General features: G+C 62.1%; 44 protein-coding genes and 1 pseudogene (2 of these 45 cut by a window edge). 24 read left to right on the forward strand and 21 right to left on the reverse strand.

Annotated elements, in window-relative coordinates; translation table 11 throughout:
- Positions 1-565, forward strand: partial view of a molybdopterin molybdotransferase MoeA gene (locus AACY42_RS03595; RefSeq protein ID WP_339477052.1) — the 3' end only. 623 nt of this gene lie to the left of the window's left edge; the window shows 565 of its 1,188 coding nt (coding positions 624-1,188); the start codon falls outside the window, past its left edge; the stop codon is at positions 563-565.
- A 59-nt stretch (positions 566-624) separates the two neighbouring features.
- On the opposite strand, the gene AACY42_RS03600 is transcribed toward AACY42_RS03595, so the two are convergent.
- Positions 625-933, reverse strand: a complete 309-nt coding sequence (locus AACY42_RS03600) for a hypothetical protein (protein ID WP_339477053.1) — start codon at positions 931-933, stop codon at positions 625-627.
- A gap of 348 nt (positions 934-1,281) precedes the next feature.
- Between AACY42_RS03600 and yegS the strand changes: the two genes are divergently transcribed.
- Entirely contained in the window at positions 1,282-2,199 is a 918-nt protein-coding gene (gene yegS / locus AACY42_RS03605; protein ID WP_339476580.1) for a lipid kinase YegS, read from the forward strand.
- Here the strand turns inward: yegS and AACY42_RS03610 are convergent.
- The 3 genes from AACY42_RS03610 to AACY42_RS03620 form a co-directional block, all read right to left on the reverse strand.
- A complete protein-coding gene (locus AACY42_RS03610) occupies positions 2,183-2,842 on the reverse strand; it encodes a response regulator transcription factor (RefSeq protein WP_339476583.1) in 660 nt (219 codons plus the stop codon). The genes yegS and AACY42_RS03610 overlap by 17 nt on opposite strands.
- Complete coding sequence (locus AACY42_RS03615; RefSeq protein ID WP_339477055.1) at positions 2,839-3,732, reverse strand: sensor histidine kinase; 894 nt, start codon at positions 3,730-3,732, stop codon at positions 2,839-2,841. The genes AACY42_RS03610 and AACY42_RS03615 overlap by 4 nt, the downstream gene beginning before the upstream one ends.
- Before the next feature lie 232 nt (positions 3,733-3,964).
- On the reverse strand, positions 3,965-4,435 hold the full coding sequence (locus AACY42_RS03620; protein ID WP_339476586.1) for a hypothetical protein: 471 nt from the start codon (positions 4,433-4,435) through the stop codon (positions 3,965-3,967).
- Positions 4,436-4,917: 482 nt separating this feature from the next.
- Between AACY42_RS03620 and AACY42_RS03625 the strand changes: the two genes are divergently transcribed.
- Both AACY42_RS03625 and AACY42_RS03630 read left to right on the forward strand, forming a co-directional pair.
- Complete coding sequence (locus AACY42_RS03625; protein WP_339476587.1) at positions 4,918-5,841, forward strand: chemotaxis protein CheV; 924 nt, start codon at positions 4,918-4,920, stop codon at positions 5,839-5,841.
- A 71-nt stretch (positions 5,842-5,912) separates the two neighbouring features.
- A complete protein-coding gene (locus tag AACY42_RS03630) occupies positions 5,913-6,722 on the forward strand; it encodes an MOSC domain-containing protein (protein ID WP_339476589.1) in 810 nt (269 codons plus the stop codon).
- Positions 6,723-6,915: 193 nt separating this feature from the next.
- Here AACY42_RS03630 and ppnP read toward each other — a convergent pair whose 3' ends face one another.
- From ppnP to AACY42_RS03645, 3 genes and pseudogenes are all read right to left on the reverse strand, one after another.
- Entirely contained in the window at positions 6,916-7,200 is a 285-nt protein-coding gene (ppnP, locus tag AACY42_RS03635; protein ID WP_339476590.1) for a pyrimidine/purine nucleoside phosphorylase, read from the reverse strand.
- A 93-nt stretch (positions 7,201-7,293) separates the two neighbouring features.
- Positions 7,294-7,836 (reverse strand): exonuclease domain-containing protein, encoded by a 543-nt coding sequence (locus AACY42_RS03640; RefSeq protein WP_339476593.1) that lies wholly within the window; start codon positions 7,834-7,836, stop codon positions 7,294-7,296.
- Positions 7,837-7,973: 137 nt separating this feature from the next.
- Positions 7,974-8,375 (reverse strand): annotated as a pseudogene (locus AACY42_RS03645) (acyclic terpene utilization AtuA family protein); the annotation flags it as partial.
- Between the two features lie 180 nt (positions 8,376-8,555).
- On the opposite strand from AACY42_RS03645, the gene AACY42_RS03650 reads away from it, so the two are divergent.
- The 3 genes from AACY42_RS03650 to AACY42_RS03660 all read left to right on the forward strand — a co-directional run bounded on the left by AACY42_RS03650 (position 8,556) and on the right by AACY42_RS03660 (position 11,161).
- Entirely contained in the window at positions 8,556-9,182 is a 627-nt protein-coding gene (locus AACY42_RS03650; protein WP_339476595.1) for a TetR/AcrR family transcriptional regulator, read from the forward strand.
- 118 nt (positions 9,183-9,300) lie between these two features.
- Positions 9,301-10,077, forward strand: coding sequence for a substrate-binding periplasmic protein (locus AACY42_RS03655; protein ID WP_339477058.1), 777 nt, complete (start codon positions 9,301-9,303; stop codon positions 10,075-10,077).
- 70 nt (positions 10,078-10,147) lie between these two features.
- The gene (locus AACY42_RS03660; protein ID WP_339476598.1) at positions 10,148-11,161 is read left to right on the forward strand and encodes a GNAT family N-acetyltransferase; all 1,014 of its coding nucleotides are present in this window, start codon (positions 10,148-10,150) and stop codon (positions 11,159-11,161) included.
- Between the two features lie 150 nt (positions 11,162-11,311).
- Here AACY42_RS03660 and AACY42_RS03665 read toward each other — a convergent pair whose 3' ends face one another.
- Positions 11,312-11,860 carry an RNA polymerase factor sigma-70 gene (locus tag AACY42_RS03665; RefSeq protein ID WP_024619408.1) on the reverse strand — a complete coding sequence of 183 codons (549 nt, stop codon included), beginning with the start codon at positions 11,858-11,860 and terminating at the stop codon, positions 11,312-11,314.
- A 282-nt stretch (positions 11,861-12,142) separates the two neighbouring features.
- On the opposite strand from AACY42_RS03665, the gene AACY42_RS03670 reads away from it, so the two are divergent.
- A complete protein-coding gene (locus tag AACY42_RS03670) occupies positions 12,143-25,129 on the forward strand; it encodes a non-ribosomal peptide synthetase (RefSeq protein ID WP_339476604.1) in 12,987 nt (4,328 codons plus the stop codon).
- 217 nt (positions 25,130-25,346) lie between these two features.
- Positions 25,347-26,159: an alpha/beta fold hydrolase gene (locus AACY42_RS03675; protein WP_339476610.1), complete on the forward strand. Its 813-nt coding sequence runs from the start codon at positions 25,347-25,349 to the stop codon at positions 26,157-26,159.
- Positions 26,160-26,355: 196 nt separating this feature from the next.
- Here AACY42_RS03675 and dsbG read toward each other — a convergent pair whose 3' ends face one another.
- The 4 genes from dsbG to AACY42_RS03695 all read right to left on the reverse strand — a co-directional run bounded on the left by dsbG (position 26,356) and on the right by AACY42_RS03695 (position 30,760).
- Positions 26,356-27,123, reverse strand: a complete 768-nt coding sequence (gene dsbG / locus AACY42_RS03680; RefSeq protein ID WP_339476612.1) for a thiol:disulfide interchange protein DsbG — start codon at positions 27,121-27,123, stop codon at positions 26,356-26,358.
- Entirely contained in the window at positions 27,099-27,968 is an 870-nt protein-coding gene (locus AACY42_RS03685) for a TlpA disulfide reductase family protein (RefSeq protein ID WP_339476614.1), read from the reverse strand. Before AACY42_RS03685 ends, dsbG begins: the two co-directional genes overlap by 25 nt.
- Positions 27,968-29,695, reverse strand: a complete 1,728-nt coding sequence (gene dsbD / locus AACY42_RS03690) for a protein-disulfide reductase DsbD (protein ID WP_339476615.1) — start codon at positions 29,693-29,695, stop codon at positions 27,968-27,970. The genes AACY42_RS03685 and dsbD overlap by 1 nt, the downstream gene beginning before the upstream one ends.
- 120 nt (positions 29,696-29,815) lie before the next feature.
- Entirely contained in the window at positions 29,816-30,760 is a 945-nt protein-coding gene (locus AACY42_RS03695; protein ID WP_339476618.1) for a tetratricopeptide repeat protein, read from the reverse strand.
- A 213-nt stretch (positions 30,761-30,973) separates the two neighbouring features.
- Here AACY42_RS03695 and AACY42_RS03700 point away from each other — a divergent pair, with 213 nt between their 5' ends.
- The 4 genes from AACY42_RS03700 (at position 30,974) to AACY42_RS03715 (ending at position 34,908) form a co-directional block, all read left to right on the forward strand.
- Positions 30,974-31,654: a response regulator gene (locus AACY42_RS03700; RefSeq protein WP_339476619.1), complete on the forward strand. Its 681-nt coding sequence runs from the start codon at positions 30,974-30,976 to the stop codon at positions 31,652-31,654.
- Positions 31,651-32,982: an ATP-binding protein gene (locus AACY42_RS03705; protein ID WP_339476620.1), complete on the forward strand. Its 1,332-nt coding sequence runs from the start codon at positions 31,651-31,653 to the stop codon at positions 32,980-32,982. Before AACY42_RS03700 ends, AACY42_RS03705 begins: the two co-directional genes overlap by 4 nt.
- Positions 32,983-33,183: 201 nt before the next feature.
- Positions 33,184-34,596 (forward strand): aspartate aminotransferase family protein, encoded by a 1,413-nt coding sequence (locus AACY42_RS03710; RefSeq protein ID WP_339477060.1) that lies wholly within the window; start codon positions 33,184-33,186, stop codon positions 34,594-34,596.
- An 84-nt stretch (positions 34,597-34,680) separates the two neighbouring features.
- Entirely contained in the window at positions 34,681-34,908 is a 228-nt protein-coding gene (locus tag AACY42_RS03715) for an MbtH family protein (RefSeq protein WP_339476623.1), read from the forward strand.
- Between the two features lie 138 nt (positions 34,909-35,046).
- Here the strand turns inward: AACY42_RS03715 and ppsR are convergent, their stop codons facing one another.
- Positions 35,047-35,865 (reverse strand): posphoenolpyruvate synthetase regulatory kinase/phosphorylase PpsR, encoded by an 819-nt coding sequence (gene ppsR, locus AACY42_RS03720; RefSeq protein WP_339476626.1) that lies wholly within the window; start codon positions 35,863-35,865, stop codon positions 35,047-35,049.
- 184 nt (positions 35,866-36,049) lie between these two features.
- On the opposite strand from ppsR, the gene ppsA reads away from it, so the two are divergent.
- From ppsA to AACY42_RS03765, 9 genes are all read left to right on the forward strand, one after another.
- A complete protein-coding gene (ppsA, locus tag AACY42_RS03725) occupies positions 36,050-38,425 on the forward strand; it encodes a phosphoenolpyruvate synthase (protein ID WP_339476629.1) in 2,376 nt (791 codons plus the stop codon).
- A 96-nt stretch (positions 38,426-38,521) separates the two neighbouring features.
- Positions 38,522-39,511 (forward strand): alpha/beta fold hydrolase, encoded by a 990-nt coding sequence (locus AACY42_RS03730; RefSeq protein WP_339476630.1) that lies wholly within the window; start codon positions 38,522-38,524, stop codon positions 39,509-39,511.
- Positions 39,512-39,637: 126 nt separating this feature from the next.
- Positions 39,638-40,129, forward strand: coding sequence for a ribonuclease E activity regulator RraA (gene rraA, locus AACY42_RS03735; protein WP_339476632.1), 492 nt, complete (start codon positions 39,638-39,640; stop codon positions 40,127-40,129).
- Positions 40,130-40,154: 25 nt separating this feature from the next.
- Positions 40,155-41,150 carry a zinc transporter ZntB gene (locus AACY42_RS03740; protein ID WP_339476633.1) on the forward strand — a complete coding sequence of 332 codons (996 nt, stop codon included), beginning with the start codon at positions 40,155-40,157 and terminating at the stop codon, positions 41,148-41,150.
- Positions 41,151-41,213: 63 nt separating this feature from the next.
- Entirely contained in the window at positions 41,214-41,459 is a 246-nt protein-coding gene (locus AACY42_RS03745) for a hypothetical protein (RefSeq protein ID WP_014337331.1), read from the forward strand.
- A gap of 2 nt (positions 41,460-41,461) precedes the next feature.
- Positions 41,462-42,286, forward strand: coding sequence for a mechanosensitive ion channel family protein (locus tag AACY42_RS03750; protein WP_339476635.1), 825 nt, complete (start codon positions 41,462-41,464; stop codon positions 42,284-42,286).
- Positions 42,287-42,377: 91 nt separating this feature from the next.
- The gene (gene sigX, locus AACY42_RS03755; RefSeq protein ID WP_003183614.1) at positions 42,378-42,968 is read left to right on the forward strand and encodes an RNA polymerase sigma factor SigX; all 591 of its coding nucleotides are present in this window, start codon (positions 42,378-42,380) and stop codon (positions 42,966-42,968) included.
- Positions 42,969-43,075: 107 nt separating this feature from the next.
- On the forward strand, positions 43,076-44,110 hold the full coding sequence (locus AACY42_RS03760; protein ID WP_339476639.1) for an OmpA family protein: 1,035 nt from the start codon (positions 43,076-43,078) through the stop codon (positions 44,108-44,110).
- A gap of 269 nt (positions 44,111-44,379) precedes the next feature.
- On the forward strand, positions 44,380-44,547 hold the full coding sequence (locus AACY42_RS03765) for a nucleoid-structuring protein H-NS (protein WP_339477076.1): 168 nt from the start codon (positions 44,380-44,382) through the stop codon (positions 44,545-44,547).
- Positions 44,548-44,670: 123 nt separating this feature from the next.
- Here AACY42_RS03765 and cobA read toward each other — a convergent pair whose 3' ends face one another.
- From cobA to AACY42_RS03805, 8 genes are all read right to left on the reverse strand, one after another.
- Positions 44,671-45,426 (reverse strand): uroporphyrinogen-III C-methyltransferase, encoded by a 756-nt coding sequence (gene cobA / locus AACY42_RS03770; protein ID WP_339476641.1) that lies wholly within the window; start codon positions 45,424-45,426, stop codon positions 44,671-44,673.
- An 11-nt stretch (positions 45,427-45,437) separates the two neighbouring features.
- A complete protein-coding gene (locus AACY42_RS03775) occupies positions 45,438-48,155 on the reverse strand; it encodes a nitrate reductase (RefSeq protein WP_339476643.1) in 2,718 nt (905 codons plus the stop codon).
- Positions 48,155-48,472, reverse strand: coding sequence for a nitrite reductase small subunit NirD (nirD, locus tag AACY42_RS03780; RefSeq protein WP_339476646.1), 318 nt, complete (start codon positions 48,470-48,472; stop codon positions 48,155-48,157). The genes AACY42_RS03775 and nirD overlap by 1 nt, the downstream gene beginning before the upstream one ends.
- Positions 48,469-50,922, reverse strand: coding sequence for a nitrite reductase large subunit NirB (nirB, locus tag AACY42_RS03785; RefSeq protein ID WP_339476648.1), 2,454 nt, complete (start codon positions 50,920-50,922; stop codon positions 48,469-48,471). Before nirB ends, nirD begins: the two co-directional genes overlap by 4 nt.
- Before the next feature lie 358 nt (positions 50,923-51,280).
- Complete coding sequence (locus AACY42_RS03790) at positions 51,281-52,951, reverse strand: bifunctional protein-serine/threonine kinase/phosphatase (RefSeq protein ID WP_339476651.1); 1,671 nt, start codon at positions 52,949-52,951, stop codon at positions 51,281-51,283.
- Between the two features lie 9 nt (positions 52,952-52,960).
- The gene (locus tag AACY42_RS03795) at positions 52,961-54,172 is read right to left on the reverse strand and encodes a nitrate/nitrite transporter (RefSeq protein ID WP_339476653.1); all 1,212 of its coding nucleotides are present in this window, start codon (positions 54,170-54,172) and stop codon (positions 52,961-52,963) included.
- A 471-nt stretch (positions 54,173-54,643) separates the two neighbouring features.
- Positions 54,644-55,219: an ANTAR domain-containing response regulator gene (locus AACY42_RS03800; protein WP_003199539.1), complete on the reverse strand. Its 576-nt coding sequence runs from the start codon at positions 55,217-55,219 to the stop codon at positions 54,644-54,646.
- Positions 55,220-55,233: 14 nt separating this feature from the next.
- Positions 55,234-56,445: a CmpA/NrtA family ABC transporter substrate-binding protein gene (locus AACY42_RS03805; RefSeq protein WP_339476655.1), complete on the reverse strand. Its 1,212-nt coding sequence runs from the start codon at positions 56,443-56,445 to the stop codon at positions 55,234-55,236.
- Positions 56,446-56,624: 179 nt separating this feature from the next.
- Between AACY42_RS03805 and AACY42_RS03810 the strand changes: the two genes are divergently transcribed.
- Together AACY42_RS03810 and sctC are read left to right on the forward strand one after the other, a co-directional pair.
- The gene (locus tag AACY42_RS03810) at positions 56,625-57,362 is read left to right on the forward strand and encodes a helix-turn-helix domain-containing protein (protein WP_339476657.1); all 738 of its coding nucleotides are present in this window, start codon (positions 56,625-56,627) and stop codon (positions 57,360-57,362) included.
- A 58-nt stretch (positions 57,363-57,420) separates the two neighbouring features.
- Positions 57,421-57,671, forward strand: partial view of a type III secretion system outer membrane ring subunit SctC gene (gene sctC, locus AACY42_RS03815; protein WP_339476659.1) — the beginning only. It continues 1,345 nt past the right edge of the window; the window shows 251 of its 1,596 coding nt (coding positions 1-251); the start codon lies at positions 57,421-57,423; its stop codon lies off the right edge, out of view.

Raw genomic sequence — 57,671 nt, forward strand, 5'->3', positions numbered from 1 at the left:
ACGCATGGGTTGTGAAGTGATTGATGCGGGTATCCTGCCCGACGATTTACCGGCCACCCGCGAGCGCCTGGCACAGTTGTCGGATGTCGATCTGATCCTGTCCACCGGTGGGGTCTCGGTGGGGGAGGCGGATTTCCTGGGTGTCGCCTTGCGCGAGGACGGCGAGCTGGCGCTATGGAAACTCGCCATCAAGCCGGGTAAGCCGCTGACGTTCGGGCATTACCGTGGCGTGCCGGTCATAGGCCTGCCTGGAAACCCTGCCTCGACCCTCGTGACTTTTGCACTGCTGGCGCGGCCCTACCTGCTAAGACGCCAAGGCGTTCAATCGGTGGCGCCGCTCAAGTTCAAGGTGCCGGCCGGTTTCGCCTGGGCGAAGGCGGGCAGTCGACGAGAATACTTGCGAGGCCGCATGGAGAATGGTCGAGCGATCATCTACCGGAATCAAAGCTCGGGTGTCCTGCGCAGCGCAGCCTGGGCCGAAGGGCTGGTCGAAGTGCTCGAGGGACGGACGCTGGTGGAGGGCGATGAAGTGGGCTTCATTCCCTTGAGCGAAGTCCTGGGCTAGCGCTGTGGCAGGTATCCCGGGGCCCGAGTCGCATCCTCGGGCCTTCATGCGCCTCACCTTCATCGCGTGAGCAGCATCACCAATTGATCGAATCGATTGTTCGCAATCCAGCCCAGCAGGCCAAGCACCACCGCTGCAGCGCCAGCCGAATAGGCCAGCCTGTGGCGAATCACCTTAACGTCGGTGCGAATTTCATCCATGTCTTTGCGGATGTATTTGAGGTGGGTTTCCAGTTCAACGACGCGCGGTTCCAAATCAATTCCTCCAACGGGATTACTGCAACTTTTGCATTCGTTCTGAGTATCGGCCCGCCCGCTTCCAAGAGGCGCGCGCTGCCGGGGCAACAGCTTGTATTCACGGTTATGCATGGGACGGTTCATCCCTTTGTCCATAACTATTCGAGCGACTGATCCGGCCCCTGCGGGCCGTGACGTATCCATCCATGGGTAAGTACTTCCTTGTGTGATGAGGTTTTTAGCGTTCCAGCAAAACAGAAGGCCAAGGTGTCTCAATACCGCTAGAGGGTCAATTGAGCCGATTCGCCAGATCTTGTAAGAAAACTCTTCGAATCAAGACGTCCCGGTCGAACGAGCTGCCCTGCGGGTTTTCTTCCGGGGGGCAAGCCTTCCTGTTTTTTTAATAAATTGAAGTGTGGCGGGCTTTTTCGGTCGAATGAGCGGTCCCATTATCTGAGCCTTCCAATGACGGAGACAATGATGAGCAAAGGCAAGGCGCTGTTGATTTTGCATGGCAAGCAAGCGCTCAACGAAGAGGTTCGCACGGCAGTGATGCTCAAGCGTGAGCAGGGCTGGGACTTGGCGGTACGGTTGACCTGGGAGGCGGGTGATGCCCAACGATGCGTCGATGAAGCGCTGGAGGCCGGTTATACGCAACTGATCGCCGGCGGTGGCGATGGGAGCTTGCGTGATATTGCCGAAGCGATCTTCCGTCATTCGAGTGATGCCAGCCTGGTACTGCTGCCGCTGGGTACTGCCAACGATTTCGCCCGGGCGGCTGGTGTTCCGTTGGAGCCTGTGCAGGCCCTGGATTTGCTTGACGTTGCGCCGCAGGTCGTTGATGCGGGCGAAGTCTGCGGCCGGATTTTCCTGAACATGGCCACCGGCGGTTTCGGCAGCCAGGTGACGGCGAACACTTCCGAGGATCTGAAGAATGTCCTGGGAGGCGCGGCCTACCTGTTTACCGGCCTATCGCGATTCAATGAGCTGAGTGCCGCCTATGGTGAGTTACAAGGCCCCGATTTTCACTGGCAGGGCGATTTGCTCGCGCTGGGTATCGGCAATGGCCGGCAGGCAGGGGGAGGGCATGTGCTGTGCCCGCAGGCGTTGGTCAATGATGGGTTGCTGGACATCAGTATCTTGCCGGCGCCTCAGGAGGTTGTCAGCACGTTGAAGGACTTGCTCGCGGGTGGCCTGGGCATCGACAACATGTTTGTCCGCGCGCGCTTGCCATGGGTGGAGATCAAGGTCGCGCAAGACCTGGATATCAATCTCGATGGCGAGCCGTTGCAGGTAGACGCTCTGCGCTTCACTGTCCACCCCAAAGCACTGCGCGTGCACCTGCCGCCCGATTCACCGCTGTTGGGTGGTGCGACGGCGCTCAATCGTCCAGGCTGATGATCTGTTCGCGCACCGCGAACAGCACAAGGCCGGCCACGTCATGGATCTGCAGGCGCTTCATGATTTGCGCCCGGTGGGTTTCCACGGTCTTGATGCTCAGGTTCAGGCCGTTGGCTATTTCCCGGGTGGACTTTCCGCGCACGATCAGCCGCAATATTTCCAACTGGCGTGCCGTCAGGTTATGAGCCCGGGCGGGGTCCGACTGAGTTTTCTGGACGCGGGTCAACGCCTGGTTGATCACGGTATGGGCGATGGCCGGGCTAAGGTAGCGTTCGTTGCTGCGCAGCGCCTCCAAGGCGTGTTTCAGCTCATTGGCGGTGGTGTCCTTGAGCAGGTAGCCATGGGCTCCGGATTCCAGCGCCCGCATGATCAGTGCCGGATCCGTATGCATGGACAGGATCAGTACCTTGCTGTGGGGGCGCACCCGCTTGAGCTGTTGCAAGGCGTCCAGGCCGCAGGTGTCCTTCATGGAAATGTCCAGCAGCACAATATCGGGGTTCAGCCGTTCGACCAGTTCGAGCAATTGCGTGCCATCACTGGCTTCACCGATGACGGCATAGCCCGGGATATCCATGACCAGCGCGCGTACGCCGGCCCTGATCAGGGAGTGGTCATCTACCAGAAGCAAATTACAAATCAAAGGAAAACCTTATTCTTACTGGCTCGTTCCAGGGCTCGCGGTGCCCAGGGAAAGCGTGCTTCGATGTGTGCGCCTTTGCCGGCCTCGCTGATGACCTTGAGGGTGCCGCCCAACTGTTCGACCCGCTCCGACATGCCGGCCATGCCTCGTTGACCTTCGCGGGCGGGGTGGGTGGCTGGGACAAACCCCTGGCCATCGTCGCTGATCAGCAGGGTCAGGCCGTCAGGCAGGCGTTGCAAGCGTACCAGCAGATTCGTCGCCCGGGCATGACGCAAGATGTTGGTGACCGCTTCCTGGGTAATCCGGAACACCGCAACCGACATTTCCTCCGGGATGCCTGCCATGCGTTGTTGGCAATCGAGGCTCCACTTCACCGGGGCATTGGCCAGCGTCTTGAGCAGGTGTGCCCGCAGGCTGGCTTCAAGCCCGAGGCTGGTCAGTTCCCTGGGGTTGAGAATCGCCGATACATCGCGGACCTTGTTGAGGGTTTCGTCCAAGGTCTCGCAGAGTAGTGCGCATTGGCCTTGCAATTCTTCCGGCATGCGCCGCTTGAGCCATTCTCCTTGCAGTTTCGCCGCGGTCAGCAACTGGCCAATGTCGTCGTGCAATTCGCGGCTGAGGCGATGGCGCTCGTTTTCCTGGACCTCAAGCAACCGGTCGGCCAATTCCTGAGGCTGGAACTTGATGGATTTGCGTGACAACCGATGGTGGATCCAGACACAGGTCATGGCCGCCACATTCAGTGCCAGCAGGCTCAACGGCACCGTAAGGGCGAACAGGTAGGCCAGTAGGCCGCCGACGGCCGAGCAGATGCACAGCAATAATGTGAAGCGACGGGCGTTTTCTCGGGAGGGAGGCCAGGTGATGAATGACTTGAGGCTGGCGTACATAGCGGATGGAGTCAATGAATGTTCGCTGCGGGCAGGCCGGTCAGCGCATCTGACAGGCCGGGACGGGTAAACGTTTCAGGTCGAAGGCGGCTTCGGTGGCGGCTTTGACGGCGCTGTCTTGAAGTGGCTGACGCGGGAGATAGTACCACTTCGCCTATCGTTGGTCGCGTTCGGCATGGCGTGGTGAAAGCGCTGCGAATCAGGTATGCCGCACTGAGCAGGTATCATCGTCTCAGGCTTGTTTCTGTGAGTAGGGTACCAACGCCAGAGGACCTGACGCTGCCAATGCCTGGCCAGGGTTCTGGCCTACCTGGAAAGCAAATGCCTCGATCAACGAGATCTGTTCACTGCTGTCCAGGCCCAACTGGCCGGTGGTGTGATCGACCAGTTCCAATTGCCAGGCCATCAGGGTTAAACAATCCTTCAGGGCGTCCAATGCCTGGTCATGCAATTCCATGTGGCTTTGCGCGTGACTGAGCAAACCATGGATGTGCAGTGAAAACTCCGAAACGGCTTCCAGCGCCAAGGCATTGGCCTTGTTCGACAGTTTCAGCAAGGTGCTGAGCATGCAATCGATGGCGTCCTTGTCGTTGTTGATCAATTGCAGATGGCTCAGGCATTCCTCCGACTTGGCCAGCAGCGTCTCGGCCTCGATCAGAAGCTCGGGAAGACGCTGACTCCAGTTACTACGATCGTTCGGCATGCTTATCTCCACAACATCATGTCAGGCGAAAGAAAACCGCTTATGGCGAACGGCTGGATCTCAAGGCCGACCGTGCTCGGACGCACGGCGACACGCCCTTGCCGTTCAGCGAAAGTGAATTCACAAACAATTGCACACGTGGGATCGGCCCAAAGGCTGAAGGTCCGATGTCCTATGGTCGCGCACAAAGGCCTGACTCCGTTCAGTAATGAGAATGGCGTCACATTAATGGCTATTGGATAACGGGAATATCAGGTTAGACCTGATTGTGTCTAGGGGAATCCCTTAGATAGGGGAACTTTGCACGCAAACCAGGGTCGCGCGACGGAGGGAAATTGCAGATGAGGTCGTGAAGCCAGTAAAGCATGATGTTAATGTGACATCAATGCCCCGCGCTTGTATTTTATCCGGGGGTCAAGATTCGGCTCGTGCAGCCGATATCTCTTTCATTGGATTCATCTGAATAAGCCCAGGAGTCATCGATGGCCGGCATTCTCGACACAGTAGATCAGCGAACCCAACTGGTGGGTGAGAATCGCCTGGAAATTCTCATGTTTCGCCTGGCGGGCCGACAGTTGTTCGCCATTAACGTGTTCAAGGTCCAGGAAGTGCTGCAACTGCCGAAGCTGACCCTGATGCCGCAGCGCCACCCGTTCGTGTGCGGTGTGGTCAGTCTGCGGGGCCAGACGTTGCCGGTGATCGACCTGTCCCAGGCCATTGGCATGCGTCCGCTGGTGCCGGGCCCCAACAGCACCATTATCGTGACCGAATACAACCGATCGGTTCAGGCATTTTTGGTAGGTGGTGTCGACCGCATCGTCAACTTGAACTGGGAAGCCATCCTGCCACCGCCGACCAGCGCTGGCCGCGAGCACTACCTGACGGCCATCAGCAAGGTGGACGATCAGTTGGTAGAAATCATCGACGTGGAAAAAGTCCTGGCCGAAATCGTGCCGTACAACGCCAAGGTCTCCCGGGACAAGCTAGAAGACCCGGTGCTGGAGCGCGCCCGTGGTCGCGAAGTGTTGCTGGTGGACGACTCCAACGTCGCGCTCTCGCAACTGCGCGATACCCTGGGGCAACTGGGCGTGAAAATGCACATCGCCAGCGACGGCCTCAAAGCCCTGAACATGCTCAAGGCCTGGGCCGATACCGGCGAGGTGATGACCGATAAATTGCTGATGGTCTTCACCGACGCGGAAATGCCGGAAATGGACGGCTATCGCCTGACCACCGAAATCCGCAACGACCCGCGTTTGCGTGGACTCTATGTCGTACTGCACACCTCGCTGTCCGGCAGCTTCAACGATTCGATGGTCAAGAAGGTCGGTTGCGACAACTTCCTCTCCAAGTTCCAGCCGGACAAGCTGGTCGATGTGGTGCGCCAGCGGTTGATGCTCGACTGAAGCCGATGTTGGTTTGCTTCAATGGCCGGCTCGTATAAGGTGGCATTTTTTCGCCACCAGGGAAGTTGACCATGTTGCGGCTCAGTGCGCTGTATCGGTATCCGTTGAAGTCCGGCAAGGGCCAGCCCCTGCAAGGGATTGGCCTGGACAAACTGGGGCTGGACGGTGATCGGCGCTGGATGCTGGTGGATGAGGGCACGGGGCGTTTCCTGACCCAACGAGCCGTGGCGAAGCTGAGCCAGCTCTCAGCCTTGTGGAACGAAGCGGGCGGCCTGACGCTCAGCGCGCCGGGTCATGGCGCCATCGACGTGCCGCTACCCTCCGCAGTGGAGCAGCAGCGGCGCGGGGTAATCATCTGGCGTGACAGCATGCGTGTGCCGGATGCCGGTGACGAGGCCGCGGCCTGGGTCAGCGAATTCATCGGCAATCCTACCCGCCTGGTGCATGTGCCGGTGGATCTGGCGCGTACCACCGCCGCCGGTTATGGCAAGGATGATGACAAGGTCGCCTTTGCCGATGGTTTCCCCCTGCTGTTGATTGGCCAGGCGTCCTTGCAGGACCTGTCGAGTCGGGTCGGTCGTTCGCTGGAAATGTTGCGTTTTCGCCCCAACCTGGTGGTCGAGGGCAGCGAGGCGTTTGCCGAGGACGGTTGGAAGCGCATTCGTATCGGCGAGGTTGAGTTCCGGCTGGTCAAGCCCTGCTCGCGGTGCATCATGACCACGGTCGATCCGCAAACCGGCGAACGCGATCCGAATCGCGAACCCTTTGCTACGTTGCAGCAATACCGTTCGACACCCGACGGTGCGATGTTCGGCCAGAACCTGGTCAACGACAGCAACGGTCGGCTTGAAGTCGGCATGCCGGTTGAAGTGCTCGAATAAAAAGACCTGTAAACAAAAATGCCCGTGTCACTGGATACGGGCATTTTTGTTTATCTCGCAACAGTTTTTCTAGCTTTGGTGGCGAGGGAGATCCCGTTGGGCTGCGATCGTTTGATCTTTCGCTTGAGATTCATGTGTCCGGGGAAAGATCGGCTCGAGCGCTCCTACATCGCCACGGGTTGTGAGGGCAGGCTTAGCCGCGGTACTCACACAGGTAAGCGGTATCGATGGTCACTTTGATTTGGAACTTGCTGTTGGCCGGTACATTGAACTGGCTGCCGGCCTCGAAGGTCTCCCAGTCGGTGCTGTCAGGCAGCTTCACGGTCAGGGCGCCGGAGACCACGTGCATGATTTCCCGTTGGGCCGTGCCGAACTCATATTCGCCCGGTGCCATGACGCCGATGGTCGCAGGGCCTTCGGCAGTGCCAAAAGCGATCGACTTGACGGTGCCGTCGAAGTACTCGTTGACTTTAAACATGGGCGATTCCTCGAAAAAGGGGCTGGAAAAGGCCGGCCAGTATGCACAAGGCTTCAACATTCGTCATCTGCTGCACTGGGAGGGGGCTGCCGCTCAACCCGGAAGCACCAGGGGCAACAACCGTGCGGTATTTCGGGCATCTTCCAGCGCACGGTGTTGTTGACCGCAGAATTGCAGGCCAGCCAGTTGCAGCGCGCCATTGAGCCCCAGCGGTCGCTCCAGTCGACGGGCCTTGGCGAAGCGTTGCTTGAGGTTCATGTGCGGGACCTGGCCGAGGACGCTGTGCAACTGCTGGTGCTGCCATTCCTGAAGCAGTTGCTTGCGGTCGTAATCGCCCCAACTGACCCAGCTTTCCAGCTTCGACTGATACGGCGCCAGCCAGCGCTCGAACGCCGGCCAGACCTCGGTCAAGGGCGCGGCACTGGCGATATTGGCCTGGGTGATGCGGGTCAGCTCGCGACAGAAAGGCGTGAGCAGCGGTCGCCTCAGGGGCCGCACGAAGCGCTGGAAATGATCCACTTCGCGACCGTCACGATTCACCAGCGTGGCGCCGATTTCGATAATTTCCATTTCGGTTACCGGCCAGCCCCCTTCATCGGTGGTGGCCTCCAGATCAATCACCAGCCAGTGAGGCATTGCAGGGTTCCCGGTATCGGCGTGCTGATGGGTTTGAGCGTAGTCAAACCCTCGGCATCCGACTAGTGGGTCATTTCAACGCGCAACAAAACCTGGCGTTTTTTCATCTGGTCGCTGCGCGTGACCTGCAATTGCCTGACCACGACGCTGTCCACCACGCGGCCGGTGATCACGACATCGGCACCCAGGCGCAACGCTTCGACGATGCCGGGCGCGCCGAGATAGGCGCTGATGGACACGCACGCGGGCGGCAGGGGCTCGCCACTGAACATTTCTCGGATGCCCTGGGCGGCGAGCCGTTCGAATTGCGGTTGCAGTTCATCGCCCAGCAGCACGGCGATCTTCAACGGCACGTCCGCCTGATCGCAGGCCGCTCGAAGAGTCCTTCAGGCGCGCCCCGCCATGATCGACATCGTCACCTCGACCAGGTAGTCGAACACCCGGTAATCCAGCGCCCCGCCCTCGATCAGTTGCGCCGCCGCAGTACAGGTATCGCCCTAGAAGGCGCTGGCGCAACCGATACGGATCGTTTTTGGCATGGCGTTCCCTCCGGCAAAGATGGTTCGAGGCTGCCAAGCAAGCGCTTGGTTTGTAAGCGGCCGCTGGTTCTTCTGGCCGAGCGCTTGCTTGGTCGCCTCGGGCAGCTTAAATTGCCCGCGCCACTGATGGTTTGATGTGCACTGTTCGCGCGTGGATTGATCGACTGTAGGAGAGAATGGGTGGACGAGCAAAAAGCCCTGGGCGTGATGCGCGAGTTGGTCGACAACGGGCAACTGACCGACCCGGACAGTGCTCGCGGCAAACTGCTCCAGACCGCCGCCCACCTGTTTCGCAACAAAGGCTTCGAGCGCACCACGGTGCGGGACCTGGCCAGTGCCGTGGGTATTCAATCGGGCAGCATCTTTCACCATTTCAAGAGCAAGGACGAAATTCTGCGGGCGGTGATGGAAGACACCCTGCGCTACAACACCGCATTGATGCGCGCCGCCCTGGTCGAGGCCGACAGCGTGCCTGAGCGGGTATTGGCGCTGATCCGCTGCGAATTGCAGTCGATCATGGGCGGCACCGGCGAGGCCATGGCGGTGCTGGTCTATGAGTGGCGTTCACTGTCGCAGGACGGGCAGCGACACGTGCTGGCCCTGCGTGATATTTATGAAGACTTGTGGCTCGAGGTCCTGGGCCAGGCCAAGGAGGCCGGGTATATTCGTGGGGACGTGTTCATTACCCGGCGGTTCCTCACGGGAGCGTTGTCCTGGACCACCACCTGGTTTCGCGCCGAAGGCAGCCTGAGCCTCGATGAGCTGGCCGAGCAAGCCCTGATCCTGGTGCTTGAAGAAAAACAATAATCGAGCAATGCCTTAAATGACCGTGTATGGCTGGCTAAGTGGCTGAAACCGCCTAGTTTGATTGTTATTGATGGGGACTTTTGGGGAGTGGGTTATCTTGACGTTTTCGCCGATGGGGATGACTTCGCGTCTGCTGCTGGCTGTTCTGGCCGTTTTCCTGGCCTTGCCGACCGAGGCCGCGCAACTGGTACGGATCGGCGCGGCGCATTTTCCGCCTTATACCGTTCGTCCCGAGAAGGGCGCTGACACCGGCCTGCTGCCGCAAATGGTCGAGGCCTTGAACCAGTCGCAAAGCGACTATCAGTTCGTGCTGGTGCCGACATCGATCCCACGCCGCTTCAATGACTTCAAGCAGGGCCGTGTCGACATGGCGATTTTCGAGAACCCCGAGTGGGGCTGGCAAGATATACCGCACACCTCGGTAGACATGGGCCTGGAGGATGCGGAAGTCTTCGTCGCCGAGCGCAAGCCGGATCGACAGCAAGCTTATTTCATCGACCTCAGGGGCAAGCGCCTGGCCTTGTTCAGCGGTTATCACTACGCCTTTGCCGAATTCAACGCCGATCCCAAGTTCCTTATCGGCCAATACAACGCCACGTTGACGTACTCCCATGACAGCAACCTGCTGATGGTCTTGCGCGGGCGCGCGGACATCGCCCTGGTGACCCGTTCATATCTTAACGATTACGTGCTGCGCAATCCCGAAGTCGGCCCGCAATTGCTGGTGTCTGAACGCATTGATCAGATTTACCACCATTACGCGCTGATCCGCCCGCAAGCGCCCATTTCCAGTGAGGCGTTTGCCCAGTTGCTGCAAATGTTGCGGGACAACGGCCAGTTGCTGAAGATTTTCCAGCCCTACCAAATTCATCTGGTGTCCATGCATTCACATTGAATGCGCCACTAAATTTCCCTTCCCGGCTCACGTCCCACGTTGACTACCGACGAATACGCGAGCCCCTCCCATGTCCAACCTCAAGCCCCCGACGACGCTGCCCCTGCCTGGCGGCCGTCGCCTCGGCGCCGATGAAACCGAACGCCACCTGAGCCTGATGCTTGAAGGTGCGCCACTGATCCGGCTGCGCCTTGCGCGCGGTCCGGAGTTGCACGTGCACTTGCAGGAAATCAACGACCGACCGGTGGGCCCGGCGCTGTGGGCGGCCTGCTATTGGCTGTTTGCTCGCGACCCCGACTGCCAGCGCCTGACCTGGCACCTTGACGAGCGTCCCGGCGAAGCCTTGCTCAGCGGTTTGTTGACAGCCGCTGAACGTGCCGGTGAATACGTTTGCGAGCGCACGATGTTCTGGCAATTGCCGCAGCCCTGGCTGGGCGTGTCGTTCAATGGCAGTTACCCGCAACACATGACCATCACCGATGGCCAGCGCCATCCACGCCGGCCCATCAAGCCTCGTGGCGAGGTGTACCGGCGTTTCGATGCACGGCTGGGCGCCTGGGTGTCCTTGCGTACCTTGGAAATCGAGCAGGACCTTACGCGTTTCAACCGCTGGCAGAACAGCCCGCGTGTGGCGAGTTTCTGGCAGGAGGAGGGCAGCCTGGAACAGCATCGCGAATACCTGGGCAAGCTGCAGGCCGATCCCCGGGTCTTGACCCTGATCGGCTGTTTCGATGACCAGCCGTTCGCTTATTTCGAAGCCTATTGGGCCAAGGAGGATCGGATCGCACCGTTCTATGACGCCGGCAACTACGATCGCGGCATCCACATGCTGGTGGGTGAAGAGCAACACCGGGGGCCGCACAAGGTGGCCAGTTGGTTGTCGGCGCTGGTGCATTACTTGTTCCTGGACGACCCGCGCACCCAGCGCGTGGTCGCCGAGCCTCGGGCCGACAACGCCCGGATGATCGGACACCTGCACAACCAGTGCTTCCATTGTGAAAAGGAATTCGACTTTCCCCACAAGCGCGCGGCGCTGATGATCCTGGGGCGAGAGCGGTTTTTTGATCGGTGTGGGTTGATGTGAGGTTTGGCATGGGGCAGGTGGCGGTCATCAGGTCGCCATCGCGGGCAAGCCTTGCTCCCACCGGCTCCGGGTTTCACACACTATCTGCCTGCCAGAAAAACCTTTGGGAGCAAGGCTTGCCCGCGATGGCGCCGGAACTGACGCCTCATATCACCGCCGGGCGAAAGTATCGCCCCGAACCCCCGACACCTTGCGGCAATGCACCAGGGCATCGCGGATCATGAAGTTCACCAGGGTCGGCGAGACCCCCAGTTCCTTGGCGATGTCCTTCTGTGGCACGCCATGCAGGCGATACATCTCGAAGGCATAGCGGGTGCGGCTGGGCAGTTCGGTCAGCGCGTCGGCGATGTGCTCCAGCGTGGAGAAGTTGATATGGGAGGTTTCTGGCGAAGCACCCTGGATCACCACGTTCAACCCTTCCTCTTCCGGCCCCGAGTATTTCTGTTCCAGCGCCTGCTTGCGGTAGTGGTCGATCGCCAGGTTGCGCACGATCTGGAACAGATAACTGAGCTGCGCTTTGAACGAGGAGGTGATCTGGGGCGCCGATTGCAGCCGGAAAAACGCGTCCTGCACCACATCTTCCGCACGGGATCGGCAGCCGGTAATGCGCGCTGCGATCTTGACCAGGATCAACCGGTTATCAACGAATGCCTGGAGTAACGGTGAGTCGCACCTGCTTGTGGATACTTGTTCCGTCATGGAATTCACCTTGCTGCAAAAAGTTAGCAGGACGTCGGGATGCCGCACTCGTCCTACACATCGAGCGCCAAATTAGGCTTAATGATAATGATTGTCAATTGAGAAGAAGAACTATTGAATATTTTAAGTCCGCCTTGGTGCTGCGACCCATTGCCGCGGCGCGTGGCCGTCGGATGCTTCGGTGCGATGCTTGGGTGAGTAGGCTCCGTGACTAATTATTGGTCGGGACTATCCGTTCCCATGGGTGACAACTTGCAAGCCGAATCCAGGCAGGAACCCCCCATGACCGACGCGTTCGAACTCCCCATCACCCTGGCTCATGCCCTCCAGCGCCGCGCCGCGTTGACGCCGGACCGGGTGGCCCTGCGCTTCCTTACCGACACCCCCGGGCAGGGTGTGGTGTTGAGTTATCGCGACCTGGACCTGCGTGCTCGCACCATCGCCGCCGTCTTGCGGGCCGAGGCAACGCTGGGGGATCGCGCCGTGCTGCTGTTCCCCAGCGGTCCGGATTACGTCGCGGCGTTCTTTGGCTGCCTCTATGCCGGGGTGATTGCCGTGCCGGCCTATCCGCCGGAGTCCGCCCGTCGCCATCATCAAGAGCGCTTGCTGTCGATCATTGCCGACGCCGAACCGCGCCTGTTGCTCACCCGCAGCGACCTGCGCGAGCCGTTGCAAGCCATCGAATCAGCACCGCCGGTGTTGTGCGTCGATACCCTCGACCCGGCCCGCGCGGGGCAATGGCGGATGCCGACGTTGCAGGACGATGACATTGCCTTCCTGCAATACACGTCCGGCTCTACCGCGTTGCCCAAGGGCGTGCAGGTCAGTCACGGCAACCTGGTCGCCAACGAACTGCTGATACGCCAGGGCTTCGGCATCGATCTGAACCCTGATGACGTCATCGTCAGCTGGCTACCGCTGTACCACGACATGGGCTTGATCGGCGGCTTGCTACAGCCGGTGTTCAGCGGCGTCCCGTGCGTATTGATGTCGCCGGCCTACTTCCTGGCCCGCCCCCAGCGTTGGCTCGAAGCAATCAGCGAGTACGGCGGCACCATCAGCGGTGGCCCGGACTTCGCCTATCGGCTGTGCAGCGAACGGGTCAGTGACTCGGCCCTGCAGCATCTCGACCTGAGCGGCTGGCGCGTGGCCTATTCCGGTTCCGAGCCGATCCGCCTCGACACGCTGGAGCGGTTTGCCGAGAAGTTCGCCCCGTGCGGCTTCACGCCGGACAATTTCATGGCCTCCTACGGCTTGGCCGAAGCGACTCTATTCGTCGCCGGCACGCCACGCCGCCACGGCATTCCTTCGCTGCGGATCGATGATGCGGCACTGGCACAAAACCGTGCCGAGCCGGGGCAGGGCAGTGCGGTGATGAGTTGCGGTGTCAGCCAGCCCGGGCACGCAGTACTGATTGTCGAGCCCGCTACGTTGCAGCCGCTGGCCGACAATCAGGTCGGTGAAGTCTGGGCTGCCGGCCCGAGCATCGCCCTGGGCTACTGGCGCAACCCCGAAGCCAGCGCCAAGACCTTTGTCCAGCACGAGGGCCGGACCTGGCTGCGTACCGGTGACCTGGGTTTCTTGCGCGGCGGCGAGCTGTTCATCACCGGTCGCCTGAAAGACCTGCTGATCGTCCGGGGGCACAACCTCTACCCCCAGGACATAGAGCAAACCATCGAGCGCGACGTGGAGGTGGTGCGCAAGGGGCGCGTGGCTGCGTTCGCGGTCAACGATGGCGGCGAGGAAGGCATCGGCATCGCGGCGGAAATCAGCCGCAGCGTGCAGAAAATTCTGCCGCCCGAAGCCTTGATCAAAGCCATTCGCCAGGCCGTGGCCGAGGCCTGCCAGCAAGCCCCTAGCGTGGTGGTGCTGCTCAATCCCGGCGCGTTGCCCAAGACCTCCAGCGGCAAGTTGCAGCGCTCGGCCTGCCGCAGCCGATTGGCCGACGGCAGCTTGGACCGTTATGCACAGTTCCCATCAGCCGAAGTCGAGGTCGCTGATGAATCTGCGCCGTCCTCCGAGCTACAAACGCTCATCGGCCAAATCTGGCGGGAGCAGTTGCAGGTCGAACAAATCCAGGCTGATGATCATTTCTTCCTGCTGGGCGGTAACTCCATCGCCGCCACCCAGGTGATCGCACGACTGGGCGAAACCCTCGGGCTGGCGCTCAACCTGCGCCTGCTGTTCGAGGCCCCGACCCTGGCCGCGTTCGCCGCAGCGGTGGCGAACCAGCAACAGGGCGGCGGCCAGCCTCAAGGCGCAATCAGCGTATTGTCGCGCGACAAAGCGTTGCCGCAATCCTTGGCCCAGAACCGTTTGTGGTTTACCTGGCAGCTCGATCCGACGAGCCATGCCTACAACATTCCCGGCGCCTTGCACCTGCGCGGTGAGTTGGACGAAGACGCGTTGCGCACCAGTTTCCAGCAACTGATCGAGCGTCATGAGTCCCTGCGCACGCGGTTCCTGGAGCGTGATGGCGTGGCCCTGCAACAGGTCGATCCGGCAGGCGAATTCGAACTGCACGTCATCGACCTCGGCGACCTGCCTGCCGACTCGCGCGAAGCCCGGGCGCGCCAGGTTCGAGAAGACGAAGCGGCCACGCCGTTCGATCTGGAGAAGGGGCCGCTGCTGCGGGTCAGCCTGTTGCGTCTTGACGAGGATGACCATCAGTTGCTGGTGACGCTGCACCACATCGTCGCCGACGGCTGGTCAATGGATGTGTTGATCGAAGAGTTCTCCCGCTTGTACCTCGCCGCCTCCCAAGGCCAGGTCGCCGGTCTGGCGCCGTTGCCCTTGCAATACGCCGACTACAGCAGTTGGCAGCGCCAGTGGCTCGCCCAGGGCGAGGCCGAGCGCCAACTGAGCTACTGTAAGCAGCAACTGGGCGCGGAACATTCGGCCCTGGTGCTGGGCACGGATCACCCGCGCAGCGCTCAACGCCAGCGCAGTGCCGCACGGCATAGCCTGCGCCTGGACAAGGGCCTCGGCGATACCTTGCGCCACGTGGCCCAGGCTCACGACGCAACGCTGTTCATGCTGTTGCTGGCAGCCTTCCAGGCGCTGTTGCAGCGTTACACCGGCCAATCCGATATTCGCATCGGCGTGCCCAATGCCAACCGTCCGCGCCTGGAAACCCAGGGGCTGATCGGCTTCTTCATCAACACCCAAGTCTTGCGCGGGCAGGTTGATTCCCGTCAACCGTTCGCCGCGCTGCTGGCCCAGGCCCGGGAAGCCACACTCGGTGCCCAGGCCCACCAGGACCTGCCGTTCGAACAATTGCTCGAAGCGTTTCCCGAGGCGCGTGAACAAGGTCTGTTCCAGGTGATGTTCAACCACCAGCAGCGTGACTTGAGTGCCTTGCGGCGCCTGCCGGGGTTACTGGTCGAGGCATTGCCGTGGCACAGCCGCGAAGCCAAGTTCGACCTGCAACTGCACAGCGAAGAAGATCGCAATGGCCGCTTGACGCTGTCGTTCGACTACGCCGACGAACTGTTCGAGGCGGCGACTATCGCCCGTCTGGCGACGCATTACTGCAACCTGTTGCGGGCGGTCTGTGCCGATCCGCAGCAAGCCATTGGCGATGTGCCGTTATTGGGCGCCGATGAACACAGCCAGCAGCAGCAATGGAGCGCAGCCCCGTGCGCGCCGGCCAGCCAATGGCTGCCGGAGCAATTGAACGAGCAGGCCCGGCGCACGCCGCAGCGGATCGCGTTGCGCTGGGACGGTGGCCAACTCGATTATGCCGAGCTGCACGCCCAGGCCAATCGCCTGGCCCATTACCTGCGGGACAAGGGCGTTGGCCCGGACGTGTGCGTGGCGATTGCCGCCGAGCGTTCGCCGCAGTTGCTCATCGGCGTGCTGGCGATCGTCAAGGCTGGTGGCGCCTATGTGCCGCTGGATGTGGACTACCCGGCCGAACGCCTGGCGTACATGCTCCACGACAGTGGCGTCGACTTGCTGCTGACCCAAACCGCACTGCTGGAGCGTTTGCCGGCGTGCGACGGCGTCAGTGTCATCGCCATCGACGCCCTGCATCTGGAGCAATGGCCGAGCCACCCGCCGGGCCTGCACCTGCACGGCGACCACCTGGCCTACGTCATCTACACCTCCGGTTCCACCGGCCAGCCCAAAGGCGTCGGCAATACCCACGCGGCCCTGGCCGAGCGCCTGCAATGGATGCAAGCGACCTACGGGCTGGATGCCACCGATGTGCTGATGCAAAAGGCCCCCATCAGCTTCGATGTGTCGGTCTGGGAATGCTTCTGGCCGCTGATCACCGGCAGCGAATTGGTGCTGGCCGGCCCCGGCGAACACCGTGACCCGCACCGCATCGCCCAGTTGGTGCAGCAGTTTGGCGTCACCACGCTGCACTTCGTGCCGCCTTTGCTCAGTCTGTTTGTCGATGAGCCGTTGAGCGCCCGCTGCAGCAGCCTGCGCCGGCTGTTCTGCGGTGGCGAAGCCTTGCCTTCCGAACTGCGCAACCGGGTCTTGGCGCAACTGCCGTCGGCGCAACTGCACAACCGCTACGGCCCGACCGAAACCGCGATCAACGTCACCCATTGGCATTGCACCGAGGCCGATGGCGAGCGCTCGCCGATCGGTCGACCTTTGGGCAACGTGCTGTGCCGGGTACTCGACAGCGACCTCAATCCCGTACCAGCCGGTGTGCCGGGCGAGTTGTGCATTGGCGGCCTGGGCCTGGCCCGGGGTTACCTCGGTCGTCCGGGCCTGAGCGCCGAGCGTTTCGTCGCCGACCCATTGGGGCCGGTCGGTGCGCGGTTGTACCGGACCGGCGACCGCACGCGCTGGAGCACTGACGGCGTGATCGAATACCTTGGCCGTCTCGACCAGCAGGTCAAGCTGCGCGGTTTTCGGGTTGAACCGCAGGAAATCGAAGCGCGTCTGCTGGCCCAGGACGGTGTCGCCCACGTGGCGGTGTTGGTGCGCGACACCTCGGCCGGTCCGCAGTTGATCGGCTATTACACCGCCCCGGATGTCGCCCAGGATCAGGACGAGTTGAACCATCGACTCAAAACCGCCCTGGCCGCCGAGCTGCCCGACTACATGGTGCCGGCCCAACTGCTGCGCCTGGACGCCATGCCCCTGGGCCCGAGCGGTAAACTCGACCGACGCGCCTTGCCCGAACCGCAATGGCAGGTGCGCGAGCACGTCGAGCCGGGCAGTGCCCTGGAGCAGCAAATCGCCGGCATCTGGCGCGAGGTGCTGGGCCTTGCGCGCATCGGCCTGCGGGACGATTTCTTTGCCCTCGGCGGCCATTCGCTGCTGGCGACCCAGATCATTTCCCGCACCCGCCAAATCTGTGACGTCGAACTGCCGCTGCGCACTTTGTTCGAGGCCAGTGAGCTGGGGGCCTTCGCTGAACAGGTGCGCTTGATCCAGACCAGCGGCCAGATCAACCGCCAGCCGCCCATTGAGACGGTCGACCGCAGCCAACCAGTGCCGCTTTCCTATTCCCAGCAGCGCATGTGGTTCCTCTGGCAGATGGAGCCGGACAGCCCGGCCTACAATGTCGGAGGCATGGCGCGGTTGCGCGGGGTGCTGGATGTCGGGCGCTTCGAGGTGGCCTTGCAGGCGTTGATCCTGCGCCACGAAACCCTGCGCACCACGTTCCCGAGCGTCGATGGCGTGGCCCGCCAGCAGGTGCACGGCGAGACGGGCCTGTGCATGGACTGGAAGGACTTCTCGAGGCTGGCCGCCGACATTCGCCAGCAGCGGGTACAGCAACTGGCCGACAGCGAGGCCCACCGGCCCTTCGACCTGGAAACCGGGCCGCTACTGCGGGCCTGCCTGGTCAAGACCGCCGAGCATGAGCATTACTTTGTCCTGACGTTGCACCACATCGTCACCGAAGGCTGGGCGATGGACATTTTCGCCCGTGAACTGAGCGCGCTGTACGAAGCCTTCATCGACGATCGCGAATCGCCCCTGGAACCCTTGCCGGTGCAGTACCTGGACTACAGCGTCTGGCAGCGTCAGTGGCTGGAGTCCGGTGAGTGTCAGCGACAACTCGACTATTGGACCGCGCAGTTGGGCCGCGAACATCCGCTGCTGGAACTGCCCGGTGACCGTCCGCGGCCATCGGTGCAAAGTCATCGCGGCGAACTGTTCCGTTTCGACCTCAGTGATGATTTGGCGACGCGGGTTCGTGGTTTCAACGCGCAACATGGCCTGACCCTGTTCATGACCATGACCGCGGCCCTGGCCGTGCTGCTCTACCGCTACAGTGGCCAGACCGACCTGCGTATCGGCGCGCCGGTGGCCAACCGCATCCGCCCGGAAAGCGAAGGGCTGATCGGGGCATTCCTCAACACCCAGGTCCTGCGCTGCCAACTCGACGGGCAGATGTCGGTGGGTGAACTGTTCGAACAGGTGCGCCGCACCGTCATCGAAGGCCAGTCCCATCAGGATTTGCCGTTCGATCATCTGGTGGAAGCCCTGCAACCACCGCGCAGTGCGGCCTACAACCCGCTGTTCCAGGTGATGTGCAACGTGCAGCGCTGGGAGTTCCAACAGAGTCGCACGCTGGCCGGTATGACCGTCGAATACCTGGTCAACGACGCCCGGGCCACCAAGTTCGACCTCAACCTGGAAGTCACCGACCTGGATCAGCGCCTGGGTTGCTGCCTGACCTACAGCACCGACCTGTTCGACGAACCGCGCATCGCGCGCATGGCGGGACACTGGCGCAATCTGCTGGAAGGGTTGCTGGTCGATCCGGCCCGACGCCTGAGCGAACTGCCGTTGCTGGATGCCCGCGAGCAGCAACAACTGCTCGACAGCCTGGGCGTCGAGCCCGGTCAGCATCGCCTGGACCACTGCCTGCACGAACTGTTCGACGAACAGGCCCGGATGCGTCCCGACGCGCCGGCCCTGACTTTCGCCGGGCAGACCCTGACGTATGCGCAGTTGAACAGCCGCGCCAATCGCCTGGCCTGGATGCTGCTTGAGCGAGGAGTCGGGCCGCAGGTGCGGGTTGGCCTGGCCCTGGAGCGCTCGCTGGAAATGGTCATCGGCCTGCTGGCGATCCTCAAGGCTGGCGGTGCCTATGTGCCGCTGGACCCGGAATACCCGCTGGACCGCTTGAGCTACATGATCGAGGACAGCGGCGTCAGCCTGCTGCTCAGTGACCGGGCGATGTTCCAGGCCCTCGGTGCAGTGCCCGAGGGAGTGGGGTGCTGGTGCCTGGAAGATGATTCGGCGGCCCTGGCCCACTACCCGGATCAGGCGCCGCCGCGGATCACCTTGGCGCAACACCAGGCGTACCTGATCTACACCTCGGGCTCCACCGGCAAGCCCAAGGGCGTGGTGGTGTCTCACGGTGAAATCGCCATGCATTGTCAGGCAGTGATCCAGCGTTTCGGCATGCGCCCGGACGATTGCGAGCTGCATTTCTATTCCATCAACTTCGACGCGGCCACCGAACGCCTGCTGGTACCGTTGCTCAGTGGCGCCCACGTGGTGCTGCGGGCCCAGGGCCAATGGGACGCCGAGGAAATCTGCGGGCTGATTCGCCAGCATCGCATCAACATCCTTGGTTTCACCCCCAGCTATGGCAGCCAGTTGGCGCAGTGGTTGGCGACCCAGGGCCAGACCCTGCCGGTGCGCATGTGCATCACCGGCGGCGAAGCCCTGACCGGCGAGCATTTGCAGCGCATTCGCGCCGCGTTCAGCCCGCGCCTGTTCTTCAACGCCTATGGCCCGACCGAAACCGTGGTTATGCCGTTGGCGAGCCTGGCTCCGGAGCGATTGGAAGAGGGTGCGACCAGTGTGCCGATTGGCAGCGTGATTGGCGCCCGCGTGGCGTACGTCCTCGACGCCGACCTGGCGTTGGTGCCGCAAGGCGCCACAGGTGAGTTGTATGTGGGCGGCGCCGGTCTGGCCCAGGGTTATCACCAGCGTCCGGGCATGACCGCCGAGCGCTTCGTCGCCGACCCGTTTGCCAGCAAGGGCGGACGCCTCTATCGCACCGGCGACCTGGTGCGCCAGCGTGCCGACGGTCTGGTGGAATACCTGGGACGGCTCGACCATCAGGTGAAAATCCGCGGCTTTCGCATCGAACTGGGCGAAATCGAAACCCGCCTGCTGGAGCATGAGGCGGTGCGCGAGGCCGTGGTATTGGCCCTCGACACGCCTGGCGGCAAGCAACTGGCCGGTTACCTGGTGAGCGACGTCGCCAGCCAGGACGGCGAGCAACAAGCGCTCCTGCGCGAAGCCTTGAAGAACCATCTTAAGGCCCAGGTGCCGGACTACATGGTGCCCACGCATTTGATCCTGCTGGCAAGCATGCCACTGACCGCCAACGGTAAACTCGACCGCCGCGCCTTGCCGCTGCCCGATCCTGGACTCAATCGCCAGCACTACGTGGCGCCGAGCAATGCCTTGGAGCAGACCCTGGCGGCGATCTGGTGCGAGGTGCTGAACGTCGGGCAAGTGGGCCTTAACGATAACTTCTTCGAGCTGGGCGGCGATTCGATCCTGTCCATCCAGGTGGTCAGCCGCGCCCGGCAGCAGGGCGTTCATTTCACGCCCCGCGACCTGTTCCAGCACCAGACCGTCCAGACCCTGGCCGCCGTTGCCACGCGCAGCCAGCAGGTGCACGCCGAGCAGGGCCTGTTGCAGGGTGAGTCCGGGTTGACGCCGATCCAGCACTGGTTCTTCGAGCGCCAGATCCCCAAACGGCATCACTGGAATCAGGCGCTGGTGCTGGAGCCGACCACGGCCCTGGCGCCGCAACCTCTGGAACAGGCACTGCGCAGTGTCTTCCAGCACCACGATGCCTTGCGCCTGGGCTTTGGTGAAAACGCCGGGCATTGGCGCGCCGAGCACCAGCCATTGTCTGACGTTGCGCTGTTGCAGCACGTGTTCGTGGACACCACCCAGGATTGCGAAGCGTTGTTTGCCCAGACGCAGCGCAGCCTGAGTCTGCCAAGCGGACCCTTACTGCGAGCAGTGCTGGCGGAGACCGCCGACGGTCAGCAACGGTTGCTGATCGTCATCCATCACCTGGTGGTCGATGGTGTGTCGTGGCGGGTGCTGATGGACGATCTGCAAACCGTCTACCGCCAGCTCACTGCCGGGCAGGAGGTGCAGTTGCCGGCCAAGACCAGCCCCTTGGGGGACTGGGCTGCGCGCTTGCAGGCCTACGCCGGTAGCGAATCCCTGCGCGAAGAACTGGAGTGGTGGCAAGCGCAGTTGAGCGGCGCGCAGGTGCAACTGCCCTGCGCGAATCCCGAGGGTGGGCTGCAGGAACGTCATGCTGAAACCGTCAGCGTGCGTCTGGACGCCGAGCGCACCCGGCAACTGTTGCAACAGGCGCCGAGCGCCTACCGCACCCAGGTCAACGACCTGCTGCTCACCGCGCTGGCCCGGGTGCTGTGCCGTTGGAGCGGCCATGCCTCGGCCCTGGTCCAGCTTGAAGGCCACGGCCGCGAAGCGCTGTTCGACGACATCGACCTGACTCGCACCGTCGGCTGGTTCACCAGCGTCTATCCCGTGCGCCTGAGTCCAGCAACCGAAGGCTTCGCAGCGTCGATCAAGGCCATCAAGGAACAGTTGCGCGCGGTGCCTCACAAGGGCCTCGGCCATGGCGTATTGCACTACCTGGCGGACGCGACGACTCGCCAGACGATGGCCGGTCTGCCGCACGCGGCGATCACCTTCAACTACCTGGGCCAGCTCGACCAGACCCTGGGGCATGATGCGTTGTTCCAGCCGCTGGATGCGCCGCTGGGTGCGATCCACGATCCCGATGCGCCGCTGCCCAATGAGCTGAGCGTCGACAGCCAGGTCAGCGGTGGCGAATTGTTGCTGCGCTGGACGTTCAGCCGCGAACGTCATGATCGTCAGGCTATCGCCATCCTGGCCGATGCTTACCTCGATGAATTGCAACGCCTGATCGAACACTGCCTGACAGACGAGGCGGGCGGCCTCACGCCATCGGATTTTCCCCTGGCGAAGTTGACCCAGGGCCAACTCGACAGCCTGCCGGTAGCGGCCGGACAGATCGAAGACGTCTACCCGCTGACGCCGATGCAGGAGGGCATGCTCCTGCACACCTTGCTGGAGCCGGGCACGGGCCTGTACTACATGCAGGATCGCTACCGCATCAACAGCGAACTGGATCCGCAGCGTTTTGCCCAGGCCTGGCAAGCGGTCATCGCCCGCCACGAAGCTTTGCGCGCGTCGTTCTGCTGGAACGTCGGCGAACAGATGCTGCAAATTATCCATAGGCCCGGCAGCACGCCGGTGGACTACCTCGACTGGTCTTCGGTGCCCGAAGACGCCCAGGAAGCCAAGCTCCAGGCGCTGCTCAAGAACGAGCGCGAGGACGGTTTCGATCTGTTGAACCAGGCGCCGTTTCACCTGCGACTGATTCGGGTCGGCGCGGCACGCTACTGGTTCATGATGAGTAACCACCACATCCTCATCGATGCGTGGTGTCGTTCGCTGCTGATGGAAGACTTCTTCGAGATCTACACTGCCCAGGGTGAAAACCGCGAACCGCAGTTGAGCGTGCCACCGCGCTATCGCGACTACATCGGCTGGTTGCAGCACCAGAGCCTGGCCGAAGCCCGGCAGTGGTGGCAACGCAACCTGCAAGGCTTCGAGCGGACCACGCCGATCCCTGGCGACCGGCCGTTCCTGCGCGAGCACGCCGGTGACAGCGGCGGCATGAGCGTCGGCGACTGCTACACCCGTCTCGATGCCCGGGACGGTGCGCGGCTGCGGGAATTGGCCCAGGCCCATCAACTGACGGTCAACACCTTCGCCCAGGCGGCGTGGGCGTTGGTGCTGCGGCGAGTCAGCGGCGACCGCGACGTGCTGTTCGGCGTCACTGTGGCCGGGCGCCCGGTGGCGCTGCCGCAGATGCAACGCACCGTGGGGCTGTTCATCAACAGCATCGCCTTGCGCGTGCAGATGCCTGAGGACCATCAGCGCTGCAGCGTGCGCCAGTGGCTCAGGGATTTGCTGGACAGCAACATGCAATTGCGCGAGTACGAATACCTGCCGCTGGTGAGCATCCAGGAGGTCAGCGAACTGCCCAAGGGCCAGCCGCTGTTCGACAGTTTGTTCGTGTTCGAGAACGCGCCGGTGGAGGTCTCGGTGCTGGACCGCGCCCAAAGCCTCAACGCCACGTCGGACTCGGGCCGGACCCACACCAATTTCCCGCTGACGGCGGTCTGCTATCCGGGGGATGACCTGGGGCTGCACCTTTCCTACGACCAGCGCTACTTCGATGAAAGCACCATCCAGGGGCTGCTGGGCGAGTTCAAGCGGTTGCTGCTGGCGTTGATGGAGGGCTTGCACGGCGACATGAGCGAGCTGCCGCTGATCGGTGCCGAAGAACAGGACTTCCTGATCGAGGGCTGCAACCAGAGCGAGCATGCCTATCCGCTGGAGCAAAGCTACGTCGAGCTCTTCGAGGCGCGGGTCGCGGCCCATCCGCACCGCCCTGCGGTCAGTTGCCTGGACGCGAGCTACAGCTACGCCGAGCTGAATGCGCGCAGCAACCGCCTCGGTCACGCCCTGATCGCTGCCGGTGTCGGCCTGGATCAGCCAGTGGCGCTGCTGGCCGAACGAGATGCCGAGCTGCTGGGCATGATCATCGGTAGCTTCAAGGCTGGTGCCGGCTACCTGCCGCTGGACCCAGGCCTGCCGAGCCAGCGCCTGAGCCGCATCATCGGATTGAGCCGCACGCCGTTGCTGGTTTGCACCCAGGCCTGCCAGGCCCAGGCGCAGGCCTTGCTGGACGAGTTCGCCTGCTCCGGGCGGCCGAAGTTGCTGGTGTGGGAAAGCGTCCAGGCCAGCGCTCTTTCGCTGGTAAACCCAGGCGTCTACAGCGGGCCGGATAACCTGGCCTACGTGATCTACACCTCCGGCTCCACCGGCCTGCCCAAAGGCGTGATGGTGGAGCAGCGGGGCATGCTCAACAATCAGCTGAGCAAGGTGCCGTACCTAGCGCTGAGCGAGGCGGATGTGATCGCCCAGACGGCGTCCCAGAGTTTCGATATTTCGGTCTGGCAGTTCCTGGCCGCGCCGTTGTTCGGTGCCCGGGTCGATATCGTGCCCAATGCCATTGCCCACGACCCGCAAGGGCTGCTGGAGCATGTACAGCAGCAGGGCATTAGCGTGCTGGAAAGTGTGCCGTCGCTGATTCAGGGCATGCTTGCCCAGGAACGCGTTGGTCTGGACGGCTTGCGCTGGATGCTGCCCACCGGCGAAGCGATGCCGCCGGAGCTGGCGCACCAGTGGTTGTTGCGTTACCCGGACACCGTTCTGGTCAATGCCTACGGCCCGGCGGAATGCTCCGACGACGTGGCGTTCTTCCGTGTCGACCTGGCCTCGACCCGGGGTACGTATCTGCCGATCGGCACGCCCACCGACAACAATCGTCTGTACCTGCTCGACGGCGCGCTGGACCTGGTGCCGTTGGGCGCGGTGGGTGAGTTGTGCGTGGCGGGCACCGGGGTTGGGCGCGGTTATGTCGGCGATCCGTTGCGCACCGCCCCGGTCTTTGTGCCGAATCCGTTCGGAGCGCCTGGGGAGCGACTGTACCGCACCGGTGACCTGGCACGGCGGCGCAGCGACGGGGTCTTGGAGTACGTCGGACGCCTCGACCATCAGGTGAAGATCCGCGGCTACCGCATCGAGCTGGGGGAAATCGAAGCCCGCTTGCATGAACAGCCGGAAGTGCGCGATGGGGCGGTGGGCGTGCAGGAAGGCGCCAATGGCAAGCATCTGGTGGGCTACCTCGTTGCCACCGACTCGGCGCTCAAGCCTGCCGAACGCCTGGAGCGCATCAAGCAGCGCCTGCGGGCGGAACTGCCGGAATACATGGTGCCGCTGCACTGGCTGTGGCTCGAGCGCCTGCCCCTCAACGCCAACGGCAAGCTCGATCGCAAGGCCTTGCCGGCCCTGGAGATCGGCCAGTTGCACCGCCAGGACTACCAAGCCCCCGGCAATGCGCTGGAGCAGACCCTGGCAGATATCTGGGCCCAGGTGCTGAAAGTCGAGCGGGTGGGGATGCGGGACAACTTCTTCGAATTGGGCGGGCATTCCTTGCTGGCAACGCAAATCGCCTCACGGGTGCAAAAGACCCTGCAACGCAACGTGCCGCTACGGGCGATGTTCGAATGCAGCACGGTGCAGGAACTGGCCGACTACATCGATGGGCTGGCGGCCAGCGAAATCACCGAGGAGAAGGTGGATCGGTTGAATGACCTGATGGCGGAGTTGGAAGGCCTGTAGCTTTGCGGCGCGCGTAACGGCCTCATCGCGGGCAAGCCTTGCTCCCACAGGGATCAGCTGTGAACAGAGTATTTGTGTTCGAGCATCAACCCTGTGGGAGCAAGGCTTGCCCACGATGGGGGGCGCTACAGGCACTGCTGGCTCAGAGGTTGACGGCCCAGCCCGCTCAGCTCAGTCTCCCCAGGGCTTTTTCCAGACTCAAACAAGGAGGTCATCCATGCCCTTTGCAATCATTGACGGACAACCGCTTCACTACCTGGACCAAGGCCAGGGTCCGGTGCTGCTGTTGGGCAGCAGCTATCTGTGGGACCACAGCATGTGGACGCCGCAGATCGAGGTGTTGTCCCAGCATTATCGGGTCATCGCCCTGGACTTGTGGGGACACGGCCAGTCCGGGTGTTTGCCTGAGGGCATGACCTCCCTGGACGACCTGGCTCGTCAGGCATTGGCATTGATGGATCACCTGGACATCGACTGCTTCAATCTGGTCGGACTTTCGGTGGGCGGAATGTGGGGCGCTCGGTTGGCACTGGCGGCGCCTGAGCGCGTGCAATCGCTGGTGTTGATGGACACCTACGTCGGCGTCGAGCCGGAACCGACCCGCCAGTACTACTTCTCGTTGTTCGACAAGATCGAGGCCGGCGGCAGTATTCCCGAACCCTTGCTGGACATCATCGTGCCGATTTTCTTCCGGCCAGGTATCGACCCGCAGTCGGCGTTCTACCAGCAGTTGCGCGCCACATTGGCCGCGCTGCCGACCGAGCGCCTGCGCGACAGCATCGTGCCGTTGGGGCGGATCATTTTCGGTCGGGACAGCATCCTGCCCCGCCTGCATGAACTGGACGCCAAGCGCACGACGGTGATGTTTGGCGACCAGGACAAACCGCGTCCACCGTCCGAGTCCCTGGAAATGGTCGAGCTGATCGGGTGTCCCCATGTGGTGATTCCGCAGGCGGGGCACATCTCCAACCTGGAGAATCCGGAATTCGTGAACGGGGCGTTGCTGGAGTTCCTGGCGCGCAAGCTCTGACTGCTGGCTAACCGTGGCGAGGGAGCTTGCTCCCGCTGTGCTCTGTAGGAGCTGGCGAAGCCTGCGATCTTTTAATCTTGATCTTTCGTTTGAGACTCAACTGTTTGGGACAAGATCGCAGCCTCGTTGCACTCGTCAGCTCCTACACAGCTACAGGCGCACCCCAGCGCGAGCAAGAGCAGTTTTGGACGTTGGATTACTTCGGTCCGAGAATCTTCACCAGTTTGTCCGGCGACGGCGCGCCTTGCTGCTGTTGCAAGTCGCCTTTTTCATCCAGATAGAAAATCGCCGGAGTGGCGGACAGTTCCAGCTCGTCCATCAACTGCTGGTTGGCGTCCAGTTTTGCCTGGATGGCCGGCGGTATGGCCTTGAGCGGTTTGAGCGGGCTGCCCTTGCCGGCCTTTTCATGCTCGGCCAGGGCTTTTTCCGGGTCCTTGGCCGCCAGCAAGGCGGCGGATTTACCCGGGCTGTCTTCGCGGATGATGCCCACCATGATGTGACGCAACTGCACCTTGCCGGCCTTGACCCAGGGCCGAGCCTGTTCCCAGAACATGTTGCAGTACGGGCAGTTCGGATCGCTGAACAGGTACACCGTGCGCGGTGCGTCCTTGTTGCCGTCGGCGATCCAGTTGCTGGCCTCCATCTTCGCCCAGACGGCCTTGGCCATCGGTGCATAAACCAGTTTTTGCAGTGGCTCGACGCTCAGGTCCTTGCCGTCGGCGTCGTACAGGTTGCCCAGCAGGACGTGCTGCCCATCCGGGGTCAGGTACAGCGCCATGCCTCGGTTCTGGTATTGCGCCGCGTAACCACGCAAGCCGTCCGGCGCGTCGAAGGTGCCGATGATTTTTGCGCCCTTGGCTTCGATCTTCTTGATGGCCGCGGGCAATTCTTCGGCCTGGAGCAGCGGGGCTTGCGACAGTGCGGCGGCGACGGCCAGGGTCAGCAGGTGGCGGAGGCGGGGCATGGTGATTTCCTTGTGGCGGAGTGGGGCATCGTGGGCGAGTCCGGCGTTTCGAAGTTTTCCAGGGCATGAGCCAGGCTCGCTTCCGACAATTCCCCCAGATGGCTGCCCAGCAGGCGACCGTCGGCGCTGTAGAACAGGGTGGTTGGCAGGGCCATGGAGCCGACGGCCTGGCCGAGGCGGCCACTGCCATCGAACAACACGTTGTCCAGGCTCAGGCCTTGAGTGGCGAGGTAGGTGCTGACGCTTTGCATGCTTTCGGCCTGATTGACGAACAGGAAGGTCAGGTCTGGACGCTGTTGCTGGGCTTCTTCGAGCACCGGCATTTCACGCCGGCAGGGCGGGCACCAGGTGGCCCATAGATTGATCACCAGGGGGCCGCCCTGGTAGTCGGTGAGCTTCACGGTCTCGCCGTCGGCGGTGCGCAGGTTGATGTCCGGCAGCCGGGTGCCTTGTTCATAAATCGTCAACGACAGGGTCGCCACCAGCCAGAACAGCAAGCCGCTGACGACGCCGAAGCCCAATGGCCGGCGCAGGGGTGGACGGCGCCGGGCCCACAACAAGGCGCCAATCAGCAGCGCCACGATGCCCGGCCAGGCCAGGAAGCCACCGTCGCGCAGGTCGACGATCTGCCACGGGTCGTCCCGATAATGTTGCCAATAGGCGGCGACGAAGCCGATCCGTGCGGCCAGCAGACCCAGTAGAAACAGCACGAACAGCACTGACTCGGGGTTTTCGCCTTCCCGCTTGGCCACCCGCCAGCCGACGAAGGTTGCCAGGGCCAGGGCGCTGATAAGCAACAGGTGGTTAAGGGCGATGGCAAAGGTGCCCAAGGTAAACGTCAGCATCAGCGGGCGTCCCGGGCGAGGTTCCAGCGTTCGAGGAACGCCTTGGCGTCGACTTCGCCGGTGATCCGCTGGCTGCGGCGCTCTTCACCGTCGGCGCCGATCCACAGCAGGCTCGGCGGCCCCGGCACCTGGTAACGGCCCAGCAGCTCGCGGCTGGCGGGGCTGTCGGTGGTGACATCCAGGCGCAGCAGGCGCACGCCTTTCAGGGCGTCCAGCACTTCGCTGCGGCCGAAGACCTGTTTTTCCATGATCTTGCAGGACACGCACCAGTCGGCGTAGTAGTCCAGCAGCACCCACTGGCCCTGGGCCTTGGCGGCGTCCAGTTCCCGCTGCAGGGCGGCGGGCTCGCTGACCGTGACGAACGCGTCATGGGCGCTGACGGTCGCACTGCCCTCGCTGCCGGCGTAGACCTTCAGCGGCTGGAAGAAATCATCGCCACCGCCCGCCGCGCCAATCACCAGCAGGCTGCCCCACAGGCCGAACAGCAACGAGGCGCTGCCGCAGACATAGGCGATGCGGCCGAACCCTTCGGTCTGGCGCCAGGCGCTGTAGGCGGCAATCAACAACAGCATGCCCCACAGGCCGACCCACAACGAACCGTCGATGATCGGGCGAATCATCAGCAGCGCGGTGCCCAGGAACAGGAAGCCGAACACGCCCTTGAGCAGGTTCATCCAGGCGCCGGGCTTGGGCAGGAAGCGATTGCCCACGGTCACCAGCAGCAACAGTGGCAGGCCCATGCCGATGCCCATGGTGAACAGGATCAGCCCGCCGTGCAGCGCATTGCCGCTCTGGGCGATGTACAGCAGTGCGCCGGCCAGCGGCGCGGTCATGCAAGGGCCCACCAACAGGCCGGACAGTGCCCCGAGAATGCCGGCGCCCACCAGGCTGCCACCGCGGCGCTGGCGCCCGGCGTTTTCCAGGCGGTCACGCAGGGCGGCCGGCAATTGCAATTCGAAGAAACCGAACATGGGCAGTGCCAGCAACACGAATACGGCCGCGAAGCTGCCCAGCAGCCACGGTTGTTGCAGCAGCGCCTGGAGGTTGGCGCCCAGCAGCGCGGCGAGCACGCCCATGGCGGCGTACACCAGGGCCATGCTGATCACGTAGCTGCCGGCCAAGGCCAGGCCGCGTCTCGGCCCGGCGCCGCTGCCCACCACCAATCCCGCCAAAATCGGCAGCATCGGCAGCGAACACGGTGTGAACGCCAGCAGCAGGCCCAAGCCGAAGAACACCAGCAGGCTCCAGCCCAAGGCCCGTTGTTGCAGGCCGCTGGCCAGGGCCTGGTCCGGCGCCTCGCCGCTGGCCGCCACCGGTGCGCTGCCACCCAGGTCGACCACTTGGGTCTGGGGTGGATAGCACAGGCCGGCGTCGGCGCAGCCCTGGAAGCCGACCTTGATCTTGCCCGTGGCACCGGCGGGTATCTTCAGCTCCAGCGCCTGGCGATAGACCTGCTGGTCGCCGAAAAACTCGTCGCTGTGGGCGTCACCCTCCGGCAGCTGCGGTTTTTGCGCCTCGGCCAGGCCATCGAACTTGAGCCGCTGCTGATACAGGTAGTACCCATCGGCGATCTGCCAGAACAGCTGGGTTTCACCGGAGTCCAGGCGTTCGGAGGTAAATACGAACGCCTTTTCCACCGGCAGGAAATCGGGTTTGGTTTCGAAGGGATTGGCGGCCTGGGCCAGGCCCGAGATCAGGAACAGCCACAGCAAAAGCAATCGATGCATGGGTAACGCCTTAGAACGAAGCAAGTGGGGTGCACAATGGCGACAGGCGATTAACTTGAAGTTAACGCCAATCTGGAGAACTTGTCGGCTAAGCGATGGGCCCCTGAGTCAATCGGGAAGTCAGATGACGTCGCTATAGGTTAACCGGTATTCAGACATCGGAGGGTGGCTCAGTTTCCACGTTTGGGCCTGTTGCTTGGCTTGCGCGATCTGTGCGGCTGTCAGCTCACTCTCAAGGGCTCTGAGATTGCGGGCTGACTCGGTGTGACGCCTGAATTCCCTGGTCGTGTCAACCACCAGCCACAACAGGGCATAGGCTGTGACAAGGTCTTCTTCATAGCCGTATTCTCGCTCGTCTTCGTCCATGTCGTATTCCGTCGAGAGCGCGAGGGCGTAGCTGATCAAGGCACTGACGTCATTTAATTCCAGTCTTTTTTCCAGCCAGAGGCGCTTGATCGGCTTATCGTTACGCACGGAGATCAGGTTGGAATACGCAGACATTGCTTTCGGCAGGCCTGCCGTCGCCGCTTCCAAGTATAGCCTTTTGATTTCTTTGGAAGGTGTGAGACCGGCCGGCACGAGATTTTCGTTGGAGCCATATAAGCCGGCCAGAATATATTTCGCTTCGGCCGAGCCGGCCTGCTCGGATTTTCTCAGCGATTCGATGTTTTTGTTCAGTTCATAATCCTGCAAACAGCCCATCGCGCTATCGACGTTGGCATCGATCAGGGTCTTGGCTTTTTTGAGTGATGGTCCATCCCCCAGTCGCAACAAGGCATAGACATGATCCTGGTCGGCAGCCTTTTGATACCAGCGGCGAGCCTCTTCGGTCATGCCGGCAGCGCTGCGCCGAATGGATTCCGCCAGGGCGTACTGCGCGTCCTTGTCGCTGTCCGTGGCCCCAATCAACAGAAGAGGTTTTGCACGATTGAATTCCCCCAGATTGTACAACTGCAGCCCTTCGGTCGTTGCCGTGGCTCGTTGCGTTTTTACCCTATCGATCATGCGCTGGATCGAGTCGACAAAATTGGCAAAAGTGGTGAGTGCGTCTTGATGTGAATACATGTTGGATACCTGCGTGAATAGAAGGAAATATGTGTTCAGCGGGTATCAAGGTAAAGGTGACGGTCCGGTCGGGTGCGGTATATATGTATGGCGAACCATCCATATATTTCCAAAGTTTTCAGTTTTTTCCTCACGTTCATCGCTTGTTCGGGTTGCCATAATTGAGCCTTAATGTTCACTTGATTCACTCGGGTTTTTACTCTTGGAGCGTTCATGCGCGTTTTGGTCTGCGAAGACGATGAGTTGATTGCCAGCGGGATCGTTGCCGGCCTTACGGCGCAGGGCCTGACTGTCGAGCACGTGGCCACCGCATCGGCGGCGCGGGCGATGGTCGGCGTGGCGGAATTCGACGTCATGGTGCTGGACTTGGGATTGCCTGATGAGGATGGTCTCAAGCTGCTCAGGCAACTGCGTCAGCAGGGGTTGGAGACGCCGGTGCTGATCCTCACCGCCCGGGACTCGGTGACCGACCGGGTCGACGGCTTGCAGGCCGGCGCCGATGACTACCTGCTCAAACCCTTCGACCTGCGCGAGCTTGCGGCGCGCCTGCACACGTTGCTGCGGCGCGTGGCGGGGCGCAGTGTCAACCTGATCGAGCACGGTCGCCTGACTTACGACCCCAGCAGTCGGGAAACCACCCTGGACGGCCAGCCGGTGGATCTGTCCCGGCGCGAGCAATCGCTGTTGCAGGCACTGTTGCACAGTCGCGGCCGGGTACTGTCCACCGAGCAACTCAAGGACAGCGTCTACGGGTTCAACGACGAATTGGAAAGCAACGCCCTCAACGTCCATATCCATCACCTGCGGCGTAAGCTGGGTAACGGGATTGTCGAGACTGTACGTGGCCTGGGCTATCGCTTGGGGCCGGCCGAAGGTGGAGAACCTTCCAAGTGATGAGCCTGCGACTGCGTTTGAGCCTGACCCTCGGCGCGGCCTTTGCCCTGATCTGGGCCTTGGCCGCGGCGTGGATGCTCAGTGATCTGCGCAACCAGATGATGTTTTCCCTCGACCAGCGCCTGGTGGCTTCGGCGCGGATGGTCGCCGGACTGCTGGAACAGATGCCACCGTTGTCCAGCAAGGGCGACGGCACGCATTTGAGCGCCGAGCAATTGAGCATTCCCGGCGGCATGGCCTGTCAGGTCAGTTCCTTGCGCGGCGAGATTCTGGCACGCAGCCACGGCACTCCAGAACAAACCCTGGAAGCCGAGAAAATGGGCTTTCACGATCAGATGATCGACGGCTCGCCCTGGCGCAGCTTCACCCTGGCCAGGGGGGACTTGCGCATCACCACCGCCGACCGCCAGATCGAGCGCGAAGCCTTGAACATGTCGATACTACTGGCCGCTTCGGTGCCGGTGGGCGTGGCGCTGCTCGGTTGCCTGTGCCTGTTGTGGCTGGGCATCGGCCAGGGCCTGGCACCGCTCAATCGTATTCGCGATGCGTTGATGCGGCGCAATGCCGATTCCCTGGAGCCCTTGCAGATCCATCCATTGCCCAGCGAATTGCGACCGCTGCTGGAGACCCAGAACCAGTTATTCCAGCGCATCGGCAAGACCATCGAGCGCGAGCGACGGCTGACCGGCGACGCCGCCCACGAGTTGCGCAGCCCGCTGACTGCCATCAAGACGCACCTGCAAGTGGCGCGCATGACCGAGGGTGCCGCCCGCGACCAGTCCCTGGCCCGGGCCGAGGAGGGCGCCGACCGCATGCACCGCACACTCGAACAGTTGCTACTGCTGGCTCGGGTCGAAGGCAGCCTGTCGTTCGACGATGGCGTGCAATGCAACGCCGAGCAGGTCGCCCGGTTGGCAATACAGGATGCCGCCAGCAGTGATTCGCGGCGCGTCAGGTTGCACCTGTCCCCAGGGTTGTCCGACGCCTCGGTGCAAATGCCGGCAGTGCTTTCCATCGCCGCCTTGCGCAACCTGCTGGATAACGCCCTGCGCCATACCCCGGACGATACCGATGTGGAGCTGAGCCTGGAGATGGTCGGCCAGCGTGTGCGTTTTCAGGTCCGTGACCACGGCCCCGGCATCGCCGCCGACGACATCCAGCACCTGACTCAGCGCTTCTGGCGTAACGGCCAGAGCACCGGCTGCGGATTGGGGCTGGCGATCGTTCAGGCCATCGTCCAGCGTTGCGGCTGCGGCCTGCATTTCGACAGTCTCCCGGATGGGCTGCGGGTCGAGTTGACGGTGCCGGTGCAGGTATTACCGGCCTGATCCACTTCAGGCATGGCCTGCGGGAAGGCTCCCATAGGCCTCACGAACAGGCCGCTGATCGCGTCGACCGGGAAAGTGCTGCCCGAGAGTAAATCCCTGCGTTGCTGATGCGTTTCCACAACAGGAAACCCGCACATGCGCTCCGACCGGAGGCGCACCTGTGCGGTGTGTCATTACTTCAGCGTATTGCGGGGTCGAGGGATGTCAGTCGCCAACAGTCTTATCGAAGCACAGCCGGCCCGGGTCAGCCCTGCGCCGGCCGAGACGCTCTACCAGTTCAATGAGTCGCCGCTGCTGGCCCGCCAGAGTCGGCAGGAGTCCAATGCCCGCAGCTATCCACGGCGGATTCCCTTGGTCCTCAAGCGTGCCAAGGGGCTGTATATCGAGGACGTCGAGGGCCGCACCTTCATTGACTGCCTGGCCGGCGCCGGCACTCTGGCGCTGGGGCATAACCACCCGGTGGTGATCGAAGCGATCCAGCAGGTGCTGGTCGATGAGCTGCCGCTGCATACCCTGGACCTGACCACGCCGGTCAAGGACCGTTTCGTCCAGGACCTGTTCGGTCTGTTGCCGGCAGAGTTGGTCGCCGAGGCGAAGATCCAGTTCTGCGGCCCCACCGGTACCGATGCGGTGGAGGCCGCCCTCAAGCTGGTGCGCACCGCCACCGGACGTAGCACCGTGCTGTCGTTCCAGGGCGGTTATCACGGCATGAGCCAGGGGGCGTTGAGCCTGATGGGCAGCTTGGGGCCGAAGAAGCCCTTGGGTGCCTTGCTCAGCAGCGGTGTGCAGTTCATGCCATACCCCTACGATTACCGCTGCCCGTTCGGACTGGGCGGTGTGGCGGGCGTGAAGGCCAATCTGCATTACCTGGAAAACCTGTTGAATGACCCCGAGGCTGGCGTGCAATTGCCGGCCGCCGTCATCGTCGAAGTGGTGCAGGGCGAGGGCGGGGTCATTCCCGCCGATCTGGACTGGCTACGCGGCTTGCGGCGGATCACTGAGCAGGCGGGGGTGGCGTTGATCGTCGACGAAATCCAGAGCGGCTTTGGCCGTACCGGCAAGATGTTTGCGTTCGAGCACGCCGGGATCATCCCGGACGTGGTCGTGCTGTCCAAGGCCATTGGTGGCAGCCTGCCGCTGGCGGTGGTGGTCTATCGCGACTGGCTCGACACCTGGCTGCCGGGTGCTCACGCCGGGACCTTCCGCGGCAATCAGATGGCCATGGCCGCCGGTTCCGCGGTGATGCGCTATCTGCAGGAGCACGATCTGCCGGCCCACGCCGCCGCCATGGGCGAACGCTTGAGTGAGCACCTGCGCATCCTGCAGCGAGACTTCCCACAACTGGGCGATATCCGCGGTCGCGGGTTGATGCTCGGCGTCGAACTGGTGGACCCGGCGGGCAAGCCCGACGCCCTGGGCCATCCGCCGGTACATGCACGGCTGGCGCCACGGCTGCAACGTGAATGCCTCAAGCGCGGGCTGATCCTGGAACTGGGTGGCCGACAGGGCGGCGTGGTGCGGTTCCTGCCACCACTGATCATCACAAAGGCGCAAATCGACCGGGTTGCCGAGATTTTCGGGCGAGCGATGCAGGCGGCGCTCGTCGAGACCTAATTTTCACTCGGCCCCGCTCGTTCCTTTCATACCCTGGCTGCGCATGCGCCGCAGCGAACCTCGAGCAAAGATGGAGAGACACCCATGACTTCAGTATTCGACCGCGAGGACATCGTCTTTCAGGTCGTGGTCAACCACGAAGAGCAATATTCGATCTGGCCAGACTACAAGGCCGTCCCCGAGGGCTGGCGCACTGTCGGCAAAAGCGGGCTCAAGAAGGAGTGCCTGGCCTACATCGAAGAAGTCTGGACCGACATGCGCCCGCTGAGCTTGCGCAAGAAGATGGAAGCGCAGGCGGCTGTGGCTCATTGATACAACGGTTGTAAGAACGCCTCAACCTTTGTGGGGGCGAGTCTGCTCGCGATAGCGGAGTGTCAGCCAACATTCATGTTACTGACCGTCGCTATCGCGAGCAGGCTCGCTCCCGCAGGGCTTTATGGTGTTGCGGGTTTACTTGAACCGCCGCTCCACCCCTTTCTCCACCAGGATCTTCGCCGAAATCTCTTCCACGGAAAAATGCGTGGAGTTGATATGGGGAATGTTCTCCCGCCGGAACAGGTTTTCCACCTCGCGCACTTCGAACTCGCATTGGGCATAGCTCGAATAGCGGCTGTTGGGCTTGCGCTCGTTGCGGATCGCGGTGAGGCGATCCGGGTCGATGGTCAGGCCGAACAGCTTGTGCTGGTGGGCGCGCAGGGCACTGGGCAGTTGCAGGCGCTCCATGTCTTCTTCGGTCAGCGGATAGTTGGCCGCACGGATGCCAAATTGCATCGCCATGTACAGGCACGTCGGCGTCTTACCACAGCGCGACACCCCCACTAGGATCAGGTCGGCCTTGTCGTAATAATGCGTGCGGGCCCCGTCATCGTTGTCCAGCGCGAAGTTGACCGCCTCGATCCGCTCCATGTAGTTGGAGTTGTGGCCAATGGAGTGGGACTTGCCGACCGAGTAGGACGAGTGCTCGCTCAGTTCCTGCTCCAGGGGCGCCAGGAACGTGGAAAAAATGTCGATCATGAAACCATTGGACGTTGCGAGAATCTCACGGATGTCCTGATTGACGATGGTATCGAAGATAATCGGGCGGAAACCGTCGGTTTCGGCGGCTTTATTGATTTGTTGTACCATGGCCCGCGCCTTGTCGACGTTGTCGATGTACGGACGTATGAACTTGGCGAAGGTAATGTTTTCGAATTGCGCCAACAGGCTTTGGCCTAGCGTTTCGGCCGTGATGCCGGTGCCGTCGGAGATAAAGAAAGCAGATCGTTTCATTTGCGCCTTGGGCCTTAAGCTAGTGAGCTAGTGACGATTCTTGGATATGATAGGCGCGATTTGTCGGCCGCCAGTGGCCCGCATTCTCACTTATTTTCCAGGTCCAGGCCATATCGCCGGTCATCGCTCCCTTGGAGCCACCGGTGCCTTGAGCTTTTCCAACACAGTTAGTGGAGAGATCACCTTGGTAGAGTACGTAGTTTCCCTCGATAAGCTCGGCGTCCATGATGTGGAGCATGTGGGGGGCAAGAACGCATCCCTGGGCGAGATGATCAGCAACCTCGCCGGTGCTGGCGTATCGGTGCCAGGTGGCTTCGCCACGACCGCCCAGGCTTATCGTGATTTCCTGGAACTGAGCGGCCTGAACAAGCAGATCCACGATGCGCTCGATGCCCTGGACGTCGATGACGTCAATGCCCTGGCCAAGACCGGGGCCCAGATCCGCCAATGGATCATGGAGGCCGAGTTCCCCGAGAAACTGAACGCCGAGATCCGCACCGCGTTCGCCAAGCTGTCCGAAGGCAATCCGGATATCGCCGTTGCCGTGCGTTCCTCGGCCACCGCCGAAGACCTGCCGGATGCCTCCTTCGCCGGCCAGCAGGAAACCTTCCTGAACATCCGTGGCGTGGAAAACGTCATCCGTGCCGCCAAGGAAGTCTTCGCCTCCCTTTTCAATGACCGTGCCATTTCCTACCGCGTGCACCAGGGCTTCGACCACAAGCTGGTTGCCCTGTCCGCCGGTGTGCAGCGCATGGTCCGCTCCGAAACCGGCACTGCCGGCGTGATGTTCACCCTCGATACCGAGTCGGGCTTCCGTGACGTGGTGTTCATCACCGGCGCCTACGGCCTGGGTGAAACCGTCGTGCAGGGCGCGGTGAACCCGGATGAGTTCTACGTCCACAAAGGCACGTTGCAAGCCGGTCGTCCGGCCATCCTGCGCCGTAACCTGGGCAGCAAGGCCATCAAGATGATCTACGGCGACGAAGCCAAGGCCGGTCGTTCGGTGAAGACCGTCGACGTGGACAATGCCGAGCGCGCGCGTTTCTGCCTGACCGACGCCGAAGTCAGCGAGCTGGCCAAGCAGGCGATGATCATCGAGCAGCACTACAAGTGCCCGATGGACATCGAGTGGGCCAAGGACGGTGATGACGGCAAGCTGTACATCGTGCAGGCCCGCCCGGAAACCGTGAAGAGCCGCACCCACGCCAACGTCATGGAGCGCTACCTGCTCAAGGAAACCGGCACCGTGCTGGTGGAAGGCCGTGCCATCGGCCAGCGCATCGGCGCCGGCAAGGTGCGGATCATCAAGGACGTCTCGGAGATGGACAAGGTCCAGGCCGGCGACGTACTGGTCTCCGACATGACCGACCCGGACTGGGAACCGGTGATGAAGCGCGCCAGCGCCATCGTCACCAACCGTGGCGGGCGTACCTGCCACGCGGCGATCATTGCCCGTGAGCTGGGTATTCCAGCGGTAGTGGGTTGCGGCAACGCCACCCAACTGCTCAAGGACGGCCAGGGTGTGACCGTGTCCTGTGCCGAAGGCGATACCGGCTACATCTTCGAGGGCGAACTGGGCTTCGACATCAAGAAGAACTCCGTGGACGCCATGCCGGAGCTGCCGTTCAAGATCATGATGAACGTCGGCAATCCGGACCGCGCCTTCGACTTCGCGCAACTGCCGAACGCTGGCGTGGGCTTGGCCCGCCTGGAATTCATCATCAACCGCATGATCGGCGTGCACCCCAAGGCGCTGCTGAACTACGACGGCCTGCCGCAGGAAATCAAGAGCAGCGTCGACAAGCGCATTGCCGGTTACAACGATCCGGTCGGTTTCTACGTCGAGAAGCTGGTGGAAGGCATCAGCACCCTGGCGGCGGCGTTCTGGCCGAAAAAGGTCATCGTGCGCCTGTCGGACTTCAAGTCCAACGAATACGCCAACCTGATCGGCGGCAAGCTCTACGAGCCGGAAGAAGAAAACCCGATGCTGGGCTTCCGTGGCGCTTCGCGTTACATCAGTGAGTCGTTCCGCGACTGCTTCGAACTTGAATGCCGCGCCCTCAAACGCGTGCGCAACGAGATGGGCCTGACCAACGTCGAGATCATGGTACCGTTCGTCCGGACCCTGGGCGAAGCGAGCCAGGTCGTCGACCTGCTGGCGGAAAACGGCCTGGCCCGTGGCGACAATGGCTTGCGCGTGATCATGATGTGCGAGCTGCCGTCCAACGCGATCCTGGCTGAAGAGTTCCTCGAGTTCTTCGACGGTTTCTCCATCGGCTCCAACGACCTGACCCAGCTGACCCTGGGCCTGGACCGTGACTCCGGGATCATCGCGCACCTGTTCGACGAGCGGAACCCGGCGGTCAAGAAGCTGCTGGCCAATGCCATTGCCGCTTGCAACAAGGCTGGCAAATACATCGGCATCTGCGGCCAGGGCCCTTCGGATCACCCGGACCTGGCCAAATGGCTGATGGAACAGGGCATCGAAAGCGTTTCGTTGAACCCGGACTCCGTACTGGAAACCTGGTTCTTCCTGGCTGAGGGTCAGGCGGCGGTCTGATCGAGTGAAGGGGCCCGACTGGCATTAGCCGGGTCCCTTTTGATTGAAGTAGGGCGGGCTCCACAAGGATGCCGCCCTTTTTTGTGCAAGAAGATTATGCAAAGCAGCAGCAACCTCTTTCCTGTCGCCTTGATCAGCGCCGAGCGGCGCGGTGATCTGAGCGAAGACGTCTATCGCTTGAAACCCGGCAACAGCCCGGACGCCAGCGTCGAGCTGGCCGTCACCCGGCTGGGCATGGCCGACGCCTGCAAAAACCGTGGGGTCCCGGTGATCTTGTTGCACGGCAGTTTTTCCAATCGGCGCTTTTGGTATTCGCCCAAGGGCCTGGGCCTGGGGGCGTACCTGACACGCCTGGGGTTCGACGTCTGGATTCCCGAGATGCGCGGCCATGGGCTGTCCCAGCGCAACCAGGCCTATCGCAACAATCGTGTGGCCGACTACGCCCGTTACGACTTGCCGGCCATTGGCGCCTTCGTGCGTGAGCAGAGTGGGCAAGTGCCCCACTGGATCGGTCACTCCCTGGGGGGCATTACCCTGGCGGCAGCCTTGGGCGGTCACTACCTGGGCGAACCTGCGGTGGCTTCGGCGGCGTTTTTCGGCACCCAGGTCAGCCGCACCTACTGGCCGCTGAAAATTCCGCCAGTGGAGTGGAGCAGCCGCTTCATCCTCAAGCGCTTTGCCCAATTGTCCGGCTCAAGGCTCAAGCGCGGCCCCGAGGACGAACCCATCGGCCTGGCCCTGGAAAGCATGCGTTGGTACGGGCTGTTCGGACGTTTCGGCGATGCCGAGAAAAACTGGTGGGCCGGGTTGGCCGATGTCCAGTTGCCGGTGCTGGCGGTGAGTGCCGCGGGCGATCACCAGGACCCGACCTGGGCGTGCCGCAAGCTCTTCGAACAGATCGGTTCCGAGCACAAGCAGTTTGTCTGCCTGGGCCAGGAGCAGGGTTTCAAAGGCAATTTCGGCCACGTCGAGATGCTGGTCAGCAAAGACGCACAGGCTGAGGTCTGGCCTCTGGTGGCGCGTTGGCTGCAAGATCAGCAGGCGCCGTTGCTGGAAAGCCCACCCGCGCTGGCCGAGGCGGTTTGAACGAAAGCCTCTGACAGGGGCATTTCGCTCTGGTCTGCTTGCGGCTAAGATATGACGCTTCAAGCGGTTCCAGTCACAAACGGTTACTCATTCAGTCTGACGTTCCAGCCTTTCAGGAGTTGTTCGATGAACCATTACCTCACGCCCGACCTGTGCGATGCCTACCCGGAACTGGTGCAGGTGTTGGAGCCGATGTTTAGCAATTTCGGCGGCCGCGACTCCTTCGGCGGCGAAATCGTGACCATCAAGTGCTTCGAGGACAACTCGCGGGTCAAGGAGCAGGTTGAGCTCCAGGGCAACGGCAAGGTGCTGGTGGTCGACGGTGGCGGTTCCCTGCGTCGGGCGCTGCTAGGGGACATGCTGGCGGAAAAAGCCGCGAAAAACGGCTGGGAAGGACTGGTGATCTACGGTTGCATCCGCGACGTCGACATCATCGCCCAGACGGACCTCGGGGTCCAAGCCCTGGCCAGTCACCCGATGAAGACTGACCGGCGCGGCGTCGGCGAACTCAATGTGGCGGTGACCTTTGCCGGTGTGACGTTTCGCCCGGGCGAGTATGTCTATGCGGACAATAACGGCGTGATCGTTTCGCCAAGCCCGCTGAAAATGCCTGAATAAAGCACCAAAGCCATAAGGGATGAGGATGTTCGAGGAAGAAAACGCGCAATGGGGGCTGGTGCATGCCCTGGTGCTGGACGGTAAAGGTGGCGCGCGTTCCATAACCCGGACCGAACTCGACGATTTGCAGCTGCAGGCCCATGAAAGCCTGTGGCTGCACTGGGATCGCAGTCATCCGCAAACCCACACCTGGCTGCGCAAATCCAGCGGCTTGAGTGAATTCAACTGCGATCTGCTGCTCGAAGAGAACACCCGGCCTCGGCTGCTGCCGTTGCCCAATGCCGAGCTGCTGCTGTTCCTTCGGGGGATCAATCTCAACCCGGGCGCCGAGCCTGAAGACATGGTGTCGGTACGGATCTTTGCGTCCGCCCAGCGGGTGATCTCCCTGCGCCTGCGTCCGTTGCGCGCCACCGATGAACTGTTGGCGCAACTGGCCGAGGGCAAGGGGCCGACGACGGCGTCCGAACTCATCCTCTACATGGCGCAATACCTCACCAATAAAGTGCAGGAACTGGTCACCTGCCTCTGCGAAAACGTCGATGGCGAGGAAGAAAAACTCGATACCGACGAACGGTATACTCCCGAGCACGACGCCATTTTGCACATCCGTCGACGGGCCGCCGGACTCAAGCGATTCCTGGCCCCTCAGCGGGACATCTTCGGCCAGATGACGCGGCTTAAGTTGCCATGGTTTTGCGACGATGACGGCGATTACTGGAACGAATTGAACAACAGCCTGACCCGTTACCTCGAGGAGCTGGAATTGACCCGAGAGCGTGTGGGGCTTGTGCTGGAGGCCGAAGACCGGCGCCTTTCGGTGCGCATGAACCGCATCATGTACCGCTTCGGTATCATCACCGGGATCTTCCTGCCGATGAGTTTTCTCACCGGCCTTCTGGGTATCAATGTCGGTGGCATTCCGTTTTCCGCAAGCCCTTACGGGTTCATGGGCGCCTGCCTGCTGATGATCTGCGTGGCGTTGGGGCAGTGGTGGTTGTTCCGCCGCTTGCGCTGGGTGTGATGGGGCTTCATGTGACCCGACGAAATTTGATCGCGTCTTCCACAGACATCACGAGAGGTGCGTATGCACGATCCGTTCGAACAGTCTTTGCGCGACATGCTCAAGGCTTCGCCGTCCAGCCGGGACGACGATGCGTGCCTGGGACGTGTACTGAAAACCGCCAACCGCCAGGTCGGCGCAGGCGATCTGTTCAGCCTGCTGGGCCGCTGGTTGCCCGCGCTGATGATCGCCTTGAATAACGGATCGGCCCATGTCTCGCCGGTTTCCCGCCGTAAACCTGTTACTCGCACCGCTGATAAGGCTGATTGAATATGGAACTTGATCTCTGGACCCAGAGCCTCGTCACGGCAATGACTGCGTTATGGACCAAAATCGCTAACTTCATCCCGAACCTTTTCGGTGCGCTGGTCGTGCTGTTGCTGGGTTTTGTCGTGGCCAAGCTGCTGGACACGCTGCTGTCCAAGCTGCTCGCCAAGCTGGGCCTTGATCGCCTGATGGGCGGTACGGGCCTGACCAAGCTGTTGTCCCGTGGTGGCATCCAGGTACCGATCTCGACCCTGGTCGGTAAGATCGTGTATTGGTTCGTACTGCTGATTTTCCTGGTTTCCGCTGCAGAATCCCTTGGCCTTGAGCGAGTTTCGGCTACGCTCGATATGCTTGCGCTGTATTTGCCGAAGGTTTTTGGTGCTGCGCTGGTGTTGTTGGTCGGCGTTCTGCTGGCGCAACTGGCCAACGGGCTGGTGCGCGGTGCGGCCGAAGGCGTAGGGCTGGACTATGCCGCTGGCGTGGGGCGAATTGCCCAAGGCCTGGTGATCATCATCAGTATTTCGGTGGCGATCAGCCAGTTGGAGGTCAAGACCGACCTGCTCAACCACGTGATCGTGATCGTATTGATTACCGTTGGTCTGGCGGTTGCGCTGGCAATGGGATTGGGAAGTCGTGAAATCGCCGGTCAGATTCTGGCGGGAATTTATGTGCGTGAATTGTACGAGGTTGGGCAACAAGTGCGTGTTGGCGAGGTCGAAGGCCAGATCGAAGAGATCGGCACGGTGAAGACCACATTGCTGACCGAGGAGGGCGAGTTGGTGTCGCTTTCCAATCGGATCCTGCTGGAGCAGCATGTGAGTAGCCGCTAACCCGGCAAACCCTGCTAATGTATGCCGCCGCAAAATGCCCGATACGGCAGGCTGCGGCGCACATTGACCTTGACTGTCGGCCCGACTTGTTTTGAACAAACCCCAATCGCTATCCACGCGCTACGACCCCCGTGATCTCTCCGATGAGGAGTTGGTCGCGCGCGCGCATACGGAGCTGTTTCACGTAACGCGTGCCTATGAAGAGTTGATGCGTCGTTACCAGAGAACTTTATTTAACGTTTGTGCGCGTTATCTCGGGAACGATCGTGATGCTGACGATGTCTGTCAGGAGGTGATGTTGAAGGTGCTGTATGGCCTGAAGAACTTCGAGGGGAAATCGAAGTTCAAGACATGGCTTTATAGCATCACCTACAACGAATGCATCACGCAGTATCGCAAGGAACGGCGAAAGCGTCGCTTGATGGACGCGCTGAGCCTGGACCCTCTCGAGGAAGCGTCGGAAGATAAGGCGCCCAAGCCCGAGGAAAAGGGTGGACTTGATCGCTGGCTGGTTTATGTGAACCCGATCGATCGGGAAATTCTGGTGCTACGATTTGTCGCAGAGCTGGAATTCCAGGAGATCGCAGACATAATGCATATGGGTTTGAGCGCGACAAAAATGCGTTACAAGCGTGCTCTAGACAAATTGCGTGAGAAATTTGCAGGTATTGCTGAAACTTAGTTCGGCGCAAATATCTCTTACGTGTAGGCAGGTTCTGATAGACTTGCCGCCGAGTTGTCCCCCGGTTTGCGGGACTGCTTCACAATCACCAGATGGGGATTTAACGGATGAAACTGAAAAACACCTTGGGCTTTGCCATTGGTTCTTTGATTGCTGCCACTTCGTTTGGCGCTCTGGCACAAGGCCAAGGCGCAGTTGAAATCGAAGGTTTTGCCAAGAAAGAACAATTTGACAGTGCTCGTAACTTCAAGAACAACGGCAACCTGTTCGGCGGTTCGGTTGGTTACTTCCTGACTGACGACGTTGAACTGCGTCTGGCCTACGACGAAGTGCACAACGCCCGTACTGACGACGGCACCAACGTCAAAGGCGCGAACACTGCTCTGGACGCCCTGTACCACTTCAACAACCCAGGCGACATGCTGCGTCCTTACGTCTCTGCCGGTTTCTCCGACCAGAGCATCGACCAGAATGGCAGCAACGGTCGCAACCGTTCCACCTTCGCAAACGTTGGTGGCGGCGCCAAGCTGTACTTCACCGAGAACTTCTACGCCCGTGCCGGCGTTGAAGCTCAGTACAACATCGACCAGGGCGACACCGAGTGGGCTCCAAGCGTCGGTATCGGTGTGAACTTCGGTGGCGGCTCCAAGCCTGCTGCTGCTCCAGTTCCAGCACCGGCTGAAGTCTGCTCCGACAGCGACAACGATGGCGTGTGCGACAACGTCGACAAGTGCCCTGACACCCCAGCCAACGTAACCGTTGATGCTGATGGCTGCCCAGCTGTTGCTGAAGTCGTACGTGTTGAGCTGGACGTGAAGTTCGACTTCGACAAGTCGGTTGTCAAGCCAAACAGCTACGGCGACATCAAGAACCTGGCTGACTTCATGAATCAGTATCCATCCACCAGCACCACTGTTGAAGGTCACACTGACTCCGTCGGTCCTGACGCTTACAACCAGAAGCTGTCTGAGCGTCGTGCAAACGCCGTTAAGCAAGTTCTGACCAACCAGTACGGTGTTGAATCGTCCCGCGTTCAGTCTGTTGGCTACGGCGAATCCCGCCCAGTTGCTGACAACGCCACTGAAGCTGGTCGTGCAGTTAACCGTCGCGTAGAAGCGCAGGTTGAAGCTCAAGCTAAGTAATTAGCCCACAGCTTTGGAAGAGCCCGGCCTAGGCCGGGCTTTTCTTTGCCTGGGATTTATGACTCAGGGCTGGAACACTGAACCTGTGGGAGCGAGCTTGCTCGCGATGGCGGCCTCGCAGCCGGCCAGGGTTTTGTTGACCGGGTACATATCCATTTTCGCGGTAACGGCCACTTAGGGTTCCGCCCTGACGGCGGCTCACTTTTGAGAAGCGCAAAAGTAAGCAAAACGCTTCTGCCCCACCACTCGGTGCCTCGCCTAGGCTCGGCATGCCCGAACGCAGGCATTGCTCCGTGGGCCGCCGCGAAGGGCCATCCATGGCCCAGCGCGGCTATCCCGGCATCCATGCCGGGATGCCCACTACGCAATACCTGCGTTCGGCCAGCGTGGTTAACGGGGCGCCCCAGATCAACGTCCACCGCGAGGCGGCCTTATAGCCGACCTGGCTCTCCCGATCGTACACCCATCCGATCTGTGGGAGCAAAGCTTGCTCGCGAGGCGGCCTTCCAGCCGACCTGTCTCTCCCAGTCGTACTCGCACACATTGGTAGGGGGTGTATGTCAGAGGGCTGAAACCTGGGCCCAGGCCGGCGGGGAGGCGGCGAGTTCAGCCGCGCCAGCCACTGCGCCAATCACCAGGATCGCCGGGCTCTTGAGTTGAAAGGTGCTGGCATCGGCTTCCATCGAGGCCAGGTCGCTGCGGCAGTCACGCTGGTGGGGCAGGGAGGCGTTTTCGATCATGGCCACGGGTGTGTCCGCCGCCAGGCCGCCGGCCAGCAATTGCTCACGAATCTCGCTCAGCTTCGCCACGCCCATGTACACCACCAGGGTGGTTCCGCTTTGCGCCAGGGCTTGCCAGTTCAGGCTGCTGCCGTCCTGGGTGTGGGCCGTCACCAGCGTCACGCCCCGGGCAATCCCGCGCAGGGTCAGTGGAATATCGCACTGGGTCGCCCCCGCGAGGCCGGCGGTGATGCCATTGACCATCTCCACTTCGACACCGTGCTCGCGCAGCCACTGCGCTTCTTCACCGCCGCGGCCGAAGATGCAGGGGTCGCCGCCCTTGAGACGCACCACGCATTTGCCCTGGCGGGCATAACGCAGCATCAGGCGATGGATGAAGGCCTGGGGCGTGGAGCGGCAGCCGCCGCGCTTGCCCACGGCAATGATGCGCGCATCGGGGCAATGCTCCAGCACCGCGGCGTTGACCAGATCATCGATCAACACCACGTCGGCCTCGCCCAGGACGCGCACGGCTTTGAGGGTCAGCAATTCAGGATCACCGGGACCTGCGCCCACCAGCCAGACTTTTGCGTTCATAGTGTTTTTCCTCACGAGATAGCCGCCAGCGGTTGCGCAGTGGCAACCAGCAGACGCTTGATTTCCGGTACGCAGGAACCGCATTGCGTGCCACAGCCCAACTCCTGTTTGAGCCCCTGCAAGTCCAGGCCCCGCTCAATGCCGGCGCAGATCGCACGCTGGCTCACGTTCATGCAGTTGCACAGCGTTTTACTGCCACCCGTTGCGGCGCCGACATTGCCCGGCGGCGCGCTCAAAGGCGCCAGCAGCCAGCGCCGCAGTTGTTCATCGGCACGACCTTCCAGCCACAGGTTCTGCAGCCAGTGCCGGGCCAGGGTTTCGCCGGCCAGGCGAATGGCGGTGATGCGGCCGTTTTCGATGCGCACCCGTTTACCGATAGAGCGACGCGGATCGTCATAAGCCAACACCGGACCCTCGATCAGGCTCAATTGTTCGTCGATGGCCTGGAGCAGTTGCGGATCGGGCGCGATGGCACTGGCTGCGCGAATCAGCAACGCGGGCCGCTCACGGCCAGTCAGGCTCAGGCTGACGTAGGAAAACCTCTCGCACAGGGGGCGTAGAGTCTCCAAATGCTGTTGAACATCGCCTTCAATCAAGGCGAAAAGCTGCCAAGGCAGGTCCACCGGTTCCAGGCGCACACCGCTGTGCTTGAGTTCCGGCTGTTTCGACAAGGGGTCGAAGGCCGGTTGCGTCAGGGCATTGACCCCCCCCTTGAGGAACCGGTCGCCCCAGTGCATGGGCAGGAACGCCTGGCCGGGGCGCACGCTGTCGTCGCTGTCGACGGCCACGATCACGCTGGCGCGACGGCTCTTGAGGTTGACCAGGTCGCCCGCTTGCAGGCGATGCCGGAGCAGTTCGTCGGGATGCAGGCTGAGTACCGCTTCGTTCACATGACCAAACAACTGCGCGGCGGTACCGGTACGGCTCATGCCGTGCCATTGGTCCCGTAAGCGGCCGGTGTTCAGGGTCAATGGGTAGCGGGCGTCACGCAGTTCCTTGGCGGCGCGATAGGGGTCGGCCACAAAACGCGCCCGGCCGCTGTCAGTAGGAAAAATCCGGTCCATGTACAGGCGCGCGGTCCCGACCGTGGCGCCGTCCGGGAACGGCCATTGCTGAGGGCCGAGTTGGTCGATCAGGGCATGACTGATGCCGGACAGGTCCAGGTCGCGGCCACGAGTCAGCTGTTTGTATTCATCGAACAACTGGGCCGGGGTTTCAAAGGCGAACAGGCTGGATTGACCCGGGCGCAGGCGCTTTTCCAGGCGTTGTGCGAAATCCACGGTGATTGCCCAGTCCGGCCGTGCTTCACCCGGTGCGCCAATGGCCCGACGGACGTGGGAAATGCGCCGTTCAGAGTTGGTCACCGAACCTTCTTTCTCGCCCCAACTGGCTGCTGGCAGCAGCAGGTCGGCAAATGCGGCGGTTTCGGTGGTCCGGAAAGCTTCCTGCAACACCACGAACGGGCAGGTTTGCAGGGCTTCACGTACTGCGGTCTGGTCCGGCATCGATTGGGCAGGGTTGGTGCAGGCGACCCACAAGGCCTTGATCTTGCCGCTGCGAACCTGCTCGAACAGCTCGATGGCGCTCAAGCCAGTGGTGGCGGGCAGTTGCTCGACGCCCCAGTAGTGGGCGACTTCGGCACGATGCTCCGGGTTGGCGGCTTCGCGATGGCCCGGCAGCAGGTTCGACAGGCTGCCGGTTTCCCGTCCGCCCATGGCGTTGGGTTGACCGGTCAGCGAGAACGGTCCCGCACCGGGCCGGCCGATCTGCCCGGTGGCCAGGTGCAGGTTGATCAGGGCGCTGTTTTTCGCGCTACCGGCGGTGGACTGGTTCAAACCCATGCACCACAACGACAGGAAGCTCGGCGACGTGCCGACCCATTCGGCGCACTGATGCAGTTGTTCAACACGGATGCCGCACAGCTGGGCGACCATGCTCGGGGTGTAATCGCGCACCAGGTTCTTCAACTCCGCCAAGCCTTCGGTGTGGGCCTTGATGAAGTCGCGGTCGACCCAGTCTTCCCACAGCAGCAGGTGCAAAATCCCATGGAACAAGGCGACGTCGGTGCCCGGCAGGATCGCCAGGTGCAGGTCTGCCAGGTCGCAAGTGTCGGTGCGCCGGGGGTCGATGACGATGACTTTCATCTGCGGCCGGCGGGATTTGGCCTCTTCGAGGCGGCGAAAGAGGATGGGATGGGCGTAGGCCATGTTACTGCCGACGATCATCACGCAGTCGCTCAACTCCAGGTCTTCGTAACTGCAAGGTGGAGCATCGGCGCCGAGGCTGCGCTTGTAGCCCACCACGGCGGAGGACATGCACAGCCGCGAATTGCTGTCGATGTTGTTGGTGCCCACCAATGCTCGGGCGAGCTTGTTGAAGGCGTAGTAATCCTCGGTCAGCAATTGGCCGGAGATGTAGAACGCCACGCTGTCGGGGCCGTGCTCGGCGATGGTCTCGGCGAAGACACTGGTAGCGTGATCCAGGGCGCTGTCCCAGTCTGTGCGGCCCCGGGCCAGGCCTTTGCCCAGGCGCAGTTCGGGGTAGAGGGCGCGCGCGGCGAGGTCGCCGGTCAGGTGCAGGGTGGAGCCCTTGCTGCACAGTTTGCCAAAGTTGGCCGGATGGGCAGGATCGCCGCTGACACCGAGGATACGCTCGCCGTCATGCTCGATCAGGACGCCGCAACCGACCCCGCAATAACAGCAGGTCGAGGCAGTGGTCTGGCGGTTCATCAGCTTGCGTCCCGCAGTGCCAGTTGCACCCGGCCGTTCTCGACCCGGGCCGAATGATGATGGGCGCAGCCCACGTCCGGGGCCTGGGCCTGGCCGGTTTCCAGGTCGATCTGCCAGTTGTGCAGCGGGCAGGCCACGCGCTTGCCGTAGACCAACCCTTGGGACAATGGGCCACCCTTGTGCGGGCAACGATCATCGAGTGCGAACACTTCATCGTCGCTGGTACGAAAAACCGCGATATCGCCTTTCGGGCCATTGATGATGCGCGAACCGAGGATATTGATGTCTTCCAGTGCGCAGATATCCAGCCAGTTCATGCCGGCACCTCCAGGTTTTTCACGGGGATGACCTCAAACTCTTTCTTCAACTGAGGCTGTTCCAGGCGTTGTTTCCAGGGGTCTTGCTCCAGCGACAGGGAAAACTTCAACCGCTCATGGAGCGCTTTGCGTCGTTGCGAATCTTCCAGCACGGTTTTCTTGATGTGCTCCATGCCGACCCGCTGCATGTAATGCACGGTGCGTTCGAGGTAGAAGGCTTCCTCGCGGTACAACTGCAGGAAGGCGCCGTTGTATTCACGCACTTCTTCGGCAGTCTTGAGCTTGACGAAAAACTCGGCGACCTCGGTTTTGATCCCGCCGTTGCCACCGATGTACATCTCCCAGCCGGAGTCGACGCCAATAATGCCGACGTCCTTGATGCCGGCTTCCGAGCAGTTGCGTGGGCAACCGGAGACGGCCAGTTTCACTTTGTGCGGCGACCACATGTTGAACAGGTCGTGCTCCAGCTCGATGCCCAATTGGGTGGAGTTCTGCGTGCCGAAGCGACAGAACTCGCTGCCCACGCAGGTCTTCACAGTGCGGATGGACTTGCCATAGGCATGGCCGGACGGCATGTCGAGGTCTTTCCACACGCCGGGCAGGTCCTGCTTCTTGATCCCCAGCAAATCGATGCGCTGACCGCCGGTGACCTTGACCATGGGCACGTTGTACTTGTCGGCCACGTCGGCGATGCGCCGCAGTTCCGAAGGGTTGGTCACGCCACCCCACATCCGCGGGACCACCGAATAGGTGCCGTCTTTCTGGATGTTGGCGTGGGCGCGTTCGTTGATCAGGCGCGACTGTGGGTCGTCGTGGGCTTCGCCGGGCCAGGTGGAAATCAGGTAGTAGTTCAACGCCGGGCGGCAGGTGGCGCAGCCGTTGGGGGTGCGCCAGTTCAGGTAGCTCATGGCCCCGGTGATGGTCAGCAAATGCTGGTCGCGGATCGCCTGGCGGATCTGGCCGTGGTTGAGGTCGCTGCAACCGCAGATGGCTTTTTCGCTTTTCGGCTTGACGTCAGCCGCGCCGCCGACCGTGTTGATCAGGATCTGCTCCACCAGGCCGGCGCAGGAGCCGCAGGAACTGGCGGCCTTGGTGTGTTTTTTCACGTCATCAACGCTGAACAACCCGTGCTCCTGGATCGCCTTGACGATGGTGCCCTTGCACACGCCGTTGCAGCCGCAGACTTCGGTGGTGTCGGCCATGCTCATGGCTTTGTCCTGGCCCTGGTGGCCTGCGTCGCCCAAAGCGTTTTCACCGAACATCAAGTGATCGCGGATTTCGCTGATGCCGTGGTTTTCACGGATCTGGCGGAAATACCAGCCGCCGTCAGCGGTGTCGCCGTACAGGCAGGCGCCGACCAGCACGTCATCCTTGATCACCAGTTTTTTGTAGACGCCGCCGATCGGGTCGGAAAGGGTGATGGACTCGGTGCCTTCGCCACCCATGAAGTCACCAGCGGAGAACAAATCGATGCCGGTGACTTTCAATTTGGTCGAGGTGACCGACCCCTTGTAAGTGGCGAAGCCCAGTTGCGCGAGGTGGTTGGCGCAGACCTTGGCCTGTTCGAACAGCGGCGCCACCAAACCGTAGGCGGTGCCGCGGTGGCTGGCGCATTCACCGATGGCGTAGATGCGCGGGTCGTAGGTTTGCATCGTGTCGTTGACCAGGATCCCGCGGCTGCACGGAATGCCGGATTTTTCCGCCAGTTCGGTGTTGGGACGGATGCCGGCGGCCATCACCACCAGATTGGCGGGGATAATGTCGCCGTTCTTGAACTGCACCGAGCCGACCCGGCCATTGCCGGCGTCATGCAGGGCCTGGGTTTGTTCGCAGAGGCGGAATTTCAGGCCACGATTCTCCAGGGCGGCCTGCAGCAGTTGGCCGCTGGTTTTGTCCAGTTGCCGCTCCAGCAGCCATTCGCCCAGGTGCACCACGGTCACGTCCATGCCCCGCAGTTTCAAGCCGTTGGCTGCTTCCAGGCCGAGCAAGCCACCGCCGATCACCACCGCATGCTTGTGAGTCTTGGCGGTGTTGATCATCGCCTGGGTGTCGGCGATGTCGCGGTAGCCGATCACGCCTTCCAGGGTGTTGCCGGGGATCGGTAGGATGAAGGGTGTGGAGCCGGTGGCGATCAGCAGGCGGTCATATTCGGCTTCGCTGCCGTCTTCGGCGATGACCCGGCGCTTGACCCGGTCGATGTCCACCACCTTACGGTTGAGCAGCAACTTGATGTTGTTGTCCTGGTACCAGCTCAGGTCGTTGAGCACGATCTCTTCGAACGTCTGCTCACCGGCCAGCACCGGCGAGAGCAGGATGCGGTTGTAGTTGGTGTGGGGCTCGGCGCCGAACACTGTGATGTCGTACAGCTCGTTGCTCAGCTTGAGCAGTTCCTCGAGGGTTCGAACCCCGGCCATGCCGTTGCCGATCATCACCAGTTTGAGTTTCTTCATCAGGGTTCTCCGCAAGCGCATGTCCGTGTCATCACAGCGATCGGACTGGCTCGGTCATTTTTACGAAAACAAAAAAAGGCGTCCCGCTAGCAAGCTAGCGAGGACGCCTTTGTCCTGGTCCCGTTCTCTCGGGAAGCACCGCCTTCATCGTTGGAGGCGTTGCCTTATGTCTGTTGAAAGGGATTATGCAGTGGTTGTGCCAACTGTCTCGAGGGTGCGGATTTATTGAACAGCGGGCCGGTTGAGCGAGTCGGGGAAGGATTTATTGCACCGAATCAAAGCGTGTTGCCCGGTAATGGCGCGTGGCAGCCGATAGCCTTGTAGTGGCGGGCGGGCCGCCATCGCGAGCAACCGGATTTCAGCGATGAAACACCAGGAATAACAGCACAATATTCACCACCAACGACACCAGCGCCAACGTCCGCCAGACCTTCAGTGGCTCCCTTTCCAGCAACGGCCTGGGCCTGACGCTCAAGCTGCGGCGCTCGCCCTGTTCCAGCAACAACAACCATTCCTCGGCCGTCTCAAAACGCTGCTCCGGATCGGCCGCGACGGCGCGTTCCAGGCTTTGTCCGAGCCATTCGGGCAGGTCCGGCCGATAGCGGCTGGCATTGACTGGCACGCCAAAGCGCGGGCGTTGGAAGGCTTCGATTTCGCCGTAGGGATAGTGCCCGCTCAGCAGGAAGTACAAGGTCACGCCGACGGCATACAAATCCTGTTGCGCCGTTGGCGCGGTGCCGCCGAAAGCTTCCGGGGCGATGTAGCTGGGGGTGCCGGGCAAGACGTTGGCCTGGTCCTCGGACAGGCCCGGGCAGTACGCCAGCCCAAAGTCCAGCAAGCGCAATTCGCCGTCGGCGCCCAAGTGCAGGTTTTCCGGCTTGATGTCGCGGTGGTAGATCTGCCGTCGATGCAGCAGGCCCACCGCCCGCACCAGTCGCTGCGCCAGGTCCAGCCACTGGGCCAGAGGTAGTGGCCCGCCCTGGTTGAACCGCTCGGCCAGGGTTGCCCCCGGATATTCCCGCATCACGTAGTACAAATGCTGGCGCTGGGGAACGCCATGGACCTCGGGGAACTGCCGCCCGGCGACGCGTTTGAGAAACCATTCTTCCGAGAGCAAGGCCTGTGCGGCCCGTGTGTCGTCCCGTAGATGCACGGGCAGGGTTTTTAGCAGCCACGGCTGCCCCTGGCCATCGTGTACCCGGTAGAGCAACGATTGTTGGCTGTGGCCGAGCAGGCTTTCAATCTGCCAGCCCTCGAACACCTGGCCCGGTTTCAGCGCAGGTGGCAGGGGCCATTGCTGCAACTGGATCAGGGCATCACCGATGCTGGCTTCGCCCACGGCATCGACCCGCACCAGCAAGGCACTGGCGTTGTCCTGGCTGCCGGCCAGGTGCGCGGCGTTGACCAGGGTCTGGGCCGCAAGGTCCAGGTCCGTCTGGTCGCGCAGGATGCCGGCGATGGCCGTGTCCCCCAGGACCGCCCAGACGCCGTCGCTGAGCAGCACGAAGGTTTCGTCGGTGCGCAGTTCACCGTCGAGGAAGTCGAGGATCAGGTGTTGATCCAGCCCCAGGGCGCGCTTGAGCACATGTTGCATGCCTTGCTGTTCCCAGACGTGATCTTCACTGACCCGTTGCAGATGATCGGCATGCCAGCGGTAGACCCGGCAATCGCCGACATGCGCGAGGGTGAAGCGCCGGCCCCGCAGGACCAGGGCGCTGACGGTGGTGAGCAGCGGTTGCCCGCCACCGTTGGCTTGCAGCCAGCGATTCTGGGCCAGCAACAGCCGGTCCAGCGCCTGGGCCACGCCCCAGGTTTGCGGCGTGGAGTAGTAGTCCAGGGCCAACGCCTGCAAGGTCGAACGGGCGGCCAGTCCGCCATCGGCGCATTGGCTCACGCCGTCGGCGATGGCGAACAGGTAACCCTTGCTGGCGGCCAGGGCCGGGGCGGGGGTGACCAGGCGCAGGGCGTCCTGGTTTTCTTCCCGCGGGCCGATGGCACTGGCTTCGGCGAAACTCAGTTGCAGGCTCATGGTTAGAGGTTATACCCGAGCAGCGGTGACAGCTGCCGAACCCCAGGTGGTTCTCCAGCGACGCTTGACGCCGTGCAGGCCGAACCAGGCCAGGACACCGAGGCTGGCGAACAACCACAGTGCCAGTTGATAGCTGCCGGTGCTCTGCTTGATCGCGCCCATGCCCGCTGCCAGGACGAAGCCGCCGATGCCACCGGCCATGCCGATCAGCCCGGTCATTACGCCGATCTCGCGACGGAAGCGTTGTGGCACCAGTTGGAACACCGCGCCGTTGCCTGCACCCAAACCGAGCATGGTGCAGACGAACAGGGCCAGGGCTGCGTAGGAGCTCGGCAGGTTGAAGCCCACTGCGGCGATGCAGACGGCTGCTACGGTGTACATGCCCAGCAAGGTGCGGATGCCGCCGAAGCGGTCCGCCAGGGCGCCGCCCAATGGACGCATCAGGCTGCCACCGAAGACGCAGGCGGCGGTGTAGTAGCCGGCGGTGACCGGGCTCAGGCCGTATTGGTCGTTGAAGTAGCCGGGCAGGGCGCTGGCCAGGCCGATGAAACCGCCGAAGGTCACGCTGTAGAAGAACATGAACCACCAGCTGTCACGGTCGCCCAGGGCCTTGAGGTAGTCGGCGATGGATTTGGTTTTTGGCCGCTCGGGGGCGTTCTTGGCCAGCCAGGCGAAGAGCACCAAGGTCAGCACCAGGGGGATCAGCGCGAAGCCGAACACATTGGTCCAGCCGAAGGCCACGGCCATGACCGGTGCTATCAGCGCCGCGAGCACGGTGCCCGAGTTACCGGCACCGGCGATGCCCATCGCCTTGCCTTGATGCTGTGGCGGATACCACTGGGACGCCAGCGGCAGGGCCACGGCGAACGAAGCACCGGCCACGCCCAGGAACAGGCCCAGCAGCAACGCTTGTTCGTAGCTGTGGATGCCCAGTTTCCAGGCGCAAAACAGCGCACTGATCACGATCACCTGGCCCACCATGCCGGCGGTTTTTGGCGAGATCCGGTCGGCCAGCAGGCCCATGAACAGGCGCAGCACGGCGCCGGCCAGGATCGGCGTCGCGACCATCAGGCCGCGTTGCTGGGTGGTCAGGTGCAGGTCGGCAGAGATCTGTACCGCCAGTGGGCCGAGCAGGTACCAGACCATGAAGCTCAGGTCGAAGTAGAGGAAGGCCGCGAACAGTGTCGGGGTATGGCCGGATTTCCAGAAGCTTGAATTCATCGCGCACCTCAGCTGTAAAAGTCTCGAGAAATGAGTCAGTGCTTTGAGCAGTGCGCCGTCTGTGGTCGCACCACCGGTCCCGAAGGGCCAAAACAAAAAAACGCCGCAACCCGGATCGCCAGAGAGGCAAGAAGGGTGTGCGACGTCTTTGTCGTAGGTGGGGCAACCGCCGTTGGTTACCTGTGGGTTTGCTTAAGCGAGATCTGTGCCAACCTGGGCGATTGGGGGGAGGCCTATCGCGAGCAGGCTCGCTCCCACAATGGATCGGTGGGGGTCACTAATATGGAGTTCACCCCGGAGCCCATGTGGGAGCGAGCCTGCTCGCGATGACGGTGGATCAGTCGATATTGATGTTGGATGCAAAACCGCTATCGCGAGCAAGCTCGCTCCCACGATGGGATCAGAGGTGTTCTCCGAACCTGTGGGAGCGAGCCTGATCGCGATGGGGGCAAGGCAGGCGCTACAAGGCTTTCAGCCCAGCAGCTCATTCATGGCAATGATCTGCTCCGCCACCTGGATCAGTTTCTGCTGGCGGCTCATGGCCTGGCGGCGCATCAGGGTGTAGGCCTGTTCTTCGTTGCACTCCTTCATCTTCATCAGCATGCCCTTGGCCAGTTCGATGCGCTTGCGTTCGGCCAGTTGCTGGTCTCGGGCCAGGAGTTGGGCGCGCAGGGCCTGGTCGCTTTCGAAGCGGGCCATGGCCACGTCGAGGATCGGTTGCAGGCGCGCGGCGTGGATGCCTTCGACGATGTAGGCGCTGACGCCCGACTTGATCGCCTGGCGCATCACATTGGGGTCGTGCTCGTCGGTAAACATGACGATCGGTCGTGGCTGGTCGCGACTGACCAGCACCACTTGCTCCATCACATCGCGCCCGGGTGACTCGGTATCGATCAGGATCACGTCCGGACGCACCGTTTCGACGCGCGCGGGCAGGTCGATGGTCAGTCCGGATTCGTCGATGACTTCGAACCCGGCTTCAATCAGGGCTGCCTTGAGGCGACCAACTTTTTTCGCGGTGTCGTTGATCAGCAGGATACGCAGCATGGTCGTGGCTCCTGTCAGCGGCTGGCGAGAAGGGGAGCCGCATCGCTCAAGGCGTGCAGTTTGAAGCTGCGAGCGTATCCGGCCGGATCCGAGCCGTCCCAGGTGGTGCCGTCGATCAGTTGGCTGCTGCGCATGTCCTGGCGCGGGGAGGCGATATCCAGCGCCGCGCAGGCTTCACGGTACAGCTTGAGCTGCTGGACTTCGCGGGCCACGACCCGGTAATCCGGGTCTTCGCGCAGCAGGCCCCAACGCCGGAACTGGGTCATGAACCACATGCCGTCGGACAGGTACGGCAGGTTCACCTCGCCGTTGCCATGAAAGCGCATGGCGTGGGGATCCTGCCAACTGTTGCCCAAGCCGTCGGCATAGATGCCCAGCAGGCGCGGCTCGATGCAGTCCAGCGGGGCGTCGAGGTATTCGGGTGCAGTCAACAGTTGTGCGGTGCTGCGACGGTTTTCGCTGCTTTGTTCGATGAAGCGGCTGGCTTCGAGGATCGCCATCACCAAGGCCCGGGCGGTATTGGGGTATTGCTCGACGAACGCACGGGTGCAGCCCAGGACTTTTTCCGGGTGGTCGGGCCAGATGGTCTGGGTGGCCGCCAGGGTAAAACCGAGGTTCTGCTTCACCGCGCTGGCGCACCAGGGCTCGCCGACGCAAAAACCGTCGATGCGCCCGGCTTTCAGGTGCGCAATCATCTGCGGCGGCGGCACCACCACGCTGTCGACGTCCGACAACGGGTGGATGCCTTGGGCGGCAAGCCAGTAATAGAGCCACATGGCGTGGGTGCCGGTGGGGAAAGTCTGGGCGAAGGTCAGTTTCGGGCGAGTTTGGTGCACGTGCCGTTCCAGTGCTTCAGGACTGGTCACGCCTTGGGCCTGCAAGCCATGGGACAGGTTGATGCTCTGGCCGTTCTGGTTCAGCCCCATCAGCACGGCCATGTCGGTCGGTGCGACCCCGCCGATGCCCAGGTGCACCGCATAGATCAGCCCATACAGGCTGTGGGCGGCATCGATTTCACCGCTGACCAGCTTGTCGCGCAGGTTGGCCCAGGAGGCTTGGCGCTTGAGGTTTAGGGTCAGGCCGTAGGGCTGGGCGAAGCCCTGGGTGGCGGCCACCACCACGGGGGCACAGTCGCTCAAGGCCATGAACCCGAGATTGACCGCGCTCTTTTCCGGGGCATCGCTGCCGTTGACCCAAGCCAGGGGGTTGGCTGGAACTTCATTCATCGCGCTTCACCTTCCACTTAATCAGTCTGGCACTCATTTGGCCTTTGGCACCGGCGCCGATGAGCAGTAATGGTGCAAGGCATATGCCAGCCGGCCCTCATCACCTTTCCATCAAGATTCCAGGCATCGGGTCTTTCATCCTGTCGGTCCTTCCAACTCCAGGCAGCAAAGGGGACCGTATGCAGGACACAACAATTCGCGCCACGGCATTGCCCGATCTGGGTGAGCGCGTGCTGCACCTGCGCGTGGCCCAGGCCCCGGTGCAGATACACGCTGCGCGGTTGGGCCGCAGTCACTGCCTGCCCGTCGGTTGGGAGGGGTTGGTGGTACAGAGCGATTCGCTGCGCTTGAGTGGCGGCGAGTTGCATGTCACGCCGGTTTGCGAAGCGACGTTGGTCAAGCTGCAGGCGTTCCTGGACATGAGCGATGTCCTGGTGGATGCCGGACAACGGCTGCACGCGGAGCCATGGGCCCTGTTGCCGGTGGCGGGAGAAACCGTCCGCTCGCCCCAACGGCTCGAACGCTGGTACATCGGCCAAGCGATGAGCGGCACGCCGGCCTATCACGCGGTCGCCCACCTGCTGCGTCATCACGAGAGCTACGGGCTCGTGCGTTTCCTTCTGGAGCAAGGCACCCACAGCGAAAAACTGAACACGCTGGCGCAACGCTACGGCGTATCGGTTTCGCATTTTCGCAGGCTTTGTCGCCAAGCCCTGGGTTGTGCCGCCAAACCGGCCTTGCGTGGCTGGCGCACGGCCCAGGCGCTGTTGAACATGAGTCTTCAGGACGGCTCGTTGACCGATGTCGCGCTGGAGTTCGGCTTTGCTTCGTCGTCACATTTTTCCAAGGAAATCCGCGAACTGGTGGGTTTCGCACCCAGCAGCCTGGCGGATATCACCTACCTTCCAGGCAAGTGAGCCGATGAGCCGCCAACCGTTATCCCCATCCCTTTTATTCGTCTGCCTTAGCGCTGTGATGCTGCTCGCATCCGGTGCCGCAAGGGCCGATGTCTATACCTTCGAGGCTCGCGAACAGAGTGCGCGGACCTTTTTCAGCGAGCTGTCCGGGTCATTGGGCAAGCCGGTGATCGTCAGCAAGGCTGCGGCGGCCAAGCGCATTGGCGGTACGTTCGACCTGAGCACGCCGCAACGAACCTTCGAGCGAGTCAGCGTGCAGATGGGGTTGATCTGGTACAGCGACGGCCAGGCGATCTATCTGTATGACGC

Source organism: Pseudomonas sp. RL_5y_Pfl2_73, from assembly GCF_963970515.1.
GTDB lineage: Bacteria > Pseudomonadota > Gammaproteobacteria > Pseudomonadales > Pseudomonadaceae > Aquipseudomonas.

Coding starts and splice junctions, on each gene's coding strand:
- AACY42_RS03640 (WP_339476593.1), bottom strand. CDS start 7,836: ATGCCTCACTGGCTGGTGATTGATCTGGAGGCCACCACCGATGAAGGG.
- AACY42_RS03805 (WP_339476655.1), bottom strand. CDS start 56,445: ATGAATGAAGTTCCAGCCAACCCCCTGGCTTGGGTCAACGGCAGCGAT.
- yegS (WP_339476580.1), top strand. CDS start 1,282: ATGAGCAAAGGCAAGGCGCTGTTGATTTTGCATGGCAAGCAAGCGCTC.
- AACY42_RS03750 (WP_339476635.1), top strand. CDS start 41,462: ATGGAACTTGATCTCTGGACCCAGAGCCTCGTCACGGCAATGACTGCG.
- AACY42_RS03620 (WP_339476586.1), bottom strand. CDS start 4,435: ATGCCGAACGATCGTAGTAACTGGAGTCAGCGTCTTCCCGAGCTTCTG.
- AACY42_RS03760 (WP_339476639.1), top strand. CDS start 43,076: ATGAAACTGAAAAACACCTTGGGCTTTGCCATTGGTTCTTTGATTGCT.
- AACY42_RS03710 (WP_339477060.1), top strand. CDS start 33,184: ATGTCAGTCGCCAACAGTCTTATCGAAGCACAGCCGGCCCGGGTCAGC.
- AACY42_RS03600 (WP_339477053.1), bottom strand. CDS start 933: ATGCATAACCGTGAATACAAGCTGTTGCCCCGGCAGCGCGCGCCTCTT.
- AACY42_RS03775 (WP_339476643.1), bottom strand. CDS start 48,155: ATGAACCGCCAGACCACTGCCTCGACCTGCTGTTATTGCGGGGTCGGT.
- AACY42_RS03765 (WP_339477076.1), top strand. CDS start 44,380: ATGCCCGAACGCAGGCATTGCTCCGTGGGCCGCCGCGAAGGGCCATCC.
- AACY42_RS03660 (WP_339476598.1), top strand. CDS start 10,148: ATGTCCAACCTCAAGCCCCCGACGACGCTGCCCCTGCCTGGCGGCCGT.
- AACY42_RS03810 (WP_339476657.1), top strand. CDS start 56,625: ATGCAGGACACAACAATTCGCGCCACGGCATTGCCCGATCTGGGTGAG.
- nirB (WP_339476648.1), bottom strand. CDS start 50,922: ATGAAGAAACTCAAACTGGTGATGATCGGCAACGGCATGGCCGGGGTT.
- AACY42_RS03715 (WP_339476623.1), top strand. CDS start 34,681: ATGACTTCAGTATTCGACCGCGAGGACATCGTCTTTCAGGTCGTGGTC.
- ppsR (WP_339476626.1), bottom strand. CDS start 35,865: ATGAAACGATCTGCTTTCTTTATCTCCGACGGCACCGGCATCACGGCC.
- AACY42_RS03670 (WP_339476604.1), top strand. CDS start 12,143: ATGACCGACGCGTTCGAACTCCCCATCACCCTGGCTCATGCCCTCCAG.
- AACY42_RS03795 (WP_339476653.1), bottom strand. CDS start 54,172: ATGAATTCAAGCTTCTGGAAATCCGGCCATACCCCGACACTGTTCGCG.
- AACY42_RS03740 (WP_339476633.1), top strand. CDS start 40,155: ATGTTCGAGGAAGAAAACGCGCAATGGGGGCTGGTGCATGCCCTGGTG.
- AACY42_RS03790 (WP_339476651.1), bottom strand. CDS start 52,951: ATGAGCCTGCAACTGAGTTTCGCCGAAGCCAGTGCCATCGGCCCGCGG.
- AACY42_RS03615 (WP_339477055.1), bottom strand. CDS start 3,732: ATGTACGCCAGCCTCAAGTCATTCATCACCTGGCCTCCCTCCCGAGAA.
- AACY42_RS03685 (WP_339476614.1), bottom strand. CDS start 27,968: ATGCTGACGTTTACCTTGGGCACCTTTGCCATCGCCCTTAACCACCTG.
- AACY42_RS03700 (WP_339476619.1), top strand. CDS start 30,974: ATGCGCGTTTTGGTCTGCGAAGACGATGAGTTGATTGCCAGCGGGATC.
- ppnP (WP_339476590.1), bottom strand. CDS start 7,200: ATGTTTAAAGTCAACGAGTACTTCGACGGCACCGTCAAGTCGATCGCT.
- AACY42_RS03665 (WP_024619408.1), bottom strand. CDS start 11,860: ATGACGGAACAAGTATCCACAAGCAGGTGCGACTCACCGTTACTCCAG.
- rraA (WP_339476632.1), top strand. CDS start 39,638: ATGAACCATTACCTCACGCCCGACCTGTGCGATGCCTACCCGGAACTG.
- AACY42_RS03655 (WP_339477058.1), top strand. CDS start 9,301: ATGACTTCGCGTCTGCTGCTGGCTGTTCTGGCCGTTTTCCTGGCCTTG.
- AACY42_RS03800 (WP_003199539.1), bottom strand. CDS start 55,219: ATGCTGCGTATCCTGCTGATCAACGACACCGCGAAAAAAGTTGGTCGC.
- dsbD (WP_339476615.1), bottom strand. CDS start 29,695: ATGCATCGATTGCTTTTGCTGTGGCTGTTCCTGATCTCGGGCCTGGCC.
- AACY42_RS03695 (WP_339476618.1), bottom strand. CDS start 30,760: ATGTATTCACATCAAGACGCACTCACCACTTTTGCCAATTTTGTCGAC.
- AACY42_RS03730 (WP_339476630.1), top strand. CDS start 38,522: ATGCAAAGCAGCAGCAACCTCTTTCCTGTCGCCTTGATCAGCGCCGAG.
- AACY42_RS03675 (WP_339476610.1), top strand. CDS start 25,347: ATGCCCTTTGCAATCATTGACGGACAACCGCTTCACTACCTGGACCAA.
- cobA (WP_339476641.1), bottom strand. CDS start 45,426: ATGAACGCAAAAGTCTGGCTGGTGGGCGCAGGTCCCGGTGATCCTGAA.
- AACY42_RS03630 (WP_339476589.1), top strand. CDS start 5,913: ATGTTGCGGCTCAGTGCGCTGTATCGGTATCCGTTGAAGTCCGGCAAG.
- AACY42_RS03625 (WP_339476587.1), top strand. CDS start 4,918: ATGGCCGGCATTCTCGACACAGTAGATCAGCGAACCCAACTGGTGGGT.
- dsbG (WP_339476612.1), bottom strand. CDS start 27,123: ATGCCCCGCCTCCGCCACCTGCTGACCCTGGCCGTCGCCGCCGCACTG.
- nirD (WP_339476646.1), bottom strand. CDS start 48,472: ATGAACTGGCTGGATATCTGCGCACTGGAAGACATCAATATCCTCGGT.
- AACY42_RS03745 (WP_014337331.1), top strand. CDS start 41,214: ATGCACGATCCGTTCGAACAGTCTTTGCGCGACATGCTCAAGGCTTCG.